Genomic DNA, 57,671 nt, shown 5'->3' with positions numbered 1-57,671 from the left:
CGGTGCAGTCCAGGATTGACCGGATGATCGACAATGGGGTCATTGGTTCCTGGGTTCCCCAGCCGGATCCCGCCAATTTCGGTTTCCCGGTAGTGGCATTCTGCTCCGTCACCATCACGCAGGAGATTGGCCACGATGCCATCATCGAAAGCCTGGGCGCCATCCCGGAAATCATCGAGGTCCACACCGTGACGGGAAACTCTGATCTCATGGTGCGGATCGCGGCACGTTCCAATCCAGACATGCAACGGGTCCTTGATGCCATGATCGCCACCAAGTCCGTGGTTCGGTGCTCGTCGGTCATTGTGCTGAACAGCCACATCCAAGGCCGGACGCTGCCGCTGATGGAAGCGGCAGCGAAGCCAGTGTGACGTAAAGCATTTTGCCAAGAGTCTGTTGAGTCGTACCATTAGTTCTAGTCAATATGACTTTAACTAACGCTCCGTCACATCGGGGAGTGCTCCAGGCGGCGATGAAGCGAGGTGAACGCCGTGAACACCAACTCAGCGAACGTCGCCGAAAGGCGGCTTGCGCCGCCGTCGTTGGCTATTTCAACGGTGATTTTCGCCCTCCGCCCCAGCGAGAAGTCCGGCCGCCCCACGTTGTGGCTGCCGCTGGTCAGGCGCATCCGCGAGCCCTACAAGGACATGTGGGCCCTTCCGGGCGGGCCGTTGGCCCACGACGAATCCCTCCAGGACGCCGCGTCGCGAAACCTCCGTGAAACCACCGGGCTCACTCCGCACTACCTCGAACAGCTTTACGCATTCGGTGGTCTTCACAGGTCGCCCACCCAGCGCGTTGTCTCGATCGTTTACTGGGCCTTGGTGCAACCCACGGAAGCTGCTTTGGCCGACGAATCAGAGAATGTGCGGTGGTTCCGGGCCGACCGGTTGGGTGAACTCGCCTTCGATCACAACGCAATCGTGGACTACGCCTTATGGCGGCTCCGCAACAAGATGGCCTATGGGTCCATCGCATACCACCTGCTGGGCGAATTCTTCACCCTCGCCCAGGTCCGCGAAGTCTATGAGGCCGTGCTGGACCGCCAGCTCGATCCCGCAAACTTCCGCCGACACGTCAAGGCAACACCGGAAATCGAAGAAACCGGTGAATACCTCCAAGGCGGGAAACACCGTCCACCACGCCTCTACCGCTTCACCGGCACGCCCGGCCTCGGGCCAGATAACAGGAGTACACCATGAGCAGCGTCAACACTGCGGTCCAGCTGATCACTCGCGAGGAAGCCGAGAAGGGCCTCTCCCGCGCAGGGTCCACGTGCAGCCCGGCCTTGGCCAGGGGCCCATGGGAATACGACCTCGCCGAAGCCCTCGCCGGCGAGCCCGCGTACGGGCCCGGTGCCTCGAGCAGCGATGTCGCACCCACGGCCACGCCGCGTCAGGGCCAATTGCCGGAGGAGTACAAAAAAGCCTCCGACGCCGAACTGGACGTCCGTATTCGGGCCGCCAAGGCAACACTCGGGGACCGCGCCGTCATCCTGGGGCACTTCTACCAGCGCGATGAGGTCATTCAGTACGCAGACTTCGTCGGCGATTCCTTCCAACTTGCCAACGCAGCCCTGACCAAGCCGGACGCCGAAGCCATCATCTTCTGCGGCGTCCACTTCATGGCAGAAACCGCAGACATCCTCTCCACGCCTGAGCAAGCCGTCATCCTGCCCAACCTCGCCGCGGGTTGCTCCATGGCCGACATGGCGGACGAAGACTCCGTGGAGGAATGCTGGGAGCAGCTGGAGGAAATCTTCGGCACTGAGCCGGACGCATCAGGCCGCGTGCCGGTCATCCCTGTTACCTACATGAACTCTTCTGCTGCGCTGAAGGCATTCTGTGGCCGCAATGGTGGCATTGTGTGCACTTCCTCCAATGCCAAGGTGGTCCTTGAATGGGCCTTCGAACGTGGTCAGCGCGTCCTGTTCTTCCCCGACCAGCACTTGGGCCGCAACACCGCCAAGGCACTCGGAGTCCCGCTGGAGCAGATGCCCATGTGGAACCCGCGCAAGGAACTTGGCGGCAACGATGAACAGCACCTGCTGGACTCCCGAGTGATCCTCTGGCATGGCTTCTGCTCGGTCCACAAGCGCTTCAACGTGGGCCAGATCGAGAAAGCCCGCCAGGACTTCCCGGGCGTCAACGTGATCGTCCACCCCGAATGCCCCATGGAGGTTGTGGATGCGGCCGACTCCGCCGGTTCTACGGACTTCATCAAGAAGGCGATCGCCGCCGCCACGGAACCCACCACGTTCGCCATCGGCACCGAAATCAACATGGTGAACCGGCTCGCTGCGGAAAACCCGCAACACACCATCTTCTGCCTGGATCCGGTCATCTGCCCGTGCTCCACCATGTACCGCATCCACCCGGGCTACCTCGCCTGGGTCCTTGAGGAGCTGGTGGAAGGCCGGGTCGTCAACCGCATTACCGTGGACGACTCCGTGCAGGACAACGCCAAGATTGCGCTGGAGCGCATGCTGGCAGCCAAGCCGGCCTAACGGCCCGCACACCAATTGGACTAGCCGAATCGAGCCCCACATGACTACAGAGAGCCTTGCTCGCGGCCCTGCGCCCCAGCGGCTGATCGTCGTCGGAAGCGGCATCGCAGGACTGTACTCAGCCCTGCTTGCCGCAGAAGCCGGGGCGGAAGTGGTGTTGCTGACCAAGGGTGCCCTTGCCGACAGCAACACTTACTACGCCCAAGGTGGCATCTCGGCCGTCCTGGACGAGCCTGCTCCCGGAGACACTGTTGCGGCCCACATTGCCGACACCCTCACAGCCGGTGCAGGGCACTGCAACGAAGAAGCGGTGCGGGTGTTGTGCACGGAGGCGCGGCTGGACATCGCCGGGCTGGGGCGGTTCGGTGTCGAGTTCGACCTTGACGACGACGGCGACCCCGCCTTGGGTCTTGAAGCCGCCCACTCCGCCCCGCGGATTCTGCATGCCGGCGGCGACGCCACCGGCGCCGGGGTGGCGGCCGGGCTGATCCGCACCGTCCTGGACTTTCAGGCGGCCGGCAAAATCCAGGTCATCGGGCACGCCCACGTCACATCGCTCTCGCTGGGCGGACTGCAGGGCGGCCGTGTGGTGGGAGCCAATTTCCTCCACGACGGACGCCACCTCGGAGTCCACGGCGACTCCGTACTGCTGGCCACCGGGGGCGCCGGACAGCTCTTCGCCCAAACCACCAACCCCTCCGTCGCCACAGCGGATGGCCTGGCGCTCGCCTGGCGCGTCGGTGCGGCCGTTGCCGACCTTGAGTTCTTCCAGTTCCACCCCACCTGCATGGTGCTTCCAGCCGAAGCGCGGGAGGTGGAAGGCAATAACGACCCCCTGCTGATCTCCGAGGCCGTCCGTGGGGAAGGTGCCATCCTCGTGGACGCCCGGGGGCACCGCTTCATGCCCGGCTACCACCCGGACGCCGAACTCGCACCCCGGGACGTCGTCTCCCGCAGCATCGCCCTGCACCTGGCAAAACTCGGCGATCCCAACGGCCATGTGTTCCTCGACGCCACCGTGATCGAAGGGCAGAAGGGCAGCGGTTTCCTGGCAAAGCGCTTCCCCACCCTCAGCGAGAGGACCCGCCAAGCAGGCGTCGACTGGACCCGGGAACTGGTCCCCGTGGCGCCCGCGGCCCACTATTGGATGGGTGGGGTGGTGACCGACCTTCACGGACGCACCTCTGTTCCTGGTTTGCTCGCCGCCGGTGAAGTCGCTTGTACCGGTGTGCAAGGGGCCAACCGCCTGGCAAGTAACTCCCTGCTTGAGGGACTGGTGTTCGGGCGGCGGGCTGTTGACGCATTTCTCTCTGGTGACCGCGACGCCGCAGGCCCCTTGGCGCCGCCGGAATCAATGGAATCGGTGGGCGGTCTTCCGCTCGCCCACCTTGTCTCCTCCAGCGGGTTTTCGCGTCAGGCACTTCGCCGCCTCATGACAGCCAAGGCCGGCGTGTTGCGCGATGGTCAGCTGTTGGCTGAGGCCGCAGAAGTTCTTGGGTCTTGGGAGGGTGAGGTTCTTCCCTTGAATGTTCCTGATTCCCTTGATGTCCGGGAGCATGAGGACTCCAACCTTCTGTTGGCTGCGCAGCTGTTGGTGCATGCGGCCCGGGAACGGCGGGAGTCCTTGGGGGCGCATTACCGCAGCGACAGCGTGAGGGAACCAGCCGCCGTCGACGATTTTGACAAGCGTTACACCATGAGCCGGAAAGTGAGCCTCGTCCATGACTAACCTGACCCTCCCCGCAGCCCCTGTCCGGGAGATCCTGGAACGGGCATTCGCGGAGGACGCGCCCAGCGGGGACATCACCTCCCAGTTGCTGATCCCGGCCGACGCCCGGGCAACTGCCGTGCTGAACGCGCGGGTCCCCGGCGTGTTCAGCGGCGGCACCGTGTTCCGCGACGCCATGAAGCTTGCGGACCCGGACACCGAGGTGGAATTGCTGCTCGCCGATGGTGAAGCGTTCGACGCCGGCACGCACCTTGCGCGGGTCAGCGGCAGCGCCCGCTCCGTGCTGCTCGCCGAACGCGTTGGGCTCAACCTGGTGCAGAGGATGAGTGCCATTGCCACGAAGACCGCCGAATTCGTCCGGCTCGTGGAAGGTACCCGCGCCAAGATTACGGACACCCGCAAGACCACGCCGGGCTTGCGGGTGCTGGAACGCTACGCTGTGCGCTGCGGTGGGGGAGCGAACCACCGCTACAGCCTGTCCGATGCCGTCCTGGCCAAGGACAACCACCTGGCCGTCATGACCGGCGGCGACTCCACCAAGCTGACCGGGTTGCTGGTTGCCGCTAAAGCCCAGCTGGGCCACACCACGCACTTCGAAGTTGAAGTGGACCGCGCAGAGCAGATCGAACCCGTGCTGGCGGCCGGCGTGGACACCATCATGCTGGACAACTTCTCCATCGAGGAACTCCGGGCCGGGGTCAAACAGGTGGACGGCAGGGCCATGGTGGAAGCCAGTGGCAACGTCAACGTCACCACCGTCACCGAGATTGCCGCTGCCGGGGTGGACGTGATCTCCATTGGGGGCCTGACCCACAGCGTGAGCGCACTCGATCTCGGCCTCGACGTTGTTTTAGAGACAGCCTGACGCTCCCATGATCTTCCTCGACGCCGCAGCCACCACCCCCGTACGCCGCGAGGCCCTCGAGGCCATGTGGCCGCATTTGAGCGGTGAGTTCGGCAATCCCTCCAGCCATCACACGCTGGGTGAAGCGGCAGCAGCAGCGCTGGCCGGGGCGCGTGCCGGCGTCGCGAAGATCCTCAATTGCCGCGCGGGTGAGGTGACTTTCACCTCCGGAGGCACCGAGGCGGACAACCTGGCCGTCAAAGGCATCGCACTGGCCCGGCGGTCGGCTGATCCCACGCTGAACAGGGTGGTCATCAGCGCGATTGAACATCCCGCCGTGGAGGAATCGGCGAGGTACTTGGAGCGGGTGCACGGGTTCATCGTGGACGTGCTGCCAGTGGACGGTGAGGGCCTGGTCTCTGTTGAGGAACTGAGCGCCCTGTTGCGCCCGGAAACTGCGTTGGTCAGCATCATGTACGCGAACAATGAGATCGGAACGGTCCAGCCAATATCAGCCTTGGCGGCAGTGGCGCGGGAACGCGGTGTCCCCTTCCACACCGATGCAGTCCAGGCTGCAGGGTGGTTGCCCCTTGACGTCAAAGTGCTCGGGGTGGATGCACTGAGCATGTCCGGACACAAACTTGGTGCCCCCAAAGGATCCGGTGTGCTCTTCACCAAAGGGCGGCTCCGGGTGGAGCCCTTGGTTCACGGCGGGGGCCAGGAACGGGGTAAGCGCTCGGGAACTGAGAATGTGGCAGGCGCCGTGGCGTTGTCCACTGCATTGTCGTTGGCCAGCGCAGAGCAACCGGAACAGGCCGCTCGAGTCTCGGGCTTGAGGGATCAGTTCATCGAAAGGATCCTGGCCGGTGTCGCAGGCGCAGTGGTCACTGGGCACCGGCTGCAGCGCCTGCCGTCGGTGGCGTCCTTCTGTTTCCCGGGCACCAGTGGCGAGTCAGTGTTGCTGGAGCTTGAGCGGCTTGGCGTGGTCTGTTCCAGTGGCTCGGCCTGCGCTGCGGGATCCGATGCTCCGTCACCCGTTTTGCTGGCCCTGGGCATCGTGCCTGAAACAGCCCAGACGGCCGTACGCTTCAGCTTCCCCTCAACTGTCACCGACACCGAACTGGAACAGGCCGCCGACGCCGTGGAAACCGCCGTCGGACGCGTCCGGAACCTGGCGTCCCCGCAAGCGGAATAGCTGCACTGGGGGCCGGTTTGCGGCGGCACGGCTGGTTACACGTGCCGTGCGCGCCGGAAAATCCAGTGCCTCAGCAGGGTAAACCGGACCGCTGTGGCCACGAAGCCGGACAACGTAGTAGTCCACAATTCTTCGGTGACTGTGGCTTCCGGCCGGATGAGGTGCAGGATGCCCAGGCTGCCGCCCGTGATGACCAAGGCAATGGCGATCACTATGACGCCACTGAGGTGGTCGCGGGTGCGCTTTTTCTTTCCCGTGATCTTGAACGTGAGCCGGCGGTTCAGCGCAGTGTTCATCAGGGACGTCACAATCAGTGCCACAGCGTTCGCCAGCTGCGGGTCGATCCAAGGACGCAGCAACGCGTAAAGAGCCAGCGAGCTTGCCGTGCACACCACTCCGACTCCGGTGAAGCGGGCCAACTGCCGAACGACGGGGTATTTGAGGACTCCGCGGTGCCGTGTGCGGGGTGGTTTCTGTGGGGGAGACGGGCGTAGCTCAGTGGCGTCCGCAGCTGTCTCCATGGCTTAAGCCTGACACATCAAGCGGGTTGGTCCTCCCAGGATGCGCTGGTGACGGGATTCCGGAGCTCACCGATTCCTTCAACACGGCACACCACGGTGTCACCGGGTTGAATGCGGGCGCATTCTGCGGGGAACCCAGTCAAGACCAGATCGCCGGGCTGGAGGGTCATGAACGAGCTCAGGTAGACCAGGATCTCGTCCACCTTCCAGCCCAGGTCACCAGAACTCGCAGTCTTGAGTTCATTGCCGTTGTGCACGATCCCAATCTCCAGGTTCGAGTCGTCAAGATCCGTGACCATCCAAGGACCCGCCGGAGTAAACGTGTCCTGGCTCTTGGCGCTGATCCAGAGTTCGTCGGTCTTTTGCAGGTCCCTTGCCGATACGTCGTTGCCGATGGTGTAGCCGAGAATCGCTGACCGGGCCGTTTCCAGCGTCAACCCGCGCGCAGGGCGCCCGATGACGACCGTCAATTCCGCTTCCGGGTCAACATAGCCCACTGTGGAGTCCAGCTGGATGGCCTCACCCGGGCCGATCACGCTCGACGCCGCCTTGTGGAAAGCCTGGGGCGGCAGGTCACGGCCAGGCTGCCCGGTGTTATGTGCCATGCCAAAGACGTTCACAGGTACCGAAGGCGCAAGGAAAGTAAAACCATCCTGGCTCACCTCAGCGCCCAGCTCCCATCCTTCTCTGGCAGGGCTGTTGGCATTTGCCCTCGATGCCGGGAAAGGGGATTCCACCACGGTCCACCGGGTGCCGTCCACGGAGTTGAAGTCCGGGGCGTCGTTGGCCACAAAGAAGTGCTCGTCAGGAGAATGGCGGGCCAAAGTCTGGCCGGCGACGGTGGGAGCCGGGGTGGGCCGGACTCGGGCGATGCGGCGGGGGGCAGGCATAGTCATGATGACATCCTACGTCCTCCGTGGATGGTGCCCTGCGTTGTGGGGCCCGCTTTACGTCCCGTGGCAGCATCCAAGGGCGCAGAGCAGGCCCCGCAACGCGTCAGGTGAGCGGGGCCGATCCGAAAGCAACACTGAAGCGATCGCACCACAGCACCACTGACGTCAGTCCTGCGACGTCAGTGCCGGCCGGGACAACGTAATTTTGGTTGCCGTGGGTTGCCTTGATGGCGCCCAGGTCCACATAGCGTCCTGAGCGGTATTTGAACCAGTCGCCGCCGGCCTCCTGGCTGCTGAGCCAAACCTTGACGTCAGGTCCGTCACTGCTTGCCAAATTCTCGAGGCGGAGCAGGTGGCTGCCATCGGGGAGCATCAACAGCTGCGCCGTGCCGGTGGTTTCATGTTCCTGGGATTGGAAAGTACCGCCGCCCACCACTGCCGGGTAGCTGGGTGGCGTCTGGCTGGGCACGGCTTGGCTGTGCGGCGCGCCCGCCGTTCCGCCATCCGACGGTTGTCCCGTGGAAACCCCCAACGCGGGCAGTGCTTCATTGACGATGCTGCTGGTGAACAGCCGCCACGGTTGGAAGAGCGCAGCCCCCACCACCACCGCTGACAGGATCAGTACTCCGACTACTGCAGCCAGGGTCCTGTGGTCCCGGATGAAACTCCGCAATCGGTTCATAGCTCAAGGCTAGGCTTCACGTCACCGGATCAGGGGCCCCATTGCTTACAGTACGGTGACGCGCAGTAAGGTGACGCACCGATGTCTGCGCCGTGGCCCGGAAGAACCTGGGCGGGAAACCCAGCCACCGGGCTTAGAATCCGACTCATGCGGCTGGCGACCATCGGACTGGTTCTCCTCGTGGCAGGCGGTGTCACCGTGGCCACGGGCGTCCTGCCATGGCAGGAAGTGGCGGTCCTGGTGGACCGGGTGGCACCCATCCTGGGGTTCGTCGTCGCAATGACAGTGGTGACGGAACTCGTCAGCGAGGCCGGCACCTTCCAATGGATCGCGCGGAGGCTGCGTCGTTGGGGTCGGGGCAGCGGTGTCCTCATCTGGCTGCTTTTGGCGCTGTTCGCCGTCCTGAGCACAGTTTTCCTGTCGCTGGATACGACGGCGGTGCTTTTGACCCCCGTGGTGGTCACGGTGGCCCGCCAAGCGGGTCTCCCGGTTCTACCCTTCGCCCTGACCACGGTGTGGCTGGCGAACACGGCAAGTCTCCTGCTCCCGATTTCCAACCTGACCAACCTGTTGGCGCAGCACAATCTCGGCAGCATCAGTCCGGCGCAGTTTGCCCAGCTGATGTGGGCGCCGTCGCTGGCGGCAATTCTGGTTCCCCTGGCCTTCATTGCCATTGTGTTCCGGCGCGACCTTCGCAAGAGCTATGCCCTCGATTCTGCACGGCCAGCCCGGGTACCACCGGCGACTCCCGTCACGGACACACCCCTGCTGGTGGTCAGTGCCGCAGTCCTGGTGATGCTTTTGCCCGCATTGGTCTCCGGTGTTGCCATCTGGATTCCGGCCACAGCCGCAGCCGTGATCCTGGCCGGCATGTTTGCCTTCCGACGACCCAAAGTCCTCACCGTGACACTGATTCCGTGGTCGCTGTTGCTGTTCACCTTTGGCCTCTTCCTGGTGGTGGAGGCAGCCCAATACCTCGGCGCCTCCGTCCTGCTTGGACAGGTGGCAGGCCAAGGAAGCGGGTTCGTCGAACTGCTCAGGCTGGCCATGACTGGTGCCATGGGCTCCAACGTGGTCAACAACCTGCCGGCCTACCTTGTGGCTGAGCCCCTGGCGGGAAGTCCGGAGCGGATGGCCGCGCTGCTGGTGGGTGTGAACGCAGGTCCCTTGATCACACCATGGGCTTCGCTGGCTACCCTGCTGTGGTATGAACGACTGGTGCGGATGAATGTGCTGATCTCATGGAGGGGCTACGCGGTGTACGGCCTGATCGTGGCACCGCTGACCATACTGGCGGCCATCGCGGCGCTCGCAGCTGTTGGCCCGGGAGGACTGTTTGGTTAGCCCAGGTACAGTTCGCCCACGGGAACTTCCGTGGCCAGCCGGTTGTCCGGCCCAGCCAAGGGGCACGCCCAGGCTTCGTTGTAGGCGCAGGAGGGGTTGTAGGCAAAATTGAAATCGAGGACGAACTCCTGTTCCCCGGATGAATTTCTTGTCCCGTGGAATGAGCCCTTGACCGTGTCCAGAAGGTAGCGTCCCGCCCCGTAGCTTCCGCCGTCCTTTCCAGCGGTTGCGTCGCGGAACGGGACAAAGATCCCGCCCCCGTAGCTCCTGAGCCGCCACACCGCCAACGAGCCCAGGCCGGGCAGCTCGAAAGTACCGATGCGGGCGAACGGCACCACGCCATCGGTGCCCGTCTCAACGTTCATTTCCTGCCCGGAGCCGTTCGGAGACAACACCGCGTGTCTGCGGAAGGCGGGGTCGTAGCCGGCGGTGCGGAGTCCTGAGAATGAGGCCTTCATCTCCGCAGTCAGCGCGGATGCCGGATGGGTGGCGAACATCAGGTCCCGCTCCTGGCGCCAGAAAACGTGGGCGTCGAACGGGTTGGTGGCTGCAAGTTGACGCACTTTGTCGTACAGGGCGAACGTCCGTAAGCGCCAGTCAGCTATATCAGCCGCTGACATGGTGGGGATGTCGTCCTCGAAATAGTCCTGCTGATCGGGAGCCATACCCTCAGCCTAGTCCTGTGCGTGTCGCAGCATCGCCGCCGATAGGCTGTGGTCATGAAGGGCATCATGAACCTGAAGTATGTTCCGGTGAGGCTCGCTGCCTTGGTGCTCGCAGGAACGGTGCTCGCCGCGGCATCCGCCTGTTCCGCTGAAAACAAGGGACCCCAGGTCACCTCTACTGCGACGTCGAAGCCCAACAGTTCGGAGTCGGGTACAGGTGCGCCAACAGAAAGTTCGACGCCGAAACCCGGTTCAGTGGGCACCTCACCCTCCGCAACGCCTGGTTCCGGAGGGACGGAAGCCCCGTCCGATCCGGCCGGGGCCAGCCCCAGTCCCAGCGGGGCAGCAACAGCGCTGTCATGGAAGACCTATTCGGATTCGGCCAAGACTGTCAGCTTCGATCTGCCCAGGGAGTGGATAGCCCAGTCGGTAACTCCGGAGGCGGGCTCTTTGGCAGGGGCAGTGAAGGTGGAAGTCAAGGACGGTGGGGGCAGCTATGTCGCTACCCTTCAGACAGGCCTGCCTCCATCCGCTCCGGTCGAATGCCCGGCCGGACAGGGGCGGCCCTATGTGGTGATCAGCAGCGTCCCCTTGGAGGTCCCCCATTCGGATGGCCCGGACACCATTGATCCGCGCGTCGTTTTCCGGGTGATCCAGGGCTACAAGTTCTTCGGTTCCTATGGCATCACCAACATGGTGGCCGGGGCTGACGGGCAGTCGTGCGAACTCCGGAACCGGGTGTTGGGACCGACGGGAAAGGGCGACTATTCCTTTGGGGACGTCCCCGCCCTGCACGCCTTTGCCGCCGATGAGAAGGTGGCACCGGCCAAATCCTTTGACACCCTGGACCTGGCCGCAAAGTACGCTGTCCACGGTTCTGAATTCGCCAATGTCCAGCGGATGCTACTGTCTCTGAAGGTCAATCAATAGTCCCGCGATTGGCTGCTTCACACATACGGCGCCGTTGGGGGCTGCCCGCCGCAACATATCCCGGAGATCAATGGAACGCAACGTTGCTGCCACGCTCGTTTTCAAGACCGCAGCCAACACCAAAGTAGCCATGGCAATAGCCGTGGCCCGGAATACCGGCTACGACTCAGTGACGGAGGCCCTGTCCATCACCTCTGCGGGTGACGAGCTTCCCTTTGCCGAACTCAGCGACCACCACGGTGGCCGCTTCCACTACCTTGAGTTCACGGAGCCCAGTGAAGTGACCGTCGAGTACCGGGCCACGGTTCACGGCTTTGGCATCCCTGAAACGTCCACTCCCATGGAATTGGTCCGCTACGTCCGGCCCAGCAGGTATGCGGAGTCTGACAGGCTGCTGCCTACCTCCTATGCCGAGTTCGGCTCGTTGCAAGGAGCTGAACTGCTCCAGGCGGTCCGCACCTGGGTCAACGGGGAACTCCGCTACATCAGCGGATCGTCACGGGGAACGGATGGTGCCGTGGACACGTTGCTGCACCGCAAGGGAGTGTGCCGCGATTTCGCCCACCTGGCCATCGCGTTGTTGAGGGCCAAGGACGTACCTGCCCGGCTCGCTGCTGTGTATGCCCCCGGGTTGAGTCCCATGGATTTCCATGCCGTGGCCGAAGCGTACGTTGACGGCGCTTGGTACATCATCGACCCCACAGGCCTGGCACCCCGTGAATCCATGCTGAGGATTACGGCCGGCCGGGATTCCTCGGATACGGCATTTCTCTCCACAGTGGGTGGCAGCCTGACACTGAAGACCCTCAAAGTCAGTGCCTCGGTCAACGGCGAGCTCCCGGTAGAGGATCTCCGGGAGCCCGTCAGCCTTCGTTAGTGTCCCGCCACGGAAGCACGGAGTTTTTCCGTCAGGCGAAGGAGTTCGCGCTGTTCCTCGGAGGTGAGGGCCGGTCCCACCAAGTGGGCGATGTCCCGCACGTGTTCCCGCCCGATCGTTTTTTGAAGCTCGCTGCCTGCTTCGGTGAGTGAGAGCAGCACTCCGCGGCCGTCGTCGGGGGCTGCCGTCCGCTCCACCAAACCGCGCTTCTCAAGACGGTCCACCAAGCGGCTCAGGCTCGACTGGCTCAGCAGCACTTTGTCGTTGATTTCATTGAGCCTGAGCTGCCCGGATGGGCACTTGGACAGCGTAAAAAGAACGTCGTATTCCTTGACGGGAAGGGTCTTGAACGCTGGCCCTGACTGAAGCTTCCGCATCACCGCCACCTGGGAGCGGAACAACGACTCCCAGGTTTCGGCGGCGAGGCGAACGGCGGAGGACGCAGCGCCCGTTGGACCGGACATCAGGCGTCCTGCCCCGCGGCACCGGCAGTTGCGGATTCGCTGACTTTCTCCTCCAACGCTGCGGCAACGCGGGATGCGTGCGTCGGAGCATCCGGCACGTGTGCCGGCTTCATGGCAGCGTATTCCTTGCGCAGGACCGGAAGGACTTCCTCGCCGAAGAGGTCCAACTGCTCCAGGACAGTCTTCAGGGGAAGGCCGGCGTGGTCGATCAGGAACAGCTGGCGCTGGTAGTCTCCGAAGGCCTCGCGGAAGGTCAGGGTCTTTTCAATGACTTCCTGGGGGCTTCCTACGGTCAAGGGCGTCTGGGAAGTGAAATCCTCCAGCGACGGTCCGTGGCCGTAGACCGGGGCATTGTCAAAGTACGGGCGGAATTCCTTGACAGCGTCCTGGGAGTTCTTCCTCATGAAGAATTGCCCGCCGAGGCCCACGATCGCCTGGTCTGCCTTGCCGTGTCCGTAGTGCTCGTACCGCTCGCGGTAGAGGCCGATCAACTGCTGGTAGTGCTCCTTGGGCCAGAAGATGTTGTTGGCAAAGAAGCCATCGCCAAAGTACGCAGCAACTTCTGCGATCTGCGGCGTACGGATGGAACCGTGCCACACGAAGGGAGCGACGCCGTCCAGTGGTCGCGGGGTGGAGGTGAAGTTCTGCAGCGGCGTGCGGAACTTGCCGGACCAATTGACGGTGTCCTCATCCCACAGCTTGCGGAGCAGGCTGTAGTTTTCGATCGCGAGTTCCACGCCGTCCTGGATGTTCTTGCCGAACCAAGGGTAGACCGGCGCCGTATTGCCGCGGCCGAGGACCAGGTCCACGCGTCCATCGGAGAGGTGCTGAAGCATCGCGAAGTCTTCGGCAATCTTCACAGGATCGTTGGTGGTGATGAGCGTGGTGGCAGTGGAGAGCGTGATGCGCTCGGTCTGCGCGGCGATGTAAGCCAGGGTGGTGGTGGGGGAGGAGGAGAAGAACGGCCGGTTGTGGTGCTCGCCCAGGGCGTAGACATCCATGCCGATTTCTTCGACCTTTTTGGCGATGGCAACGGACGCCTTGATGCGTTCGTTTTCCGTGGGCGTGCGGCCCGTGGTGGGGTCAGTGGTGATGTCGCTGACGCTGAATACGCCGATCTGCATGATGTGCCTTTCTCCCTGCCCGTGGTCCCGGGCTCTTTCAACAGTGTACCTCAAACTAGATGCATTTGCATGTATCGATACCTGTAACAGGGCAGGGCCGGGAAATGTTCCCGGCCCTGCCCTATTGGGTGAGTCTGTTGGAGGCGGTTGCTATTCGCCGGGATGATGGGCTGCGCGGCGGCCCTTAACTCTGGGAATCATGCCTGTGGTCCAATCCTGGAACTCGTCCGACGAGCCGTTGGCTGGGCCGTTGGCCGGGTTGTTGGCCGGACCGCTTTCCGCGCTGCCGGACGGGCCGTTTCCGGTCGGCGTCGGCTTGTCCTGCAGGGCTTTCAGCAGGTCTTTCTTTTCCCTGCGTCCCTCCACGAGCTTGTAAAGGACCGGGACCAGCACCAGCGTCAAAGCCGTGGAGGAGACCAGCCCGCCGATCACCACAATAGCCAGGGGCTGCGAAATGAACCCGCCGCCGCCTGTGAGTCCCAATGCCATGGGCGTCAGGGCGAACACTGTAGCCAATGCAGTCATCAGGATGGGGCGGAGGCGCTGGCGCGCACCGTGTGTGATGGCGTCTGCCACGTTCATGCCCGGGCTGCCGTCATGGGGCTTGCGGTATTGGTTGATGAGGTCGATCAGGACAATGGCGTTGGTCACCACGATCCCCACCAACATCAGCATGCCGATCAGCGAAGGCAAGCCCAGCGGAACACCGGTCACCAACAGCAAGCCGACCGCGCCCGTGGCGGCGAAAGGAACTGACACCAGCAGGATCAGCGGTTGGATGAGTGACTTGAACGCGGCCACCATGATCACGTAGACAATCGCGATGGCTGCCAACAATGCCAGGCCCAACTGCCGGAAGGACTCGGCCTGCTGGGTTGTGGCGCCTCCGATGGTGGCAGTGACTCCGGCTGGAAGTTCCACTGAGGCCAGGCGCTCCTGGACCGCGGTGCTCACGCTGCCCAGGTTGGAACCCGACGGCGTCACAGTTACCCGCGCCGTGCGTTGTCCGTTGCTGCTGGTGATGGAAACGGGAGTATCAACCTGCTCGACGGCGGCAATGGACTCCAACGCCACCCCACCACGTGCTGTGGGGAGCTGAAGTGCCCGGACTGAAGCGATGCTGGTGAAGCGTGTGCCCTCACCGATCTGCACCGGGTAGTCGTTGGTATCGATCCGGATGGTGCCGGCAGGGATGGGGCTGACAGTGGAGGCCAGGAAAGCCCCTACCTGCTCCTCCGTCAAGCCGGCCGCAACGGCTTTGGCGCGGTCAACCCGGACCTGGACCACTGATTGCTTGGACGCGAGGTTGGTAGCCACCTCGGAACTGCCCGGCACTCCGTCCATGGCCTTGACCATGGCATCGCTGGCAGTTTGGAGGTCGGCGGAGTTAGCCGCCCGGATGGTGATGTCCACCGTGGAGGATGTACCGAAACCGCCTTGCTGGGACCCTACGGTGACCTTCCCCGCGGCACTTTCGAGTTTGGATCGGACCTCATCCTGGAGCTTGGTCTGGTTCACTTTCTCGTCGGTGACTATGGTGAACGTCGAATTGGAGGAGCCGGTGGATGTCAGGGCAGCGAAGCCTGTCTGTGCATTTCCGGAGGTGACCTGCACGTCCTTGATGCCGTTGATGCCCTTCAGGGCATCTTCTATTTTTGCTGCCTCATCGCTGGTGGCCTGCAGGCTGGTCCCGGCGGGCAGGACCTGGCGAACAGTCATGCTGTTTTCCCCCGAGCGGCCCAGCAAGTCGGTGGCCAGAAGCGGTGAAACGGCAACGGTCGCCACGAGCACCAGGGCCGCCGCGGACAACGTGATGACCGGGTGCTTTTGTGTCTTAGCGAGGATCGGAAGGTAGCCGCGCTGGAGCCTGCTCTTTTGCTCGGCTTCCCGGGCCTTCTTCGCCGCCTCCTGGGTGGAAGCCACCGCTTCAGCGCCCTTTGCCGGGGACGCGAGGAACCAGTAGGCCAGCACAGGAACGATCGTGAGCGAAACCAACAATGACGACAACAATGCGATGGTCACTGTGAGTGCGAAGGGCCGGAACAGCTCTCCAGCGAGGTCGCCCACAAAGGCGATGGGCAGGAAGACGGCCACGGTGGTCAGCGTGGAGGCCGTGATGGCTCCGGCGACTTCACGGATGGAGGTCAGGATGGCGGTGAGCTTGTGTTCGCCGTAGCTGAGGTGTCGCTTGATGTTCTCGATCACCACGATGGAGTCATCCACCACACGCCCGATCGCAATGGTCAGCGCGCCCAGAGTGAGGATGTTCAGTGAATAGCCTGTGGCGGAGATGCCAATGAAGGTGATCAGAAGGGACAGCGGTATGGAAACAGCGGTCACCAACGTGGACCGCACGGACATCAGGAACACCAGGATGACGGCCACTGCGAAGCCCAGTCCAAGCAGGCCTTCGGTGGTCAGGTCCTTGATGGACTTCTCGATGAACGGGGCCTGATCGAAGACCGGGGTGAAGGTGGCGTTGTTGCCGAGTTCATCCTGCATGGATCCGATCGCGTCGCGCACGGCATGCGAGATCGCCACAGTATCGCCCTCGGGCTTTTTGGTGACGGACAGCGCCAGCGTCGGTTTGCCATTGGTGCGCGTGATGGAGGTAGCGGCATCGTCCTCGACGCTGACGTCGGCCACTGCACCGATGGTGGCAGCATTCTTCGCGCCCGTCAGGGGAAGTCCCTTAATGATGTCCAAGGAATCCACGGGACTGCCGAGCTGGAGGGACAACGTCTTGCCTTGGTCCTCGATGGTGCCCACGGGGACCAAAGTTCCGTTGTTCTTCAATGCATTGCTGATGGCCTGGATGGACGCGCCGCTGCTGGCCAGGTCTGCCGGACGGGGCTGGATCAGGATGTGCTGGTTGGCCCCGCCCGTGACATCGGCGCCGCGGACGCCGTCGATTTTCTGGAGCCGGGGAACGCTCAGCCGCAAGAGGTCGGCATTGAGTTCGCTGAGGGGTTTGTCCGAGGACACGGCCAAGTAGACGATGGGGAAATCGCTGATGTTGCCGGCAATGGATTGGGGCTCGACGTCGGCGGGCAGCACCCGCTTGGCGTTCGAGATGGCCCGGTCGATCTGGTTCCGTGCCCGGTCAAGGTTTGACCCGTACGTGAACACCATGGTGATCTGCGATACACCGTTGCGGGAGGTCGACGTGGTGGACTCGAGCCCCTCGACACTATTAAGTGCCGTTTCCAGCGGCTGGCTTAATTGCTTGTCCACGACCTCGGGGGAGGCGCCCGGCATGGAGGTCACCACAGTGATCTGCGGGAACTCGATGGAGGGAATGAGTTCCTGCTTCAGGGATCCCATGGTGATCACGCCGAACACCGCCGCAAAGACGGTGATCAGCGCGATCAGAGCCCGGTTTCCCAGAGAAAGCTTGGCCAGGCGGAACATTGCATTGACTCCCAGGGTCTACGTAACGATTCGTCTGACGGGAACCGGCCGCAGCCCCGGGTATGGCCTAGCTTTGGACGGCGTTGGCCACATCAAGCTGCAGGGACCGGGCGGTGCTTTCTTCCAGTTCGGCAGCGAGCTCAGGGTTCTCATTGAGCTTGACGCCGTAGCCCGGCATCATATCCTTGAGCCTGGACTGCCAGCCCTTGAAGTTCTTGGGGAAGGACTTCTGCAGCAATTCGATCATGATCGGTACAGCGGTCGAAGCGCCCGGCGAGGCACCCAGCAGTGCGCCTACTGAACCATCGCGGGAGGCAATGACCTCGGTGCCGAACTGCAGTACGCCACCCTTCTGAGGGTGCTTCTTGATGATTTGTACACGTTGGCCAGCGGTGATCAGTTCCCAATTGCCGCCGGCGGCCTCAGGGTAGTACTCCCGCAGGGCCTCAACCTTGGCCTCGTGCCGCTTGGCAACCTCTTTGATGAGGTACGCGGTGAGGTCCATGTTGTCCTTGGCCACAGCCAACATGGGAATGATGTTTCCGGGTCGGATGGACAGCGGAAGGTCCAAGTAGCTGGAGGTCTTCAGGAAGTTGGTGGAGAATCCGGCGTACGGGCCGAACAGGAGGGAACGCTTGCCGTCCACGTAGCGGGTATCCAAGTGCGGGACGGACATGGGCGGCGCGCCCACGGATGCCTGGCCGTAAACCTTGGCGCTGTGCTGGGACGTGATGGCGTCGTCGGTGCAGCGGAAGAACTGGCCGGAAACGGGGAAACCGCCATAGCCCTTGCTCTCAGGGATGCCGGAGGCCTGAAGCAGGTGAAGGGCACCGCCGCCGGCTCCCACGAAGACAAACTTCGCGTGGATGCGGCCGTGCTCGCCGGACTTGGGGTGCTTGATGGACAGGTCCCATCCGCCACCGGCTGCGCGGCTGATGTTGGTGACGTCGTGGCCGTAGTTGACCTCGGCACCGCTGTCCTGCAGGTAGGTTGTGAGCTCACGCGTCAGGGCGCCAAAGTCGACGTCGGTGCCTTCAGCTGCGCGGGTAGCGGCAACGCGCTGCTTGCGCTCCCGTCCCTTGACGATCAGGGGGGCCCACTTGGCGATCTGGTCCTGGTCCTCGGTGTATTCCATGCTGCGGAACAGGGTATTGGGCTTGAGTGCCTCGTACCGGGTTTTGAGGAAGTTCGCATGGTCGTCGCCAATGACGAAGCTCATGTGCGGAACTGTGTTGATGAAGCCCTTGGGAGACCCAATAACCTTGGTGTCCACCAGGTGGGACCAGAACTGACGTGAGAGCTGGAACTGCTCGTTGATGTGGAGGGCCTTGGAAGGGTCCACGGAGCCGTCTTTGGCTGCGGGGGAGTAGTTAAGCTCACACAGCGCGGCATGTCCGGTGCCGGCGTTGTTCCACGGTCCGGAGCTCTCAAGCCCCGCTTCGTCGAGTCGTTCGAACAGGGAGATGGTCCAGGTGGGTTCGAGTTGCTTGATGAATGCACCGAGGGTGGCACTCATGATTCCGCCGCCAATAAGGACGACGTCGGCATGTTGAGTCTTGGAAATGAAGGTCACGATCAATCTCCGTTAGCGGCGGCACTGGCTGTCACAGAATATCCCCGCGCAGACCCAATACTGAAATTGCGGGCGATCGTCAAGGCTTTAAGCGGACGTTCGTGAAAACTTCGTTGAGGACCGGTGAAGCCGGGTAGCTTTCCACCTTGTTGGACAACGCCAAGGCGGAGATGGGGAAGGCGATCGGCACCGCCGGCACCGAGGCCGCGATCTCTGCGTTGATCGCCTGGTATTGGGCGTTGCGGTCGTCTCCGTCGGGCATGGCGCGTGCCCGCTCGATCTTGTGGAAGACTTCCGAGTCCGCATAGCCGAACTCTGCCCGGGTTTCGCCGAACAGCGGTCCCAGGAAGTTATCGGCGTCGGCGTAGGAGCCGTTCCAGCCCAGAAGGTGCAGTCCGCGATCTCCCGCAGACTGGACCCGTTGCAGGTAGCCACCCTCCCAGTCCACGGGCACTGGCTTGATGTTGAAGCCCACGGCAACCAGCTGGCGGCTGATTTCGGCGTAGATCTTCTCGGGAGTGGGCATATAGGCGCGGGTGGCGTTCAGAGGGTAGTAGAACTTGATTTCCTCACCCTTGTAGCCCGCCTTTTCCAACAATGCCTTGGCCTTCTCAGGGTTGTACCCGAGCGACGGGGCATTGTTGTTGAAGCCACTGAGCTTGGGCGGCACGAACTGTGAGGCCTGTGCCGTGTTGTCGATGAAGAACCGCCGGATCAGCGTTTCCTTGTCGACTGCCATTTCGATCGCTTGGCGGACTTCGAGTTTCTCCAAGGGCGCCACGGCCTGGTTGATCCCGAGGTACATGACGGAGAACGGGTCACGCTGGATAATCTGGACGCCCTTCTTGACCAGTTGGTCAAAAGTTCCGGGGGTCACGAGGTCGTAAGCGTCGATCTTGCCGTCCAGGAGGGCCTGCTGCCGCGTTTCAGCGCGATCGTAGGGGATGAAGTTGATGGTGGCTATCTGGCCCCGGTTGCCCCAGTAGCCCTTGTACGTGGCGAGCGTGAGTTTATTCTCATCCCAGCCGCTGATTTCATACGGGCCCGTCCCCACGGGGTGGCTGGCATAGGCGGATACGGCCTGGCCGTTCAAGGTCTGGTCCAGCACATTCGCTTTTTGCGCCTCAAGGGCGGCGGGCGAGGATATGGCGAAGGCGGGGAGGGTCAGCGCTTGCAGGAAACCGGTGAAGGGCCGCGTCAGGTTGATCTGGACGTCGTTGGCCGAGACCACTTTGCAGTCTTTGAAGATGGAGAACACCGGTTCGTCGGAATAGGCCTTGAACACCCCCTGGAACGAAATCCCCGGGGCTTGCTTCCGGAGTTCGGAAGGGAAGGTGAACCAGCGGTTGAAGTTTGCGCAGACAGCGGCAGCGTCCAGTGGAGTGCCATCGTGGAAGGTTACCTCGGAGCGGAGCGTGAAATCGTAGCTGAGCCCGTTGTTGCTGTCTTTCCACTCCGTGGCCAGCAGGGGAGTGGTCTCCCCTGTGGCGCCATCCACGCCAACAAGGCCTTCGAGGACCTGGCGGGTGACGCGGTAGGACTCGGAATCCGCGGTCATGGCGGGATCGAGTCCCAGCGGCATGGAGGCTGTGCCGAAGTTGAAGGTGGCTGTGGGCTCTACCGGCGCGGTACTGCTGGAGGACGACGTCGGTGCCGGGCCCGGTGTTCCTGTACACGCTGCCAGCCCCAAAACCGCTACGGCAGCTCCGAACTGTACGGTCAGGCGCCGCATTTTGCTGCTTGCCACTCTTGTCCCCTCAAGCCGGTTGGAAGTGCTGTGGCCGGCTTCGGCCAGACCGCATTCCAGTCTAGTTGAACGTCCTGAGTGCACTTCCCAGCACATTTTCAGGAATCCATCCCCGCTGCTTGAGGAAAAAACACCCCCGTGCTGCCAGGATCTGCAACCGGGGGTGTTCCGTGTGGCCTATGGCCACTGTGTGTTTCGTGCTGTGCGCAAGGGGGGACTTGAACCCCCACGCCCGAAGGCACAGGAACCTAAATCCTGCGTGTCTGCCAATTTCACCACTCGCGCTGGCTGATGGCCGGTGCCTCTGGGAGGCTGCCCGCTATCGGCCTCCAGTGTACCCGCTAGTTGTCCAGCTTGAGGTCCCGGCGAAGCTTGGCAACATGCCCGGTTGCGCGGACGTTGTATTGCGCCAAGGACACTTTCCCCTCGGGGTCCACCACAATGGTGGACCGGATCAGTCCCATGTAGGTCTTCCCGTAGTTCTTCTTCTCGCCCCAGGCCGCGTAAGCGTCAGCCACTGCATGGTCCTGGTCCGAGAGCAAGGGGAACGTCAGCTGTTCTTCGGCGGCAAACTTTGCCAGTGCCTTTACGGGATCAGGGGAGATGCCAACAACGTCATAGCCTGCAGCCTGGAGCGACGCCAGGGTGTCGCGGAAGTCACATGCTTCCTTGGTGCACCCCGGGGTCGAAGCTGCTGGGTAGAAATACACGATGGTTGTGCGCCCTTTGAAGTCCGACAAGCTGACGCTTTTGCCGGTTTCGTCGGGAAGAGTGAAGTCCGGGGCAACGTCGCCCGGGATAAGTCGTTCTGCCACAATATGCTCCTAGCTGGGGATCGCGATTTCCCAGTTTAGTGGGCAGAAGCCGCGCTGGCTCCCCGACCGCGCATATACTGTCGGCATGCCAGATATGGAGAGATGGCCCACCACCCGATTGCTTTCGACAGCTGCGCGCCTGGTGGAAATCTCGTGGAACGAAAAATTGAAGTCCATCGGCCTTACCCATGCCGGGGTCATTGCCATGCAAGTGCTTGCCGCCAAAGGTGCAATTACGCAGGCGGCATTGGCCGAAGTTGCACGGGTCAAGGCCCAGACAATGGGTACTACTCTTGCGCGGTTGGAGCTGCACGGGCACATCGCGCGCCAGCGCAGCGACTCTGACCGCAGGAGCCATGTGGTGACCCTGACAGATGCCGGCAGTGCAGCTCTCGCAGAAGCAGTGAAGCTTGAGCAGGACGTCTTGTCGCCCGTTGCCGTTGATACCGCACGGCTGCGCGAGGAACTCAGGATTGTCGTCCGGGGGCTGGCTGGTTTGCCGGCTCCTGAGTCGGAACCCCGGGACGGAGCCACTGACGTCGCGCAAAGCTGACCCACGCCGGGCCAGGCAAACACGCCAGGACAAGCCAACGTGTTCCGTCCCGGAAAGCCAAGGAACGGCAACACAAAAAGGCTCCGGATCGTTTTCACGATCCGGAGCCTTTGTTATTGGTGCACCCCCCGGGACTCGAACCCGGAACCCATTGATTAAGAGTCAATTGCTCTGCCAGTTGAGCTAGAGGTGCATCTGTCGTTTCGGACTGTCCGGGGAATTCGTATTCCTCGTTGAGCTCCGCAACGACAAATAACTCTACACCAGATTTTGCAGGTTCAAAACCAGCAAGTCCCCATAGTGATGCATGCCATGAATAGGTGATTCCAAAGCCCTGCGGAAATGAAAAAAGGCCTTGGAGTGAAATTCACTCCAAGGCCTTCCTTGGTGCACCCCCCGGGACTCGAACCCGGAACCCATTGATTAAGAGTCAATTGCTCTGCCAGTTGAGCTAGAGGTGCAGCTGTTGAATTCGACCAAACCGGAAGCTTTTCTTTCCCGGGCGATCTCCGCAACGACATGTAACTCTACACGAGATCCACCCAACTGCGAAATCGGCCCATCCCAGATCGCTGGCCCTAGGACGCGACCCTCAGAATCAGCGCAAAGTCGGGGTTCCTGTTGTTGCTGACCACCCATAAAGCGCCGTCCGGGGCGCTGGCTACGTCCCTCAGTCGCCCATACTGTCCTGTGAAATAGGCCACAGGTTCTCCGGCTGACTCGCCATCGAGCGGTACTGCCCACAGCCGTTGACCGCGAAGGGCACCTGTGTAAGCCACACGGCCGACGATCTCCAGGCCGCTCGGAGACGCTTCGGATGTTGAAGGCCACACGACCTTTGCATCGATCAGGCCGCTCCTGGCCGGTGCGCCGGTGACTGTGGGCCACCCGTAGTTTCCTCCCGGCGTGATCAGGTTCAACTCATCATCCACGTCCGGGCCGAACTCGCTGGCCCACAACCTTCCCTCGCTGTCCCATGCCAAACCCTGCACGTTGCGGTGCCCGTAGCTGAAGACGGGATTGTCGCCGAAGGGATTTCCGGGTGCGGGCTGTCCCTCGGGGGTGAGGCGCAGGATCTTGCCACCCAAGGCGTTGGTATCCTGCGGCTGGTCCCGGCGTTGCGAGTCTCCCGTGCCCACATAAAGGAAGCCGTCGGGGCCAAAGCGGATTCGCCCACCGTTGTGGGTTGAGGCCTTGGAAATTCCCGAGAAAATTACGTCGGGTTCGCCGAGCGACAACGTCCTCCCGGTATCCTCGCCGAGCTTCATCCTGGCAATACGGTTGTCGCTGGCGGACGTGAAATAGGCATAGAGCCAGCGGTCGTTCTGAAAGGTCGGAGATACTGCGAGGCCCAGGAGGCCGCCTTCGCCTCCAGGGACGACGCCGGCAACCTCACCGACAGTGGTGGACCGGCCATCACTGATGGCTTTGACCTGGGCGGAGTCGCGCTCAGATACCACTGCGGTTCCATCCGGCAGGAACACCACCGACCACGGCAGCTGCAACCCGACGTCGAGCTTTTCAGTGATCTCGGGAGCCTGTCGGGCGCCGGCTGTCTCCTGACCGTCTGGCCCTTGACCGCCTGGCCCCTGGCTGCTGCCGGGGCTGGCAAGTGTGGGAGCCGTGGTGGTGGTGTTCGGCGTTGCCGCGCTCCCCGGTGATGATGGGCTGCCTGTGCAGCCCGACATCACCAGGATTGTCGCGAACGCGGAGGCAAGCATCAGCCGCCTTCGCCGTTCGGGTGAATGCGTGCCCATGCCAGTGTCCGTTACCGAGGTCCGTAGTTACCGGTCAAGTGGTTGCCTGCCCAAGTGGTGGGTCAGTGCCTGTTGCGCCTGGGTGGCCTGAACCCGGCGGCTTCTGCATGCGCGGCCGATTCGAACCACACGTCAGCGGCAACGTCGGCATAGTCCGCAGTGTCTTCGTCGTGGTAAGTCATGGCCGTCGCGTTGGCTTTCACGGGGTAGGCGTCTCCCGCAGTGCTGGAGGAGCCGGTTCCGTAAGGGTGCTCGGCGGCAAGGTGCCCGGAGGTTGTGGGATCCTCCGCCGCAGCAGACTCGGCGCCTGGAAGGGTGGGGGAGTGCGCGTCTGTGTATTCGTGGTGGTGGACAGGCGCACCGGAGGAGTCGGTCCACGACGATTCCCACTCGGCTTTGTCTGCAGCGTGATCTTTGCCTGCGGGCTCCGAATCACCGGCATCCCAGTCGTCAACGTCGCCGGCATCAGCCGAGTGCACCGTGTCGGCCGAGTGCACGGCGTCAGTCGATTGCACTGTGTCGGCCGATTGCAGTGTGGCGTCGATGTCTACTGCCGGCTGGGCAACCACGGGTTCTTCAACCACCGGTTCCTCCACCACTGGAGCAGCAACAACGGGTTCTTCCACTGTGAGGCCGGGGGTGGGAGACGGTACGGCGGCCTCCTGGTCCTTGCGGGCTTTGAGCTCAGCCGGTTCATCAGCGATGGACTCGTCCACTGATTCCGGGGCTGGTTGAAGTGTTGGTTCCCTGGCTGGATCCCGAGGGGATTCCTCGCCGGTGGGGCCACTGCCTTCGGCGGCTGCCTTGCCCAGGTTGGTGACGCCGGCCAGGCCGGCAACGCCCGCTGTTGCTGCGGCCGCATCCGGCAGGGAAGCGGTGTTGGCTGGCTCCATTGCGGCGGGAGCGGGGGTTGAGGAGGAATTTCGTGATTTGTTGCGGTTCATTAGCCACCAAACAATGGCAATGACCAACACAATGACAATGACCCAAATTATCCAGTCCATGTGGATGCCCTTCTGCTCACTGGGGTGCAGTTCGTGGTGTTCCTGACGTTACGTGCCTGCTAATGGGCTGTCCAGCCTTTGACCTGCTGTTCCGCGGAATTTGATCAGTTTGCTGAGGAAAATTGGGGTGCTGCAAAATCATGGGGAAATGAATTCCGCCGGGTCGCCTAGTCTGGCTGAATGGATGTGAAAAGGCTGCAGATTCTGCGCGAGTTGGCAGACCGTCAAAGCGTGGGTGCCACTGCTGAAGCGATGAATGTCACGGCATCGGCGGTGTCGCAGCAACTGAAGACGCTCCAGGCGGAAATAGGCGTTGTCCTGGTGGAAAAAGTCGGCCGGGGTGTGCAGTTGACTGAAGCGGGATATGCCATGGCGGCCGCGGCTGCCGACATCGCCACGGCCATGGCGCGGGCTGAGTCCACCATCGACACCTACAGGAAAGGATGGCAGACCCGTGTGTCTGCGGCTTTCTTCCCCAGCGCGGCAGAAATGCTGCTGCCCGGAGTGCTGCATCGGGTGTCCTCGGTGGAAGGGCTGACTTTCGACGCACATTTCGAGGATCCGGGAACCGCGCACTTCGCGCCATTGGTGGCCGACTACGACGTTGTCCTGGCCCACAGCGTGGATGGCCCGGAAGTATTTGCCAAGCAGGGATTGACAGTGGTTCCGCTGCTCGAAGAGGCCCTCGACGTCGCCGTGCCCGCGGGACACCCGCTGGCAGCCAAGGCGAGGTTGAGTCCCAGCGATGTTGTTGACTACCCCTGGATCGGTGTGCCGGAGGGGTTTCCCTTTGACACTGTCCTTCGCCAAATTGAGCTCCATGCGGGCCGTCAGGCCAAGCGCGGACAGCGGTATCCGGACCTGCGGGTGCTGGAAGCACTGGTAGGTGCGGGCCATGGGATCTGCCTCCTCCCGCGGTACACCGCCCGGGCCAGTGCCAGGCGGGGCCTGGTGCTTCGGCCACTTACGGGGGTGAAGGCCAGCAGGAGCATAGTGGCACTTTCCCGGCAGGAGGTTGCCGTCCGGGGAACCATCGGGATCGTCCTTGACATGCTCAGGAGCGAGGCTGCGGCAATCGCCAGGGAACTTCAGGACTCCCCTCAGGACAGGGGCACCATGGAACCGCAGGATTGACCTGTCCGGGAACCTCGATTCCTGCGCAATATTTGGTCGATCCGGCTTAACCCGGCATGGAACAGCGGCGGCGGCAGCGAGGTACCCATAGACTTTGGTCATGAGTGACACCGAGATTGCGACAGACATCACGCCGGACATCAAGCCCCGCAGCCGGGTGGTCACCGATGGCATCCACGCGGCACCCGCCCGTGGGATGTTCCGTGCGGTTGGCATGGGGGACGACGACTTCGCCAAGCCGCAAATCGGTGTCGCCAGTTCATGGAACGAAATCACGCCTTGCAACCTCTCCCTCAACCGCCTGGCACAAGGCGCCAAAGAAGGCGTCCACGCCGGCGGTGGCTTCCCCATGCAGTTCGGCACGATTTCCGTTTCGGACGGCATCTCCATGGGGCACGAAGGCATGCACTTCTCGCTCGTTTCCCGCGAGGTCATTGCCGACTCCGTGGAGACCGTGATGCAGGCCGAGCGAATTGACGGTTCGGTCCTGCTGGCCGGTTGCGACAAATCCCTTCCCGGGATGCTCATGGCTGCCGCGCGTCTGGACCTCGCCTCGGTCTTCCTTTACGCCGGCTCCATCATGCCCGGATGGGTCAAGCTCGAGGACGGTTCCGAGAAGGAAGTCACCCTCATTGACGCCTTCGAAGCCGTGGGCGCCTGTGCTGCAGGCAAGATGAGCATGGAGGACCTCACCCGCATCGAGAAAGCCATTTGTCCCGGCGAAGGCGCCTGTGGTGGCATGTACACGGCCAATACCATGGCCTGCATCGGCGAAGCCCTGGGCATGTCCCTGCCGGGTTCCGCCGCCCCGCCATCGGCAGACCGGCGTCGTGATGACTTCGCCCGCAAGTCCGGCGAAGCGGTGGTCAACCTGCTGCGCCTGGGGATCACGGCCCGCGACATCATGACCAAGAAGGCCTTCGAGAACGCCATTGCCGTCACCATGGCGTTCGGTGGTTCCACCAATGCCGTCCTCCACTTGCTGGCCATTGCCCGCGAGGCGGAAGTTGAGTTGACGCTCGATGACTTCAACCGCATCGGTGACAAGATTCCGCACCTGGGTGACCTCAAGCCATTCGGCCGCTACGTCATGACTGACGTGGACAAGATCGGCGGCGTGCCCGTCATCATGAAGGCACTGCTCGACGCCGGCCTGCTGCACGGCGACTGCCTCACCGTGACCGGCAAGACCCTCGCCGAAAACCTCGCCTCGATCAACCCGCCGGACCTTGACGGCAAGATCCTCCGCGCCCTGGACAACCCGATCCACAAGACCGGTGGCATCACCATCCTCCACGGTTCCATGGCTCCCGAAGGCGCCGTAGTGAAGAGCGCCGGCTTCGATGCTGACGTCTTTGAAGGAACTGCGCGTGTCTTCGAGCGTGAGCAGGGCGCCCTCAGCGCGTTGGACAACGGCGAAATCAGCAAGGGTGACGTCGTGGTGATCCGCTACGAAGGCCCGAAGGGCGGCCCGGGCATGCGCGAGATGCTGGCTATTACCGGAGCCATCAAGGGCGCAGGCCTGGGCAAGGATGTGCTCCTGCTCACCGATGGCCGTTTCTCGGGCGGCACCACCGGTTTGTGCATTGGCCACGTTGCGCCGGAAGCGGTCGACGGCGGTCCCATCGCCTTCGTGAAGGATGGGGACCGCATCCGTGTGGACATCGCTGCACGCTCGTTCGACCTCTTGGTGGACGAGGCCGAGCTCGAAGCCCGCAAGGAGGGCTGGGAGCCACTGCCGGCCAAGTTCACCAAGGGCGTCCTGGCCAAATACGCCAAGCTTGTCCACAGTGCCTCCACTGGGGCGTACTGCGGGTAGTTCCTGCTCTCGACTCCGCCCGCCCTTGACGGGCGGAGTCCGGCAGGCGGACATAGCTGTCCAAATAGTGAGATACGATTGTGGTCAATTGACACGTATCTCACTTAGAGGGAACACTGAACGCATGATCACATTCGTTACCGTCGGCGTCGTCGTCCTTACCAAGCGCGTGGCTTAGCCCGACTGGTAACGAACCGTCACGCGCAAACCCCTCGAAGAGCCGGAAGGCTGAGGGGTTTTTTTATTCCCCCAAGCAAGACCCATCTATTGAAGATCCACTAAGGAAGAGTCCGATGAGCAAAGGATCGCCGATCAGCCCCTCGCTGATGGCTGCAAAGTCCGCTGGAGCCCACAAAGCTCCGGAAAAGGTCGACCGTACGGCTGAGGCCGTCGTCGTCGACGCTGCTGCACCTCTCTCTCCTGTACTTGGGCCGAACACCGTTGTACCCCCAACGGTGATGTCCGGCTCGCAAGCAATTGTCCGTTCGCTCGAAGAACTCGGCGTGGATGATATTTTCGGTTTGCCCGGTGGCGCGATCCTGCCCACCTACGACCCCTTGATGGCCTCCAGCATGAATCACATCCTGGTCCGTCACGAACAGGGAGCCGGCCACGCCGCGCAAGGCTACGCCATGGTTACCGGACGGGTTGGCGTTTGCATCGCCACCTCGGGCCCCGGTGCCACCAACCTCGTTACCGCCATCATGGACGCCCACATGGACTCCGTGCCGATGGTGGCCATCACCGGCCAGGTGTCCAGTGGAGTCATCGGCACCGATGCGTTCCAGGAAGCGGACATCGTGGGTATCACGATGCCCATCACCAAGCACTCGTTCCTGGTGACCGACCCCAACGACATCCCGCACGTCATGGCAGAGGCATTCCACCTCGCGTCAACGGGCCGCCCGGGACCCGTCCTGGTGGACATCGCCAAGGACGCCCAGGTGGGCCAGATGACCTTCTCCTGGCCGCCCAAGGTGGACTTGCCGGGATACCGCCCCGTGGTGCGAGGACACAACAAGCAGGTCCGCGAAGCTGCCAAGCTGATCGCTGCTGCCAGCAAGCCGGTCCTCTACGTAGGCGGCGGAGTCGTCAAGGGCCACGCCTCGGCAGAGCTCATGGAACTCGCGCTGGCTACCGGAGCTCCCGTGGTCACCACCTTGATGGCGCGCGGTGCCTTCCCTGATTCGCATCCCCAGCATGTTGGCATGCCCGGCATGCACGGTTCAGTCTCCGCCGTGACTGCCCTCCAGCAGGCCGACCTCCTGATCACCCTCGGCGCCCGGTTCGATGACCGCGTCACCGGCGTGCTGAAGACCTTCGCCCCGTTTGCCAAGGTCATCCACGCAGACATCGACCCCGCGGAAATCTCCAAGAACCGCACAGCCGACGTCCCGATCGTTGGCTCGGTGAAGGAGATCATTCCCGAGCTCACGGAAGCCGTGAAGACACAGTTTGAACTGAGCGGCACTCCGGACCTGGATGCCTGGTGGGCTTTCCTTGGCAACCTGCGCGATACGTACCCGCTGGGCTGGACCGAGCCGGAAGACGGGCTCACCGCACCGCAGCGCGTGATCAAGCGCATCGGCGAGCTCACGGGTCCCGAAGGCATCTATGTTGCCGGCGTCGGCCAGCACCAGATGTGGGCCGCCCAGTTCATCAAGTACGAACGGCCCCACGCCTGGCTGAACTCCGGTGGAGCAGGAACCATGGGATACTCGGTTCCGGCGGCCATGGGTGCCAAGGTTGGTGAGCCGGACCGCGTGGTCTGGGCCATCGACGGTGACGGCTGCTTCCAGATGACCAATCAGGAACTGGCTACCTGTGCCATCAACAACATCCCCATCAAGGTGGCCATCATCAACAACTCCTCGCTGGGCATGGTCCGCCAATGGCAGACGCTGTTCTACGAGGGCCGCTACTCCAACACGGACCTGAACACAGGCCACGACACCGTCCGGATCCCGGACTTCGTGAAACTGGCTGATGCCTACGGTTGCGCAGCACTGCGGTGTGAGCGCGACGAAGACATCGACGCCACCATCCAGAAGGCACTCGAAATCAATGACCGTCCTGTGGTCATCGACTTCGTTGTCAGCCCCAACTCGATGGTGTGGCCCATGGTGCCTTCGGGCGTCAGCAACGACCAGATCCAGGTTGCCCGCAACATGACCCCGGAATGGGAAGAGGAGGACTAGGCATGACCCGCCACACACTATCCGTTCTGGTAGAAGACAAGCCCGGCGTGCTGACCCGCGTGGCCAGCCTCTTTGCCCGGCGCGCATTCAACATCAATTCCCTGGCTGTGGGACCCACCGAGGTTCCCGGCATGTCCCGCATGACGGTTGTCGTCGACGCCGACGGCGACCTCATTGAGCAGGTCACCAAGCAGCTCAACAAATTGGTCAACGTGATCAAGATTGTGGAGCTGACTTCCGAATCTTCCGTACAACGCGACCACATCCTGGTCAAGGTACGTGCGGATGCCGCGACACGCCTGCAGGTTACCCAAGCTGCAGACTTGTTCCGTGCCGCCGTCGTCGACGTGTCAACAGACTCGTTGGTGATCGAGGCAACCGGTACCCCCGAGAAGCTCGCTGCACTGCTTTCAGTGCTCGAGCCGTTCGGCATCCGTGAAATCGTGCAGTCCGGCACCTTGGCCGTTGGACGGGGATCCCGCTCCATGAGTGACAGGGCGCTCCGCTCCGCGTGAGCAGAGCGTCCAGTACCGCAGCACCACAATCACTATCTAAGAAAACCACTCAAGAGGAGTTACGCAAGTGACTGAAATGTTCTACGACGACGACGCAGACCTGTCGATCATCCAGAGCCGCAAAGTAGCCATCGTTGGCTACGGCTCCCAGGGCCACGCCCACGCACTGAACCTCCGCGATTCCGGCGTCGAGGTTGTCATCGCACTGAAGGACGGCTCCAAGTCGGCCGCCAAGGCAGAAGACGCAGGCTTCACGGTCAAGAACGTTGCCGACGCCGCCGAATGGGCAGACGTCATTATGATCCTGGCTCCGGACCAGCACCAGCGCGCCATCTACAACGACTCCATCAAGGACAAGCTGACCGAAGGCAAGGCCCTGGCCTTCGCCCACGGCTTCAACATCCGCTTTGGCTACATCGAAGCTCCGGCCGGCGTTGACGTCATCCTGATCGCCCCGAAGGCTCCGGGCCACACCGTTCGCCGCGAGTTCGAAGCCGGTCGCGGTATCCCGGACATCATCGCCGTTGAACAGGACGCATCCGGTTCTGCCTGGGACCTGGCGAAGTCCTACGCCAAGGCCATCGGCGGAACCCGCGCCGGCGTTATCAAGACCACTTTCACCGAAGAGACCGAAACCGATCTCTTCGGCGAGCAGTCGGTCCTTTGCGGCGGCGTCTCGCAGCTGGTCCAGTACGGCTTTGAAACCCTCACCGAAGCCGGCTACCAGCCGCAGATCGCCTACTTCGAGGTTCTCCACGAGCTCAAGCTCATTGTTGACCTCATGTGGGAAGGTGGCATCGCCAAGCAGCGCTGGAGCGTTTCCGACACCGCAGAGTACGGCGACTACGTCTCCGGCCCGCGCGTCATCACCCCCGAGGTGAAGGAAAACATGAAGGCTGTCCTCGCCGACATCCAGAGCGGCGCTTTTGCCAAGCGCTTCATCGATGACCAGGACAACGGTGGCACCGAGTTCAAGGAACTGCGTGCCAAGGCAGAGCAGCACCCCATCGAAGAGGTCGGCCGCGAGCTGCGCTCCCTCTTCTCCTGGCAGCAGCAGGACGCCGACTACGTTGAAGGTTCTGCAGCCCGCTGATCCTTCGGCGCTGGCCTGACGGCCTCCGCCACTACGACGCGCCCGCCCGGTGGACAAAGCCGGGCGGGCGTTGCCGTATCACCGGCATTTCGCTCCCGTTTTCATCAGCCCTCTTGACTGTGAACTTCTTCACAACGGCTACCGGTCCGGTCGTAACATCGCCCGCCGGCACCGGAATCCCTGCCCGGATTCGATATTCTGGGCTGGTCCCGGCGCCTTGCCCCGGGCCACGCATCCGCTCCTTGTCCAGTCCTGTCCCCAAAGTTGTCCAAAGTAAGGTGCCTCCCCGTGTCAGCCAGCAAACCCGTCGTCCTCCTCGCCGAGGAACTTTCGCCCGCCACAGTCGAGGCTTTGGGCCCGGACTTCGAAATCCGCCAGACCGACGGCGCAGACCGTTCCCAGCTGCTGTCCGCGATCGTTGACGTTGACGCCATTTTGGTCCGCTCGGCTACCCAGGTGGATGCCGAAGCCATTGCCGCCGCGAAGAACCTGAAGGTCATCGCCCGTGCGGGTGTTGGGCTGGACAACGTGGACATCAAGGCCGCCACCCAGGCAGGCGTCATGGTGGTCAACGCCCCGACGTCCAACATCGTCTCCGCTGCCGAACTCACGGTAGGGCACATCCTCAGCTTGGCCCGCCACATTCCGCAGGCCAGTTCGGCGCTGAAGAACGGTGAGTGGAAGCGTTCAAAGTACACGGGAATCGAACTCTTCGAGAAGAAGATCGGCATCATCGGACTGGGCCGCATCGGTGCTTTGGTGGCAGCACGCCTTCAGGGTTTCGATACCCAGATCCTTGCGTACGACCCCTACATCACTTCAGCCCGCGCTGCCCAGCTGGGCGTCAAGCTGGTCACTTTGGATGAACTTCTGGAAAATTCGGACTTCATCACCATCCACATGCCCAAGACGCCGGAAACGGTGGGCATGCTGGGAGCCGACGCCTTCCGCAAGATGAAGGAAACGGCCTACGTGGTCAACGTGGCCCGTGGCGGCCTGGTGGACGAGGAAGCGCTCCATGTTGCCCTGAAGGAAGGCCAGATCGCCGGTGCCGGCGTGGACGTCTTCGTCAAGGAGCCCAGCACGGACCTGCCGTTCTTCGAGTTCGACAACGTCATTGTGACCCCGCACCTGGGTGCTTCCACTGACGAAGCACAGGAGAAAGCCGGCGTCTCGGTGGCCAAGTCGGTTCGCCTGGCCCTTGCCGGCGAGCTGGTGCCCGACGCCGTCAACGTCGCCGGCGGCGTCATCGCTCCGGATGTCCGTCCGGGTATCCCGCTGATCGAAAAGCTGGGTCGGATCTTTACTGCGCTGACCCACGCTTCCCTCACCCAGATCGACGTGGAGGTGGCGGGCGAAATTGCCGCACTGGACGTCAAGGTGCTCGAACTTGCTGCACTGAAGGGCGTTTTCGCCGACGTGGTGACGGAGCAGGTCTCCTACGTCAATGCTCCCGTGATCGCCGAGCAGCGCGGTATCAACACCCGCCTTATCACCACCCCGGACGCTGAGGACTACCGTAACGTCCTGACCATCCGTGGTGCCCTCAGCGATGGTTCCCAGATCTCCGTAGCCGGAACCCTCACAGGGCCCAAGCAGGTGGAGAAGCTCGTGGGCGTCAACGGGTACGACGTCGAAATCCCCATCAGCGAGCACCTGGTTGTGGTGGCCTATGCAGACCGTCCCGGCGTCATCGGCACCATTGGACACATTCTGGGGATGAACAACATCAACATCGGTGGCATGCAGGTGGCCCGCCAGACTGAAGGCGGCCAGGTCCTTGCGCTCCTGACCATCGACAGCTCCGTTCCGCAGCAGGTGCTGGAGGCCATCAAGGCCGGCATCGGAGCCGACATGGTCCGGGAAGTGGATCTGGAGGACTAGGGCTGCAACTGATTTCCATCAGCTGAGTTCGCGTGCCGGCGACACACCTTTGGCACGCAGGCGTGGCCGGTCTGCTTACAATGGCTGGGTCCGGGATTCGGACCCGGCAGCAGGCCGGCCACAACTTTTGCACCTACAGCCCGGTATTCCCCTGTGTCTTTTGAGGAATTCCGGTCTCTGTGTGCGCGCCCGCAATCAAGGTCTCAGGGAGCCCAATGAACGCCGTCCAAAGGTTCATCAGAAGCCGTGTGCTGCTGCTGACCGCGGCCATTTTGATCGTCGCAATGTGCTTGTCCGTCCTCGTCCAAAGCCAGTCCCAGGCTGCTTTGAACCGGACAGTGGATGAGAACTCGCGGGGACTCTACGACATCCTGGTCCAGGCGAAGCCTGACCAGGACCAAGATGGCGACGGCGGTGCATTGATCCAGCCGGAAATCGCCAACGGCCAAGGCGGCATCAGCTTTGAGCAGCTGGAAAAGATCCGCACCATGGGCCAAACGGCTGTGGCCGCACCCATCAGCCTGGTTTCGCGCGTTTCGCAGAACCTGGAGGCTCCCCGCCTCAATGCCATGGACTACCTCGGGTACAACGCCGGCCTCGCCGGAGCCGTGACCGCAGGGGATCCTTCGGCCATGGATTCCAGCAAATGGCCCGCTGCGGAGTCGGTGTTGTCCGATACCCCCAAGAAGTACCGCCTGACCGCCTCTGCCACGAGTTCTGATGGTGTGAACCAGCAGACGCTCTTCAAGACCAGCGCAGAGGGCACCTTGGGCAAGGGCCGCTTGATCCAGGAGCAGGCTGCTGGCGGCTCCAACGTCAGGATCGCCGGTCCCGAAGGCGAGACCGGCATCAAATTCCCGGCTCCTGCCCTTGGTTCCGAGCACAACCTTTTCAACCTCTCCGTGGCACTGCCCTTGGCGCCTGAAGTGACCGAGTCCGTCGTCGCGGTGGACCCTGCCGCCGAGAGGGCGCTGTTGGGATCCGCAGGCGACTTCCTGGCACCTCTTGAGAAGGCTCCGCCGGCCGATGCGCGTGACGCAGGAGCTATCGGACGCCACTTCGAAAGCCTCTTCACCACGGGTCTCAGCATGGACCAGTTGGAAGAGGGTCCTGACTTCCTGGGCGTCAAGCTCAAGTACTGGGCGCCTCTGATGACCCAATACCAGCAGGCAAAGCGTGACGGGTTGCTGACCGACGATTCCCAGGCCATCCCGCTGATTGTCCGCTCCGGCACGTCCCTTGACCTGCAGTACTCGGTGAAGGTCGAGGAACTGGACGCCAGTGGCAAGGTGGTCAACGAGGTCGGCACGGTGACGCGCAGCCTGGACAAGGATTACCTCCCCTTCGTTTCCAAGTCCCCGTTTGCCCTCGAATGGCCGGGTTCAACAGATCACAGCAAGCTGCTGGGAAGCACTGCCTCCTTCAGCCAGGGCCTGTACAACCCCGCCAACTGGAGCGCTGCTTTTGCCGCAGCACCTAAGTACCAGGACGGCGACGAAGCCTCCAACGGGGCTTCGGACAAGAGCGCGACGCCGGGGGACTGGGTGACGGTCAACCGCCTGCCTGAGAAGTCCTCCTTCGGTGCCGCCGTGGACCAGACCCAGCGCAAACCAGTCGATGAGCGCTCCTACAGGGAAGACCTGGAAACCGGCAAGAAGCCGGCTGCTCCGCTGCCCATGGTGTACGGCACGTTTGATCCCGCCGACGTCCAGTCAGCAGCCGGGGACGTCAACAAGCTGCCCTTGGGCGGCTACGATCCCACGCCGATGACCCTTACCAAGGACGCTGAAGGCAAGGACGTCGAGGGTACGGAGCTGAAGCCTTCACTGAGTGCAACAGGTCTGGTCAGCCAGTCCGCCGGTGCCATTACTGATTACTACGGTCTTGCCGCGGCCCGTGGCTACGACACCAACGCCGACGTCATTGACGCCATCCGGGTCAAGGCCTCCGCCGCCGGCAACTGGAAGACCGCCCAGCCTGAGGTAGAGAAGTTGGCCACGCAGATCCGCGAGCTCGGTCTGGAAGCCACAGTCGTTGCGGGTTCCGCGCGCGAAGATGCCAATATCTTTGTCCCCGGATACAGCAAGGACGACGCCGGCAAGGAATCACCGTTGGGCACCGTCCAGCAGTCCTGGGTCCGCCAGGATGCTGCGGATGCGGTCTCCGGTTCGCTGACCGGTACCAACATCACCTTGCTCTTCCTGACGCTGTTGGGCGCAACTCTCCTGACAGGCGCCTCGACGGTCAGCTACATCCGCCAGCGCCGGAGCGAGGCGGGCATTCTCAGGGCGATGGGCTGGACGCAGAAACGCATCCGGTCCTGGGTCCTTGAAGAGTTCGCCGTGGGCGCCGCTGCCCTTGCCGCCGCCGGTCTCATCCTGAGCTTGCTCACCTGGAACATCGCCACCGTCATTGTTTCCGTGACCATGCTCATCATTTACAGTGGGGCCGCCCTGTTGGCAGCCCAGCAGCTGCGCCACCGCGTAGTGATTGATCAGGAACCGCAGCACGATGATCGCCTGGTAACGGTGGACTCCCCGTTGACGTTCGCCAACAGGCAGCTCACCACCAACCGGTTCAACTCCATCTCCCTTGCTGTGGCAGTAGGCGTGTTTGGTGCTGCAGTGGGTGCCTTGATTGCCTTGCTGATTGACATCCCCCGTGCGGCCGGTGCCAGTGCTTTGAGTGGCTTGGCAGCTGCAAGCATCGCCTTGCCGAGCGTCATTCTGGCGGTCTTCGGAGTTGTGGTTGGCCTGCTGCTGACGCTCGTGACCGGGCGCTTTGAACTCCACGCCAAGCGTGAGTACCTCGGTACCTTGAAGGCCATGGGCTGGAACCCGGACATGCTGGGCCAGGTCCGCTTCTTCGAGAACGCTCTTGTAGGCACAGTGGCACTTCCCTTGGGCGTCCTTGGCGCCTTGGGACTGGGACTGCTGCTGGCTCCCTACGCGGCCCTGTGGGCCGGTTTGGCCGGTCTGCTGGCCGTAATTTGCTGGATTCCGATTGCAACGAAAGTAGTCAAATGACTGACAAACTCAACCCCGAGCTGACGGCCACCCCGGAATCCACGGAAGAGTCGCTGCAGACCCGCGCCAACACCATCGTGAAGGCCGCTGACCACGCAACTCCCTTGGAACTGAGCCGTGTGACCATCCACTACGGTGGCGACAAGGGTGGCGCCGAGGAAGTGGACGTCGTCGACGACTTCAACCTCACCCTGCACGCCGGAGAGATGCACTGCATCGCCGGTCGAAGCGGCTCCGGCAAGACCAGCATCTTGACCGTGAGCGCCGGACTGACGCTCCCGACGTCGGGCAAGGTCTTTTGGGAGGGTCTCCCGCTGGACACCATGGGCGATGACGAAATCGCTGACCGCCGCCGCGCACTCATCGGCTATGTGGACCAGGGCGGCGCCCTGATCGACGGCATGAGCGCCCTGGAGAACGTCCTGCTTCCCGCCGTGCCCGACGGCGAAGTGGAACAGCGGACGGAAATGGCCAAGGACCTCCTGGACCTGGTGGGCCTGGGCCGCCGCATGCGGCACCGTCCTGCGCAGCTCTCCGGCGGTGAGCGCCAGCGCGTCGCTATCGCCCGCGCGCTGATCCTGGGCACGCGTGTGCTGGTAGTGGACGAGCCCACGGCCAGCCTGGACCGGGCGGCAGCCAACCGCATCATTGGGATCCTCAAGGACACCACCAGCGATGGCATCGCTGTTCTGGTGGCCTCCCACGACCACGAGCTGGTGCGGCTCAGCGATACGCTGACCGAACTTAACTAAGCTATTTCATCCCAAAAAAAGGTAACTTCTTAGAGTGACGTCTCCAGAGAAATCCCCGTTCTACATCACCACCGCAATCAGCTACCCCAACGGCGTGCCGCACATCGGCCATGCCTACGAGGTCATTGCAACTGATGCCATGGCGCGCTTTAAGCGCCTTGACGGCCATGATGTGTTCTTCATGACCGGAACGGACGAGCACGGACTCAAGATGCAGCAGTCTGCCGAGAAGGAAGGCATCACTGCCAAGCAACTGGCTGACCGCAACTCGGCTGCGTTCAAGCAGATGAGCCAGGACCTGGGGATCTCCCACGACCGCTTCATCCGCACCACCGACCAGGACCACTACGCCGCTTCGCAGGCCATTTGGAAGAAGATGGAAGCCAATGGCGACATCTACCTGTCCAAGTACGAGGGCTGGTACTCCGTCCGTGACGAGGCGTACTACGTCGAAGACGACACCGTGGTGAAGGAAGACGGTCTCCGTTACTCCAAGGAGACGGACACCCTTGTCACCTGGACCGCGGAGGAGAGCTATTTCTTCCGGCTGTCCAATTACCAGGAAAAGCTCCTTGCCCTCTATGAGGCGCAGCCTGAGTTCGGCGCCCCGCAATCCCGTTTCAACGAGGTCATCAGCTTCGTCAAGCGTGGTCTCGAGGACCTGTCCATCAGCCGCACAACCTTTGACTGGGGCGTTCCTGTTCCCGGCGATGAAAAGCACGTCATGTACGTCTGGGTTGACGCCCTGACCAACTACCTCACCGGCGTTGGCTACCCGGACATCGAGTCGGAATCCTTCAAGAAGTTCTGGCCTGCCGACGTCCACGTGATCGGCAAGGACATTTCACGTTTCCACGCGATCTACTGGCCGGCGTTCCTTATGAGTGCCGGACTTGAGCTCCCACAGCGCGTCATGATCCACGGCTTCCTCACCAATAACGGCGTGAAGATGTCCAAGTCGCTGGGCAACGTCGTGGCGCCGCAGGACTTCGTAGCGCAGTACGGCCTGGATCAGTGCCGGTATTTCTTCCTCCGCGAGGTTCCGTTCGGCGCGGACGGCAACTACAACCACGAAGCGATCGTGGGCCGCATGAACTCGGACCTCGCCAACAACTTTGGGAACCTTGCCCAGCGTTCGCTGTCCATGGTGGCCAAGAACTGCGAAGGCAAAGTTCCGGTGCCCGGAGATTTCACGGCAGAGGACACTGCCTTGCTGACGCAGGCAGGGGAGTTGCTGGAAACAGCCCGCTCAGCCTTCGAAAAGCAAGAATTCAGCCGCGCGCTGGAAGCGATCTGGACCGTACTGGGCGATACCAATGCCTACTTTGCGGACCAGGCCCCCTGGGTGCTGCGGAAGACCGACATCGCGCGCATGAATACGGTTCTGTACGTCACCTTGGAGGTAGTGAGGATCGTAGCGATCCTTGCCCAGCCGGTCATGCCGTCGTCGTCCGCCAAGCTGCTTGAAGTCCTGGGCCAGGTGGAAGGAGAGTCGAGGCAGTTCGCTGCGATCGCTACTCCGATCGTCGCGGGCACGCAGTTGCCGGCCCCTGCCCCGATCTTCCCCCGCTACGAAGAGCCCGCCGAAGCTTAGGACGCTCTCGCACATACCATCCATAAAGAGGAATCGCTCTCTCACTTCCCGTCAGTTTAACGGCGGGAAGTGAGAGAGCGATTCTCGTGTGGTGTGGTGATGTGAGAGAGCGTTGCTGCCTTAGGCAGTGGCCAGGCCCTCGACGGGGGAGAGGCGTGCGGCGCGCCGGGCCGGGATCACCGACGCCAGGAGTCCTGCCACGACGGCCACCCCAAAGACCGCGGCCAGTTGCAGCCACGGTACGGCCGGAACAACGCTGGCCACGCCTCCGAGGGTCGCCTGCGCCCCCAGCCATCCGTAGACGATGCCCATGCCTGCACCCATGATGGCGGCCACCCCGGCGACGAGCACGGCTTCGATGGCCAGCATGCCGCGCAGCTGGCCCTTGGTGAGGCCAAGGGCCCTGAGGAGGGAGTTCTCCCTGGTCCGTTCAAGGACCGAGAGGGACAAGGTGTTGGCCACGCCGATCAGCGCAATCACCACGGCGACACCGAGCAATCCGGTGACAACCAACAAGAGCACATCAATGATGCTGTTGAACGTCACCCGCTCGATCGCAGCCCCGCTGACAGTTCGCTCCTGCACACCCAATGCTGCGGCGATGTCTTTCTGGAGAGCCTGAACCCGGTCCGTGGACACGGAGTCGTCCAGCTTCACCCACACCATGGATGCCGTTCCCGGCAGTGGGGACGCAGCGATGCTGGAGCTTTCCACAAACGCCGGGACGTGGCGGGTCCGCAGCACCTTGGCGTCGAGCGAAACAGTGCCTCCCGTGGTCGAGACGGTCGCGGTTCCCTCTGGAGAGTCCTCTGGAAGGTAGACGGTGCCCGTGCCCGGCTTCAGGTTGTTGTCGCGCAGCACAGAAGCCGCGTCTGCGGCGGAAAGGCCGTAGATGGTCATGCCGCCGTCCGGTGCAGCGGAATCTCCCAGTGTCCCCACCGGCTGCAGCATGACCGCGGCGCTGACGCCGTCGAGCGCCTTGATCCTGGCAATGGCCTGCCCGTGGTCACCTGAACCATCCACTGCAGTCTGGGCCGAAAGGTCCACAGGGTAGTTCTCGGCCAAGGTGTCGTTGAAGGCCTGCCGGGATGTGGCCGCACCCGTCATCATGAGCGAGACCAACGTGACGCCGATGAGCAGCGCAGCCGCGGTCGCCGAGGTGCGGGCGGGGTTGCGCGTGGCATTCACGGCCGCGAGCTTGCCCGGCACTCCCGCGGGCGCGGCAAACCGGCCCGCCAGTGCAACCACAGTGGGGATGAAGAGCGTGGAGCAGAGGAGAATGCCGACGAACGAGGCAGCACCGCCCAGCAGAGCAACGCCCAGCGATACGTTTACGCTGCCGTACACCAGCGCTGCTGCTCCGCCCAGCAGGGCTACCAGGCCCAGGACCAGGCGTACCTTGCCGCGTTTGTTCCTGACGGACGCGTCATCGCTGGGCCGCAAGGCGGCAAGAGGAGCGACGGCGGTAGCCGCCTTGGCGGGAACCAACGCCGCGACCACGGTCAACAGAGTTCCTGCCACCAAGCCGGCGATTATGGCCGACGGAGGTACAGCCAGCGTCGCGAACGCCTGCTCAGGCTGGGACTTGGCCCAGGCGATCAACCCGGTCATCAGGCCCGTGGCCGCCAGGACACCCAGTACAGAGGAAAGGAAACCGACCACCAGGGCTTCGAGCATGACGGACCCACGGATTTGTGCCCGCCCGGCACCCAGGCAGCGCAGGAGCGCCAACTCCCTGGTTCGCTGCGCCACAAGAACGGAGAACGTGTTGGCCACCACCAAAGTGGAGACAAGGATGGCCACGCCGGCGAACGCGAGCAGCACGATGGTCAGCTGGTCCTGCCCGGCGCTCAGCATGGCAACAGTGGAGGTGACCTTCTCCTGGGCTGTTTCCAGCACAGGCCCCGTAGCCCCCGCAGCTTCCATGCGATGGGTGATGTACTCCTTGGCGGCGGCCACGTCCTCGCCGGACTTGAGGGAGAACTGCACCCCGGTATACCCCGCACCGGCGTCCTGGACCGCGTTCAGGACGGATTCGGAGGCAATCAATTGAGCTGCCGACGATGAGAAAGGATCATTGGTGGCCTGTATGAGGCCCGTAATGCTCACCTTGGCGTTCTTGACAGGGCCGGCGCCACGGAGCTCAAGCGTGCTCCCCACCGTCAGGCCAAGATGCCCGGCCGTCTTGACGTCGATCACAGCGTCCGAAGCGTTTGCCGGCATGGACCCCGAGGACAGGACCGCGCCCTCCAAGGAAGCGGGCGCCGCATTGCGCAAGCGCCCATACTGCTCTCCACCACCGGCCTCGAACATGACATAGGTGGACCGCTCGGCGTAGCTGTCCTCCACCGAAGGAGCGGACGCGGCGGCCTCCACAGCAGCCTGGGTGAACGCTTCGCCGTTCTTGGACGTGGCAACAAGGTCAGCGTTTCGATACGCCTCACCGATGCTGGCCCCCAAGGAGGCATTCGTGCTTGCACCCACCATGAGCGTGGCGGAGAGGAACATGACGGACAACATGACCGCGAGTCCGATTGCGACGAACCGCCGGAAATGCGTCGTCAGTTGGGAAACGGCAACACGCAGCATGCTCAGGCCCCCAGCTTGCCGAGGGCTGCCAGGACGGAGTCCGCGGTGGGATCGTGGATCTCGCCCACCAGGCCGCCGTCGCTCATCAGGACAACACGGTCGGCATAGCTGGCGGCCACGGGATCGTGGGTGACCATGATGATGGTCTGGCCCATCTCCTGGCTGCTCCGGCGGAGCAACGCCAGCACTTCGCCGCCGGCTTTGGAGTCAAGGTTGCCCGTGGGCTCATCACCAAAAACGACGTCGGGACGGGTCAACAGGGCGCGGGCTACTGCCACGCGCTGCTGCTGGCCGCCGGAAAGCTCATGGGGGCGGTGCTTCAGGCGGTCCTTCAACCCCAGGGTGCCGACAACGGTATCCAGCCATCCGGCGTCGGCGGTGGTCCCCGCCAAAGCCAGCGGAAGCGTGATGTTCTGCTCGGCCGTCAACGTGGGCACCAGGTTGAACGCCTGGAAAACGAAGCCGATCCTCTCCCGGCGGAGCGCGGTGAGCTGACGGTCGTTGAGGCCGGTCAATTCCGTGCCCCCCAGGACGATCCGGCCGGAATCCGCCGTATCCAGGCCGGCCAGGCAATGCATCAGGGTGGACTTGCCGGAACCTGAGGGACCCATGATGGCCGTGAACTTTCCGGCATCAAAGCGCACCGACACCTTATTCAGCGCGGTGACCGTGGTATCGGCGCGGCCGTAGCTCTTGGTCAGCTCGTGGGCCTCGACGGCGGGGCGGGCCTGGGCATCATCGGACCCCGTGGGTCGGTCGGTTCCTGACGGGTGGGAGAGGGGCGTGAAGGTTGTCATGGTTTCACGCTATGTTTTGCTGCACCCCGTCAGGATCGGGCCAGGGGCCCATTGTCCGGCGTGGTCCCTCATACCGTGGTCTGAGGTGCTAGGAGCCGGGGGCGACAACGCCTGTCTCATAGGCGATGACCACCACCTGCACCCGGTCCCGGGCACCCAACTTGGCAAGGATGTGCCCCACATGGGTTTTCACCGTGGCCTCGGAGAGGAACAGTCCTGCTGCGATTTCGGGATTCGACTGTCCCTGGGCGATCAGTTGGAACACCTCGCGCTCGCGGGTTGTCAGGCGTTCGACGGCGTCAGCGTGCTCGGTCTGCTCCGGTGTTTGCGTCCTCAGCAACGGTGCCACATGGTCCAGCAAGCGCCGGGTGGTGGAGGGAGCTATCACGGCGTCCCCACGGTAGACGGTGCGGATGGCCTCCAGGAGCTCTTCGGGTGGAGCGTCCTTCAGGAGGAATCCGCTGGCGCCGGCCTGGATGGCAGCCAGCGCATACTCGTCCAGGTCAAAGGTGGTCAGTACCACGATCTTGATCTCCGCCCGCTGGGAACCGGAGGGCTGTGCCGCGGCCTGTTCCAGGATGCGGCGGGTTGCTTCTATGCCGTCCATCCCGGGCATGCGGACATCCATCAGGACCACATCGGCGGCGGTAGCGGACAGGGCCTGGACAGCCTCGATCCCATTGCCTGCCTCGGCCACGACTTCGAGGTCCGGCTGCGAATTGATCAGCATGCCAAAACCCGAACGGACCAACTGTTGGTCGTCAACGAGTGCCACCCTGATGGGCGCAGGAACTTCTGGCATGGCTTAGGCCTCCGAATAGGGGATGAAAGCGGACACACGGAAACCGCCGCCCTGCTCCGGGCCTGCGGTCAAAGAACCATCGTAGAGGGAGACCCTCTCACCCATGCCCAGCAAGCCGTTGCCACCGCCAGGTGCCGGCGGATCAGCGGCGGCGCCCCGGCCGTCGTCGACGATGTCCAATTGCAGGCCCCTGGCCTGCCACGTCAGGGTGACGCCCGCCGTCGCCTTCGGTCCAGCGTGCTTCATGACATTGGTGAGGGCTTCCTGGATGATGCGATACGCCGTGAGCTCCGCTCCGGCCGGAAGTGCGCGGCGGGGGACGCCGCTCTGTTCAAAAGCCACCTGAAGGGTGGCGGCACGGAACCCGAGGAGGAGTTCGTCCAGGTCCGAGAGCCGCGGTTGCGGGCGGGTAGGGGAGTCGTCGTCGGAGCGGAGGACACCCAGCAGCCTGCGCATTTCGCCCAAGGAGTCCCTGCCCGTGGCGGCAATGGTAGCCAGCGCTTCCGTAGCGAGTTCGGGTTTCGCGGCGGCAGCGTATCGGGCTCCATCGGCCTGGGTGATGATCACGGACAAAGAGTGCGCCACGATGTCGTGCATTTCCCGGGCAATGTGGGAGCGCTCGTCCGCGGCGGCCAGTTTACGTTCCTGTACCTGTTCCACCTCGAGGCGCCGGGTTCGGTCTTCCAGCGCCTGAAGTTGGAGCCTGCGTACGCGCGTGAGGTCGCCAAGGGTCCAGCTCACCAAGACCAGCATCCAGATCAGGACGGTGTACAGCGTGCCGATGGTGAGGCCCATGATTCCCGATTCCGCAGTGGTCGAGAACAGCCGGGTGGTCAGCATGACGCCACCGGCAAGGCCTGCAATCAGGACACTGCGGCTGGCCCACGCAGGCCCATAGGCCGCCGTCGCGTAGATGACCAGGGGGACGGCGATTTGCCCGGCTACCGGTTCGGCGCCCACCGCCCACTGGATCAGGCATACGACGATCACCGCGCCGGCAGCCATGGCAGGCCGGGTTCGCCGCCAGGCGAGGGGGAGCAGGAGGCTGCAGGACAACAGGGAGAGCCATGGGCGGTCGGCGATCAGGTAGACCGGGCCGAAGAGAAGGATCAGCAGGCACGTTGCAGTCAAGTCCACGATGAAGCGGTTGATCCGGAACCATTCGTATACTGCGTGCCTTCTATCCACGCTTAGACTCTATGCGCTCGTTCCCGCGGAGGGCATCATGCTGTGGTCTGACTCCTTCCGGGCTTAAGTGTTCGTAGAATGAGACGATTTTGACCAGCATGTGGATTGCTTGGCTAGATAGAGCTATGAGCGCAACGTCCATCAATCTCGCTGTCATCCCTGGCGACGGCATTGGCCCTGAGGTCATCGCCGAAGCCGTCAAGGTCCTCGAAAAGGCTGTCGCCGCCGAAGGCGTTGCCCTCGAACTGACCAACTACAAGCTCGGCGCGCAGCACTGGCTTGAGACGGGCGAGACCCTCCCGGACGAGGTCCTGGCGGACCTGCGCACCCGCGATGCCATTCTCTTCGGAGCAGTCGGTGCGGCCCCGGGCGACACCCGCATTCCGTCCGGAATCATTGAACGCGAGATGCTGCTCAAGCTCCGCTTCAGCCTGGACCACTTTGTGAACCTGCGCCCGTCCCGCTTGTACGGCACCGTTGGCAGCCCCCTGGCAAACCCCGGCACCATCGACTTCATTGTGGTCCGCGAAGGTACTGAAGGTCCCTATGTGGGCAATGGCGGCACCTTGCGTGGCGGTACGCCGCACGAGGTTGCCACGGAAGTTTCCCTCAACACCGCCCACGGCGTGGAGCGTGTTGTCCGGGACGCCTTCCGCCGTGCCAGCGAACGTCCCCGCAAGCACGTCACCCTTGTCCACAAGCACAACGTGCTCGTGTTTGCCGGGCACCTGTGGAAGCGGACTGTCGAGGCCGTGGCCCAGGAATTCCCCGAGGTCACCCACGATTACCTGCACATCGACGCGGCCACAATCTTCATGGTGACCGAGCCCTCCCGTTTTGACGTCATCGTCACCGACAACCTCTTCGGCGACATCCTCACCGACCTCGCTGCTGCCGTTACCGGTGGCATTGGCCTGGCGGCATCGGGCAACATCAATATGGACCGCACAGCACCGTCCATGTTTGAGCCCGTCCATGGCTCCGCTCCGGATATCGCCGGACAGCAGAAAGCCGACCCCACCGCGGCCATCCTCTCCGCAGTGCTCCTCCTGGACCACCTTGGCTACACCACGGCGGCCCGCAAGATCGAGGCGGCAGTAGTCGCCGACGTCGAAGGCCGTACCGGCGCGCCACGCAGCACAGCTGCCATCGGCGATGCCATCGCGGCCGCACTTTAGGCCCAAAACTCAGGCGTAAGCTTGTGTTGAATTATTTACCTGCTTCCCTGGTCCATCGCTGAACCACACCCTTTTTAGGGTCCGGTTCGCCCTGCCAGGTAGCTGACTGTGGAGGAAACATGACTCAGACTGCCCATGGCGTCGAATTCAGCCAGCAGCTTTCGGAAACCCCGAAGTCTGCTGAGGAGCGTGCAGCCGTCCTGGCGAACCCGGGCTTCGGCGACTACTTCACCGACCACACCGCCGTCGTCGACTACAAAGTTGACGCCGATGGCAATGGCGGTTGGCAGAATGCCCGGATCGAGCCTTATGGACCCATTTCCCTGGACCCTTCGGCCGCGGTCCTGCACTACGGCCAGGAAATCTTCGAGGGCCTCAAGGCCTACCGTCACGCTGACGGTTCCGTCTGGACCTTCCGGCCCGAAGCCAACGCTGCGCGCTTGAACAAGTCCGCCCGTCGCCTCGCCCTGCCGGAGTTGCCCGAAGAGTACTTCCTGGGCGCCATCCGCGAACTCGTGCAGGCCGACAAGGAATGGGTTCCGTCCGGCGACGGTGAAGCCCTTTACCTGCGTCCGTTCATGATCGCGACGGAGGCGTTCCTCGGTGTCCGGGCTGCCCGCGAAGTGTCCTTCCGCGTCATCGCTTCACCTGCCGGCAACTACTTCGGTGGCGAGCTCAAGCCCGTCTCCATCTGGATCTCCCGCGAATACGCCCGTGCAGGCCGCGGCGGAACCGGTGCGGCCAAGTGTGGCGGCAACTACGCCGCCTCCCTGATCGCGCAGCAGGAAGCCGAAGCGAACGGCTGCAAGCAGGTACTGTTCCTGGACCACTTCAACGACGACGCCGTGGAAGAACTCGGCGGCATGAACGTCTTCTTCGTCATGAAGGATGGCTCCCTGGTGACCCCGGCCCTCAGCGGCACCATCCTTGAAGGCGTCACCCGCATGTCCGTCATCCAGGTTGCCAAGGACATGGGCCGCGAAGTCACCGAGCGAAAGATCACCCTGGACGAATGGCGCGACGGCGTTGCCTCCGGCGAGATCACCGAAGTTTTCGCTTGCGGTACGGCAGCCGTGATCACGCCGATCGGTGTGCTCAAGGACGCCACGGAGTTCATCGGCTCCGAAGACGCAAAGGCCGGCGAGACCACCATGGCTATCCGCCAGCAGCTTCTGGGCATCCAGACCGGAACCGTCGAGGACACCCACGGCTGGCTGGCCCGCCTGGTCTAGCCTCCGGACGTCCCGAAACGCACCGCACGACGGCGGCCCTTCCCTTGGTTATCAAGCGGAAGGGCCGCCGTACTGCTTCCCGGACGCTCGCTCACTTCCCTCGGGTTTGGGGTGGACGCTCTTGCAGGTCCCTCGGGTTTGGGGTGGACGCTCTTGCAGGGCTTGTGGCCCTCTGCCGTGTTGTCTCCCCGAGCCGATCCGCTTTTTGCGCCTGGGGGTGAGAGAAGGATGGGGGGAAGGCCGTGGGATGTGAGAGAAGGATGGGGGGAAGGCCGTGGGATGTGAGAGAGGGTCCTCGGAGGTGTCAAGATGGGGGAGTGACTTCAGAATCAATGGCGACTTCCGGCACTTCACCGAATGACGATGACTCCTTCCTGCGGCGCAGCAGTGAACTCACCCGCTTCCGGTTGGCCCCGAACCCCGGACCCATGAGTTTGGACGGCACCAACTCGTACATCATTGGCGCGCCAGGCTCCGGCCACGTGGCGGTGGTGGACCCGGGACCGGCCGATGAACGGCATCTGGCGGCACTCGCAGCGGCTGGCGCCGTTGATGCCGTGCTGATCACCCACCGCCACGCAGACCACACGGAGGCTTCGGCCCGCTTCCATCAGCTGACCGGGGCTCCGGTCCGGGCTTTTTCCCGGGAGCACTGCCATGGGGGAGAGCCACTCACAGACGGAGAAGTCCTGACTGCAGGAGGCGTTGAAATCCTCGTTGTGGCAACCCCGGGTCACACCTCCGATTCCGTATGCTTCCATCTCCCCGGCGACGGCCCGCACGGCTCAGTCCTCACGGGAGACACTATTCTGGGACGCGGCACCACGGTCCTTGATTATCCCGACGGCCGGTTGGGGGACTATCTTGCAAGCTTGGACAGGCTGGAGGCGATAGGGCCGGCAACGCTCCTACCGGCCCATGGCCCTGTGCTCCCTGCGTTGGATGCGACATGCCGCGAGTATCGCGAGCATCGTGAACAGCGGCTCGACCAGATCAGGGCGGCCCTGAAAAACCTGGGTCAGGATGCGTCGATACACGCCGTCACCGACGCTGTCTATCCCGACGTCGACGCTTCGGTCAGATGGGCGGCGGAGACTTCAGTAGCAGCGCAGTTGGATTACCTCCGAAGCTGAGACCGGACTGTAGGCTTGAGCCCATGCGTATCGCCCGGTTTGTAGTTGATTCTGATCCCCTTTACGGCGTCGTTGACGGTGAGCCCGGCAGTGAGGAAATCACTGTCATCAACGGCGACCCGTTCTTCAACGGCGTCGAACGTACCCATGTGAAGCACAAGCTCGAGGACGTCCGGCTTCTGGCGCCCATCATTCCCCGCAGCAAGGTGATTGGCGTCGGCCGGAACTTTGCCGAGCACGCAGCGGAGCTCGGCAATGAAGTTCCCCAGCAGCCCTTGTTGTTCCTGAAGCCCAACACCTCGGTCATCGGCCCGAACGATCCCATCATCCTTCCTGAGTTCTCGGAGGAGGTCTCCTTCGAAGCTGAGCTGTGCGTGGTCATCGGCCGCATCTGCAAGGACGTCCCGGAGGATCGCGCGGACGACGTCATTTTTGGCTACACCTGCGGCAACGACCTCACCGCCCGCGATGTCCAGAAGACGGATCTCCAGTGGGCCCGCGCCAAGGGTTTCGACACCTCCGCGCCGCTGGGCCCGTGGATCGAAACCGAGCTCGACCACGAAGACCTGTCCATCCAGGGACGGCTCAATGGTGAGCTCCGCCAGGACGGCAGCACCAACCAGATGATCCGCGGCGTCCGCGAACTCGTCTCGATCGTTTCCCACGCATTCACCCTGCTCCCGGGCGACGTCATCATGACCGGAACCCCGGCAGGCGTCGGCCTGGTCAGCGAGGGCGACCGTTTTGAGGTGGAGATCGAAGGCATCGGCCGGCTGTCCAACCCGGTGGTCCGCCGCTAGGCTCCCAGCGAAACCTCAAAAAGCCAAGGCCCGACGGCGGCACCCGCCTTTCGCACGAAAGGTGAGTGCCGCCGTCGAGCGCTTTCAGCCGGGAAACCGACGTGGCGCCAAGCGGTAAAGTTGGAACTATTATGACTATTGCTTCTGCGTCGAACGCTGCCTCCAGCGCCATCCCTGCCGTCAACGCCGAGACTCCGGTCCGCGTCCGCTTTTGCCCGTCACCTACGGGAACTCCGCACGTTGGCTTGATCCGTACGGCCCTGTTCAACTGGGCGTATGCGCGCCACACTGGCGGCAAACTGATCTTCCGCATCGAGGACACGGACTCTGCCCGCGACAGCGAGGAGAGCTACCACCAGCTGCTGGATGCCCTCAAGTGGCTCGGCATCAACTGGGATGAGGGCGTGGAAGTTGGGGGCCCGCACGAGCCGTACCGCCAGTCCCAGCGCGGCGACATTTACCAGGACGTCATTGCCAAGCTCAGGGCCGGTGGCCACGTCTATGAGTCCTACTCCACTCCGGATGAAATTGAGGCCCGCCACAAAGCCGCAGGCCGCGACCCGAAGCTGGGCTATGACGGATTTGACCGGCACCTGACCGAGGAACAGCTGGCCCAGTTCAAGGCCGAAGGCCGCGAGGCTGTCCTGCGTCTCCGTATGCCGGACGAGGACCTGACCTTCAACGACCTCGTCCGCGGCGAGATCACTTTCAAAGCCGGGTCCGTGCCCGACTTCGCAGTGGTCCGCGCCAACGGCGCCCCGCTGTACACCCTGGTGAACCCGGTGGATGACGCGCTCATGGGGATCACCCATGTCCTGCGCGGCGAGGACCTCCTGAGCTCCACTCCGCGCCAGATCGCGCTATACCGTGCGCTCTACTCCATTGGCGTGGCCGCGTACATGCCGGAGTTCGGCCACCTGCCTTACGTCATGGGCCAGGGCAACAAGAAGCTTTCCAAGCGTGATCCCGAGTCCAGCCTGTTCCTGCACCGGGAGCGTGGCTTCATTCCCGAAGGCCTGCTGAACTACCTTTCCCTGCTGGGCTGGTCGCTGAGCGCCGACGAGGACATCTTCACGGTGGAGCAGCTCGTGGCCAACTTCGACATCCACGATGTCCTGGGCAACCCGGCCCGCTTCGATATCAAGAAGGCCGAGGCCATCAACGGAACGCACGTCCGCTTGCTGGCGCCGGAGGACTTTAAAGAGCGTTTGGTCCCTTACCTCCGCGCTGCCGGGTTCGTAGGGGAGATCCTCACGCCGCGGCAGGAAGAGATTCTTGCCGAGGCCGCCCCGCTGGTGCAGGAACGCATTACCCTCCTGGGCGAGGCTCCTGAGATGCTGGCGTTCCTGTTCAAGGCCGACGACGCCATTGACGTAGCGGATGACGCCCGGAAGGGACTCCCTGCCAACCTGGACGAGGTCCTTGACGCTGCCCTGGCGGCGCTGGAGCCCATCGGGGAGTGGACGGCTGAGAACATCCAGACGGCACTGAAGCAGGCTCTTGTGGAGGACCTGGGCATCAAGCCCCGGGCCGCCTTCGGACCCGTGCGCACTGCCATCTCCGGTCGCCGCATCTCTCCGCCGCTGTTCGAATCCATGGTGATCCTTGGTAAGGATTCATCCCTGGCCCGCGTCCGCGCTTTCCGCAGCTAAGGGCGGCTTCAGTCATGGCGATCGCAAGCTCCTTCGGCACTATCCGCGGTGTCCTCTTCGACATCGATGACACCCTGGTGGACCTTGAGTACGCCATGACCACAGCATTGCGCGACGTCAGCGAACATCTCCTGCCCGGCCTGGACCAGGCCGGGTGGGTGAAGTTCGGCCGCATCTTCACGCATGAGACCACGCACTTTTATGACCGATACTTGGCCGGCGAGCTGACCTTCAATGAACAGAGGCTGCTTCGCGGCAGGGCTGCGTTGGGCCACTTCGGTGTGGAACTCGGGGAAGGCGAAGAGTCACAGGCCTGGGTCTCTGAGTATCACCAGCGCCAGACCTCGTACGTGAGAGCCTTCGACGACGTGGCAGAGGTGCTGGATGCGCTCGACGCCGCGGGCATTCCCTATGGAGCCGTGAGCAATAACGTGCACGACTACCAGCGCGCCAAGCTGGACAGCGCAGGTCTTTCCAGGATCAAGGTTCTGGTGGGCACCGATACTGTTGGCGTACCCAAACCGGATCCTGCCATTTACCTCGAGGGAGTGCGCCTCCTGGGCACGACGGCGGGGGACACCCTCTACGTCGGGGACAACAGGCTGCTCGACGCTGACGGAGCCTGTGCGGCCGGGCTGATGGGCGTATGGCTGAACAGGACCGGAGAAGTCGTGGAAGAGTTCACCGGACGCCAGGTGGACTCCCTGACAGGGTTGCTGGCCACGGCCCCAAGTGCCGTTGGGGGCGCGCATCCAGCGGCGCGAATCATGTGATGCAGGTAACGTCCTCCCGATTTGTGCAGGTGACAAGACTCCGGTAGAGTCATTACTCGTGCTGAGGGGCACGGAGGGAAAAGCCAAGGGAAACCGAAGCGCGGAACTCCGGTCCGAAAGTCACTTTGGGATATGGTGTAATTGGCAACACTACGGTTTCTGGTACCGTCATTCTAGGTTCGAGTCCTGGTATCCCAGCTCTGAAAATCCGCGTCAACACGCAGGAATTTCGGAAGTTTCGAGTCGCTGAGGCGATTTGGAGCGGAGCTGAAAGTATGAAATACTCATTCAGCTTGATCGCCGGAAACGGTGATAAAAAGTGCAAGGCCCCATCGTATAGCGGCCTAGTACGCTGCCCTCTCACGGCGGTAACGCGGGTTCGAATCCCGCTGGGGTCACCACGGAATCCCCCGGAACCACGGTTCCGGGGGATTTCTTTTTGCCTCCGTTTTTCCACATAACGCCTGCCCAGCGCGTCGGAGGTGGAACGGGCTGGCATGATGATGCTGTGACCGCAAACGAAGACCCGGCAGCTATCCGGCAAACGCCCGTACCCCAAGGTGCGGCGGCCGCCGTCGAGGCCTTGGAAGCTGCCCGCGCGGAACTGGCGGCCACCACCCTTCCGCTCGCGGTGCCTGAGGCCCCGGAGGCCCGCCAATGGATTCGCGAATCCCTTGCGCAACTCGACGATTACGTCATTCCCCGCTACCGCAGCCTGGACGCTCCGTTGCTCGCCGTCGTGGGGGGCTCCACAGGTGCTGGCAAGTCCACGCTTGTCAACGCGCTGGTGGGGTATCCGGTCACCAGGGCAGGTGCCATCAGGCCCACCACACGTCAACCCATCCTCCTGCACCACCCCAAGGACGCCGGTTGGTTTGAAGGCCACAGGATACTGCCCAGTCTGGACCGCATCCGGGGCGCTGTGTCGTCGAGCCCGATGCCCGCAAACCAGGCAGGTGCGGCACCTGACGCCCAGGCCATCACGTCGTTGGTCTTGGTGGGGCATGACGCAGTCCCGCAGGGAATAGCACTCCTGGACGCGCCGGACGTCGACTCCATCTCCGATGACAACCGCCGGCTCGCTGGTCAGCTGCTCGCGGCCGCGGACCTCTGGGTGTTTGTCACCACGGCAAACCGCTACGCCGACGCCGTCCCCTGGCGACTGTTGCTGGACGCGGCGTCACGGGATATCACCGTAGCCGTGGTGCTGGACCGTGTGCCCGTGTCCGCCGAAGAAGAGGTCAGGACCGACCTCAAGGCCATGCTGGACCGGCAGGGTCTCGGCGGCGCGGAGCTCTTCGTCGTTCCGGAAAGTGCCTTGGACGAACTAGGAATGCTGCCGGAAGAATCGGTGTCAGCGCTGCGTCAGTGGCTGGGAGCCTTGGCATCGAATGCGGCTGGCAGGGCGGACGTCGCACGGCGGACGCTGAATGGGGCTGTCAAAGCCGTCAGCGTCCGATTGGAGGGCATCGCCGCAGCGGCATCAGCCCAGGATGCCGCTGCGCACGAACTCCAGACCATCTGCGTTCAGGAGTACGAGCAGGCGCTGTCCCGAATTCTCGAGGCCACCAAGGACGGTGCACTGCTCCGCGGGGAGGTACTGGCACGGTGGCAGGACTTTGTGGGCACGGGGGAGTTCTTCCGGGCATTGGAGCAAAACATCGGGCGGATGCGGGATCGGGTGGGTGCTTTCTTCCGCGGGGAGCCGGCTCCCGCGGTGAAGGTCGAGACCGCCATCGAGACCGGGCTTCAGGCAGTAATCCTGGACGAGGCCGCCACGGCAGCAGAAAACGTAGACAGACGATGGCGTGCTGACGCCGCGGGCCGCCACCTCCTTGGCGCCGATGACCTGTCAGGGACAAGCGAGGGCTTCGACGCGAAATCTGCCGCTGCCATCCGGACCTGGCAGGAAGGCCTGATGGAGATGATCCGCACCCAAGGACAGGGGAAACGGACCCAGGCCCGCTGGCTGTCCTTCGGCGTCAACGGCCTGGGCGCTGCACTCATGGTGGTGGTGTTCTCCATGACCGCGGGCTTGAGCGGACTGGAGATCGGCATCGCCGGCGGCACGGCAGTAGTCGGCCAGAAATTGTTGGAAGCCGTATTCGGCGAGGACGCGGTGCGTCGCCTGGCCCAGCAGGCCCGGGATGACCTGCACACCCAGTGCCAACGGATGTTGGACGACGAACGGCAGCGTTTCCTCGACCGCCTTGAGGCGGCGCATCCAAGCTCCGGGAACCAGCTGGCCCGGCATGCCAAGACCCTTCGCCGCCTGGCGGGGGCCGCATGAGCCGCCACGGCCAAGTCCGCGAGGCATCCCAACTGCAGAGGCGGCTCGAGGCGCTGAACACGGCGCGCGAACTCGCCGAAGGCGTGCTTCCGGACGAAAACCTGCAATCTGTCTATGACGTCCTGGAGCGTGCCACTTCCAGGCGTTCATTGTCGGCCGGGCACACCGTGGTGGGTTTTTTTGGGGCCACGGGCAGCGGCAAATCATCACTGTTTAATGCCGTGTCCGGCAGCGACCTTGCCACCGCGACGGCGCGACGCCCCACGACATCAGCGGCGTTGGCGGGAATTTGGGGTGAGGATGGCAGCGGCCCGTTGCTCGACTGGCTGGACGTCAAGGAACGGCATCCGCTGCCACCTGTCCCGGGACTGGCCGACGCGGACACAGGCCTGGTGCTCCTTGATCTGCCGGACTTCGACTCCACCAGGGTGGAAAACCGGGAGATTGCCCAGCGCATGGTAGGCATGGTGGATGTCCTCGTCTGGGTCCTGGACCCGCAAAAGTACGCTGACGCCGCGGTGCACAACGACTTCCTTCGGCCCATGGCCTCCCATGGTGCCGTCACCTTGGTGGTCCTGAACCAAGTGGACAAGCTGAACGCCGCCGATGCTTCAGCAGTCATGCAATCGCTGGAGGCCATCCTGGAGCGTGACGGGCTGGGCGAGGTCCGCGTGGTGGGTGCGTCAGCAATAACCGGCGACGGCGTCCCTGCCGTCCGCGGGGCCATCAGGAACGTCGTAGTACAGCGGGAGGCAACAACGCGGAGGCTGGCGGCCGACGTCGTCAAGGCCGGCGCTGAACTCGCCCACGCGTCAGGCGAAGGTGAGGCGCGGGGCATTACTGCAGGAGCCAAGGTGCGGCTTGCGTCTGAACTGGCGACGGCGGCCAACGTGCCGGTAGTGGTGGACGCGGTCCAGCGGTCCTTCACGAGGGAATCGGCCCGACGGACTGGATGGCCCGTGACGCGATGGCTGTTGCGCTTCCGGCCGGACCCTTTGCGAAGGCTGAACCTGGGGCGGGAGGACACCCGGCCCGATCTCAGCCGGACGTCCTTGCCGCCCGCCGGTGCGCCGGAACGGGCACGAACCGATGCTGCCGTCCGGGATTTTGCGGACGTGGCGTCGGAGGGTGCTCCCGGACCGTGGCGGGCTGCCATCCGCGCCGTGGCACGGGACGGCCGGGAGCAGTTGCCTGATGCCTTGGACCAGGCAATCGCCGGTACTGACCTGAAGGCGACGCAACGACCCCTGTGGTGGGCGTTGTTCAACACGCTTCAATGGCTGGCGCTTGTGCTGGCCGTGGGAGGACTGGGCTGGCTCGGTGTGCTGGCCGCGCTGGGCTACTTCCAGATGCCCGTACCGGAAGTGCCGCGGACGGAGGGCTGGCCCTGGCCTACGTTGATGGTGGCCGGGGGAGTCCTGCTGGGAATCGTCCTTGCCATTGTCGGTCGCATCGTGGGCGGATGGGCAGCGAGGGCTCGTGCCTCCCGGGCCGCGAAACGGCTGAAAGCGGCAGTGGCTGTCGTTGCCGAGCAGCGGATCGTGGAGCCGGTGGACGTTGAGATCACCCGGTTGAAGGCCTTCAACGCTGCGTTGAAGGTGGCACGTTCTTCCTAAAGGGCCGCGGCCGCGTCCCTGACTTTGATGAGCGTGCGCAGGTTTCTGGTGGTGGTGCAGGCTTTGTAGCGGGCCTTGGCGGAGAGCTTGCTGAACGGACTGTCCAGCGTGCCGCCGGCGGGTGCCAGCCACGCTGAAGCTTCAGGGCCCAGCCGCACCTGCGCTACGCCGCCCAGGGATTCGCCGGCTTCAAAGAGTTCATCGAGCATCGCTGTATCGGAAGCCAGTGTGATGTAGCTGTGCGTGGATTTGTCATCAGCCGGGTAGGGGCAGGCGTCCACCAATTCGCCCACGCGGCCTGCTGTGAGGACCACCACCCAGGCGTCGTAGCCGAAGGTCTTCCGCAGGCACTGCTCGAACTGCGCCTTGACCTCTTGGGCTGTGAGCTCGCTCTGCAGCACGACGTTTCCGCTGGCCAAGAGGGTTTTGACCTTGGCGAACGGGTATTCCTGAAGGGCGGCCTTGAGGTTGGCCATTTTGATGTTGATGCCGCCTACATTGATTCCGCGGAGGAAAACGGCGTAGTTGCCCATGCCGGACCTAGTCGTTGTTCTTTCGCAGGGCTTCCGTCAGCACCCGGGCGGCGTTGCAGACTACTTCGGCGTGCAGGCGGCCCGGCTGGCGGGTAAGCCGCTCGATGGGACCTGAAATCGACACGGCCGCAATGACCCGGCCGGACGGTCCACGCACGGGGGCAGAGACCGAGGCGACCCCAGGCTCGCGTTCGCCGAGGCTCTGACCCCAGCCCCGGCGTCGTACTCCTGCCAGTACGGTGGGCGTAAAGCGGGCGTTTTGCAGCCCTTCAAGGAGGCGGTCGTGGTCTTCCCACGCCAGCAGGACCTGGGCGGCGGAGCCGGCCTTCATGGACAGCTGAGTGCCCACCGGGATGGTGTCGCGCAGGCCGATGGGACGTTCGGCTGATGCGACGCAGACACGCCAATCGCCCTGCCTGCGGAAGATCTGTGCACTTTCACCTGTGGCGTCGCGCAACTGGATCAGGACCGGTCCCGCGGAAGCGATCAGCCGGTCCTCACCTGCAGCGGATGCCAACTCCACGAGCCTGCTTCCCAGGACGAAGCGTCCTTGGATGTCGCGGCTCACCAGCCGGTGGTGGACCAGCGCCAGCGCGAGGCGGTGAACCGTGGGCCGGGCAAGGCCCGTAGCCGCTACAAGTTGCGCGAGTGTCGTGGGCCCGGCCTCGAGTGCATCGAGTACCTGGGCCGCTTTATCAATGACACCGACTCCACTAGAATTGTCCATGTAATGATATTGCCGTCTCAATATCTGAGATGCAAGTTCTTTCGCTGGCCTATTTCGCAGCGATGCTGCTTCAGTGGACCAAGAACAACGCAACAAGCCAACGCAGTGAAGGGAGCAAGGCCGTGGGAAAGACACTGGCCGAGAAAGTCTGGGACGCGCACGTGGTGCGCAAAGGTGAAGGCGAAGGAGCCAACGCCCAGCCCGATCTTCTCTTCATCGACCTTCACCTGGTTCACGAAGTGACCTCACCGCAGGCCTTCGAAGGCCTGCGTTTGGCCGGCCGACCGCTGCGACGCGTTGACCTCACCATTGCGACCGAGGACCACAACACTCCCACGCTGGACATCGACAAGCCAATTGCGGACCTCACCAGCCGCACCCAGATTGAAACCCTGCGTGCCAACTGCAAGGAATTCGGCGTCCGCCTGCACTCCCTGGGAGACAAGGAACAGGGGATCGTGCACGTTGTGGGCCCGCAGCTGGGCCTGACACAGCCGGGCATGACCGTGGTCTGCGGCGATTCCCACACCTCAACCCACGGGGCCTTCGGCGCCCTGGCCATGGGTATCGGTACGTCCGAGGTTGAGCACGTCATGGCAACGCAGACGCTGTCCCTGAAGCCGTTCAAGACCATGGCCATCAACGTTGAAGGTACGTTGCGTCCCGGCGTGACCGCCAAAGACATCATCCTCGCGGTCATTGCGAAGATCGGCACAGGCGGCGGCCAGGGATACGTCCTGGAATACCGTGGCTCGGCCATTCGCGCCCTGTCCATGGACGCCCGGATGACCATCTGCAACATGTCCATCGAAGCCGGCGCCCGCGCAGGCATGGTGGCTCCGGACCAGACCACCTACGACTACATGCAGGGCCGCCCGCATGCGCCTGAAGGCACAGACTGGGATGCAGCCGTCGAGTATTGGAACACGCTCCACACCGACGCCGACGCCACCTTTGATGTTGAGGTGGACCTGGACGCGGACACCCTGGAGCCGTTCGTGACCTGGGGTACCAACCCCGGCCAGGGCGTTTCCCTCTCGGCGAAGGTTCCCTCTCCGGAGGACTTCGGTGACGAGAACGCCAAGGCCGCTGCCGAGCGGGCACTGCAGTACATGGGCCTGGAAGCCGGCACTCCCATGAAGGACATCCGTGTGGATACAGTCTTCCTGGGGTCCTGCACCAACTCCCGGATTGAGGACCTCCGCGTTGCTGCCGACATCATTCGCGGCCGCGAGAAGGACCCCAAGGTCCGCATGCTGGTGGTCCCGGGCTCGGCCCGTGTCCGGCTGGAGGCCGAAGCTGAAGGTCTGGATAAGGTCTTCAAGGAATTCGGCGCCGAATGGCGCTTTGCCGGATGCTCCATGTGCCTGGGCATGAACCCGGACCAGTTGGAGCCGGGAGAGCGTTGCGCGTCAACGTCCAACCGCAACTTTGAGGGCCGCCAGGGCAAGGGGGGTCGCACGCACTTGGTCTCACCCGTTGTTGCCGCAGCCACGGCCGTGCGCGGCACGTTGAGCTCGCCGTCGGACCTGGAGTCCGTCACGGCCGGCAGCCTGACCGGAACAGCAGTCTAGGAGGATCACCATGGAAGCATTCACTACCCACACCGGCATCGGCGTGCCGCTGCGCCAAAGCAACGTGGACACCGACCAGATCATCCCTGCGGTCTACCTCAAGCGCATCACGCGAACCGGCTTTGAAGATGCCCTCTT

At 63.2% G+C, this 57,671-nt stretch carries 47 protein-coding genes and 5 tRNA genes (2 of these 52 cut by a window edge); 31 read left to right on the top strand and 21 right to left on the bottom strand.

Going from position 1 to position 57,671, the window contains the following annotated elements; genetic code table 11:
- The 6 genes from RQH14_RS12065 to RQH14_RS12040 all read left to right on the top strand — a co-directional run.
- Positions 1 to 371 carry the 3' portion of an Lrp/AsnC ligand binding domain-containing protein gene (locus RQH14_RS12065; protein WP_311213462.1) on the top strand. The gene continues 103 nt to the left of window position 1, outside the view, so the window shows 371 of its 474 coding nt (coding positions 104–474); its start codon lies beyond the left edge, outside the window; its stop codon occupies positions 369 to 371.
- Positions 372 to 482: 111 nt separating this feature from the next.
- The gene (locus tag RQH14_RS12060; RefSeq protein WP_089595490.1) at positions 483 to 1,202 is read left to right on the top strand and encodes an NrtR DNA-binding winged helix domain-containing protein; all 720 of its coding nucleotides are present in this window, start codon (positions 483 to 485) and stop codon (positions 1,200 to 1,202) included.
- On the top strand, positions 1,199 to 2,506 hold the full coding sequence (gene nadA / locus RQH14_RS12055; RefSeq protein ID WP_311213461.1) for a quinolinate synthase NadA: 1,308 nt from the start codon (positions 1,199 to 1,201) through the stop codon (positions 2,504 to 2,506). The genes RQH14_RS12060 and nadA overlap by 4 nt, the downstream gene beginning before the upstream one ends.
- A gap of 40 nt (positions 2,507 to 2,546) precedes the next feature.
- A complete protein-coding gene (gene nadB, locus RQH14_RS12050) occupies positions 2,547 to 4,235 on the top strand; it encodes an L-aspartate oxidase (protein WP_311213460.1) in 1,689 nt (562 codons plus the stop codon).
- On the top strand, positions 4,228 to 5,100 hold the full coding sequence (gene nadC, locus RQH14_RS12045) for a carboxylating nicotinate-nucleotide diphosphorylase (protein WP_311213459.1): 873 nt from the start codon (positions 4,228 to 4,230) through the stop codon (positions 5,098 to 5,100). Before nadB ends, nadC begins: the two co-directional genes overlap by 8 nt.
- A 7-nt stretch (positions 5,101 to 5,107) precedes the next feature.
- The gene (locus RQH14_RS12040; protein WP_311213458.1) at positions 5,108 to 6,274 is read left to right on the top strand and encodes a cysteine desulfurase family protein; all 1,167 of its coding nucleotides are present in this window, start codon (positions 5,108 to 5,110) and stop codon (positions 6,272 to 6,274) included.
- A gap of 35 nt (positions 6,275 to 6,309) precedes the next feature.
- On the opposite strand, the gene RQH14_RS12035 is transcribed toward RQH14_RS12040, so the two are convergent.
- From RQH14_RS12035 to RQH14_RS12025, 3 genes are all read right to left on the bottom strand, one after another.
- Positions 6,310 to 6,795 (bottom strand): GtrA family protein, encoded by a 486-nt coding sequence (locus RQH14_RS12035; protein ID WP_311213457.1) that lies wholly within the window; start codon positions 6,793 to 6,795, stop codon positions 6,310 to 6,312.
- 17 nt (positions 6,796 to 6,812) lie between these two features.
- A complete protein-coding gene (locus RQH14_RS12030) occupies positions 6,813 to 7,691 on the bottom strand; it encodes a fumarylacetoacetate hydrolase family protein (RefSeq protein WP_311213456.1) in 879 nt (292 codons plus the stop codon).
- A gap of 100 nt (positions 7,692 to 7,791) precedes the next feature.
- Positions 7,792 to 8,370: a DM13 domain-containing protein gene (locus RQH14_RS12025; RefSeq protein ID WP_311213455.1), complete on the bottom strand. Its 579-nt coding sequence runs from the start codon at positions 8,368 to 8,370 to the stop codon at positions 7,792 to 7,794.
- A 147-nt stretch (positions 8,371 to 8,517) separates the two neighbouring features.
- On the opposite strand from RQH14_RS12025, the gene RQH14_RS12020 reads away from it, so the two are divergent.
- Positions 8,518 to 9,714, top strand: a complete 1,197-nt coding sequence (locus tag RQH14_RS12020; RefSeq protein WP_311213454.1) for an SLC13 family permease — start codon at positions 8,518 to 8,520, stop codon at positions 9,712 to 9,714.
- On the opposite strand, the gene RQH14_RS12015 is transcribed toward RQH14_RS12020, so the two are convergent.
- Complete coding sequence (locus RQH14_RS12015) at positions 9,711 to 10,379, bottom strand: DUF1684 domain-containing protein (RefSeq protein ID WP_311213453.1); 669 nt, start codon at positions 10,377 to 10,379, stop codon at positions 9,711 to 9,713. The genes RQH14_RS12020 and RQH14_RS12015 overlap by 4 nt on opposite strands.
- Before the next feature lie 54 nt (positions 10,380 to 10,433).
- On the opposite strand from RQH14_RS12015, the gene RQH14_RS12010 reads away from it, so the two are divergent.
- Positions 10,434 to 11,309, top strand: a complete 876-nt coding sequence (locus RQH14_RS12010) for a hypothetical protein (RefSeq protein WP_311213452.1) — start codon at positions 10,434 to 10,436, stop codon at positions 11,307 to 11,309.
- Positions 11,310 to 11,379: 70 nt separating this feature from the next.
- The gene (locus tag RQH14_RS12005) at positions 11,380 to 12,186 is read left to right on the top strand and encodes a transglutaminase family protein (protein ID WP_311213451.1); all 807 of its coding nucleotides are present in this window, start codon (positions 11,380 to 11,382) and stop codon (positions 12,184 to 12,186) included.
- Here RQH14_RS12005 and RQH14_RS12000 read toward each other — a convergent pair.
- From RQH14_RS12000 to bcp, 7 genes are all read right to left on the bottom strand, one after another.
- Positions 12,183 to 12,650 carry a MarR family winged helix-turn-helix transcriptional regulator gene (locus RQH14_RS12000; RefSeq protein WP_311213450.1) on the bottom strand — a complete coding sequence of 156 codons (468 nt, stop codon included), beginning with the start codon at positions 12,648 to 12,650 and terminating at the stop codon, positions 12,183 to 12,185. The two genes, RQH14_RS12005 and RQH14_RS12000, sit on opposite strands and share 4 nt — an antisense overlap.
- The gene (locus tag RQH14_RS11995) at positions 12,650 to 13,774 is read right to left on the bottom strand and encodes an LLM class flavin-dependent oxidoreductase (protein WP_089595478.1); all 1,125 of its coding nucleotides are present in this window, start codon (positions 13,772 to 13,774) and stop codon (positions 12,650 to 12,652) included. The genes RQH14_RS12000 and RQH14_RS11995 overlap by 1 nt, the downstream gene beginning before the upstream one ends.
- Positions 13,775 to 13,924: 150 nt before the next feature.
- Positions 13,925 to 17,185: an efflux RND transporter permease subunit gene (locus RQH14_RS11990; RefSeq protein ID WP_311213449.1), complete on the bottom strand. Its 3,261-nt coding sequence runs from the start codon at positions 17,183 to 17,185 to the stop codon at positions 13,925 to 13,927.
- Between the two features lie 67 nt (positions 17,186 to 17,252).
- Entirely contained in the window at positions 17,253 to 18,758 is a 1,506-nt protein-coding gene (locus tag RQH14_RS11985; protein ID WP_311213448.1) for a malate:quinone oxidoreductase, read from the bottom strand.
- A 79-nt stretch (positions 18,759 to 18,837) separates the two neighbouring features.
- Positions 18,838 to 20,505, bottom strand: a complete 1,668-nt coding sequence (locus RQH14_RS11980; protein ID WP_311213447.1) for an ABC transporter substrate-binding protein — start codon at positions 20,503 to 20,505, stop codon at positions 18,838 to 18,840.
- 203 nt (positions 20,506 to 20,708) lie between these two features.
- Positions 20,709 to 20,790, bottom strand: a tRNA-Leu gene (locus tag RQH14_RS11975).
- A 56-nt stretch (positions 20,791 to 20,846) separates the two neighbouring features.
- Entirely contained in the window at positions 20,847 to 21,320 is a 474-nt protein-coding gene (gene bcp / locus RQH14_RS11970) for a thioredoxin-dependent thiol peroxidase (RefSeq protein WP_311213446.1), read from the bottom strand.
- An 85-nt stretch (positions 21,321 to 21,405) separates the two neighbouring features.
- Here bcp and RQH14_RS11965 point away from each other — a divergent pair, with 85 nt between their 5' ends.
- Positions 21,406 to 21,873 carry a MarR family transcriptional regulator gene (locus RQH14_RS11965; RefSeq protein WP_311213445.1) on the top strand — a complete coding sequence of 156 codons (468 nt, stop codon included), beginning with the start codon at positions 21,406 to 21,408 and terminating at the stop codon, positions 21,871 to 21,873.
- Positions 21,874 to 21,990: 117 nt separating this feature from the next.
- On the opposite strand, the gene RQH14_RS11960 is transcribed toward RQH14_RS11965, so the two are convergent.
- From RQH14_RS11960 to RQH14_RS11945, 4 genes are all read right to left on the bottom strand, one after another.
- Positions 21,991 to 22,066 (bottom strand) — tRNA-Lys (locus RQH14_RS11960).
- A gap of 192 nt (positions 22,067 to 22,258) precedes the next feature.
- Positions 22,259 to 22,334: transfer RNA gene (locus RQH14_RS11955), tRNA-Lys, on the bottom strand.
- A 117-nt stretch (positions 22,335 to 22,451) separates the two neighbouring features.
- On the bottom strand, positions 22,452 to 23,630 hold the full coding sequence (locus RQH14_RS11950) for a PQQ-dependent sugar dehydrogenase (RefSeq protein ID WP_311213444.1): 1,179 nt from the start codon (positions 23,628 to 23,630) through the stop codon (positions 22,452 to 22,454).
- A 62-nt stretch (positions 23,631 to 23,692) separates the two neighbouring features.
- The gene (locus tag RQH14_RS11945) at positions 23,693 to 24,634 is read right to left on the bottom strand and encodes a hypothetical protein (protein WP_311213443.1); all 942 of its coding nucleotides are present in this window, start codon (positions 24,632 to 24,634) and stop codon (positions 23,693 to 23,695) included.
- A gap of 180 nt (positions 24,635 to 24,814) precedes the next feature.
- Here RQH14_RS11945 and RQH14_RS11940 point away from each other — a divergent pair, with 180 nt between their 5' ends.
- From RQH14_RS11940 to metG, 9 genes are all read left to right on the top strand, one after another.
- Complete coding sequence (locus RQH14_RS11940; protein WP_311213442.1) at positions 24,815 to 25,768, top strand: LysR family transcriptional regulator; 954 nt, start codon at positions 24,815 to 24,817, stop codon at positions 25,766 to 25,768.
- A 100-nt stretch (positions 25,769 to 25,868) separates the two neighbouring features.
- Positions 25,869 to 27,587 (top strand): dihydroxy-acid dehydratase, encoded by a 1,719-nt coding sequence (gene ilvD / locus RQH14_RS11935; RefSeq protein ID WP_311213441.1) that lies wholly within the window; start codon positions 25,869 to 25,871, stop codon positions 27,585 to 27,587.
- A 293-nt stretch (positions 27,588 to 27,880) separates the two neighbouring features.
- The gene (locus tag RQH14_RS11930; RefSeq protein ID WP_311213440.1) at positions 27,881 to 29,785 is read left to right on the top strand and encodes an acetolactate synthase large subunit; all 1,905 of its coding nucleotides are present in this window, start codon (positions 27,881 to 27,883) and stop codon (positions 29,783 to 29,785) included.
- A gap of 2 nt (positions 29,786 to 29,787) precedes the next feature.
- Positions 29,788 to 30,300 carry an acetolactate synthase small subunit gene (gene ilvN, locus RQH14_RS11925; protein ID WP_021470923.1) on the top strand — a complete coding sequence of 171 codons (513 nt, stop codon included), beginning with the start codon at positions 29,788 to 29,790 and terminating at the stop codon, positions 30,298 to 30,300.
- 67 nt (positions 30,301 to 30,367) lie between these two features.
- The gene (ilvC, locus tag RQH14_RS11920; protein WP_311213439.1) at positions 30,368 to 31,393 is read left to right on the top strand and encodes a ketol-acid reductoisomerase; all 1,026 of its coding nucleotides are present in this window, start codon (positions 30,368 to 30,370) and stop codon (positions 31,391 to 31,393) included.
- A 288-nt stretch (positions 31,394 to 31,681) separates the two neighbouring features.
- Positions 31,682 to 33,277, top strand: a complete 1,596-nt coding sequence (serA, locus tag RQH14_RS11915; RefSeq protein WP_207593836.1) for a phosphoglycerate dehydrogenase — start codon at positions 31,682 to 31,684, stop codon at positions 33,275 to 33,277.
- A gap of 215 nt (positions 33,278 to 33,492) precedes the next feature.
- Complete coding sequence (locus RQH14_RS11910; RefSeq protein ID WP_311213438.1) at positions 33,493 to 36,303, top strand: FtsX-like permease family protein; 2,811 nt, start codon at positions 33,493 to 33,495, stop codon at positions 36,301 to 36,303.
- Positions 36,300 to 37,055, top strand: a complete 756-nt coding sequence (locus RQH14_RS11905; protein WP_026546071.1) for an ABC transporter ATP-binding protein — start codon at positions 36,300 to 36,302, stop codon at positions 37,053 to 37,055. Before RQH14_RS11910 ends, RQH14_RS11905 begins: the two co-directional genes overlap by 4 nt.
- A 34-nt stretch (positions 37,056 to 37,089) precedes the next feature.
- Complete coding sequence (gene metG, locus RQH14_RS11900) at positions 37,090 to 38,649, top strand: methionine--tRNA ligase (RefSeq protein WP_311213437.1); 1,560 nt, start codon at positions 37,090 to 37,092, stop codon at positions 38,647 to 38,649.
- Between the two features lie 120 nt (positions 38,650 to 38,769).
- Here metG and RQH14_RS11895 read toward each other — a convergent pair whose 3' ends face one another.
- From RQH14_RS11895 to RQH14_RS11880, 4 genes are all read right to left on the bottom strand, one after another.
- Positions 38,770 to 41,238, bottom strand: coding sequence for an FtsX-like permease family protein (locus RQH14_RS11895; protein WP_311213436.1), 2,469 nt, complete (start codon positions 41,236 to 41,238; stop codon positions 38,770 to 38,772).
- A gap of 2 nt (positions 41,239 to 41,240) precedes the next feature.
- Positions 41,241 to 42,035: an ABC transporter ATP-binding protein gene (locus RQH14_RS11890; RefSeq protein ID WP_311213435.1), complete on the bottom strand. Its 795-nt coding sequence runs from the start codon at positions 42,033 to 42,035 to the stop codon at positions 41,241 to 41,243.
- A gap of 88 nt (positions 42,036 to 42,123) precedes the next feature.
- Positions 42,124 to 42,837 carry a response regulator transcription factor gene (locus tag RQH14_RS11885; RefSeq protein WP_311213434.1) on the bottom strand — a complete coding sequence of 238 codons (714 nt, stop codon included), beginning with the start codon at positions 42,835 to 42,837 and terminating at the stop codon, positions 42,124 to 42,126.
- Between the two features lie 3 nt (positions 42,838 to 42,840).
- A complete protein-coding gene (locus tag RQH14_RS11880; RefSeq protein ID WP_311213433.1) occupies positions 42,841 to 44,025 on the bottom strand; it encodes a histidine kinase in 1,185 nt (394 codons plus the stop codon).
- Positions 44,026 to 44,150: 125 nt separating this feature from the next.
- On the opposite strand from RQH14_RS11880, the gene RQH14_RS11875 reads away from it, so the two are divergent.
- The 10 genes from RQH14_RS11875 to RQH14_RS11830 all read left to right on the top strand — a co-directional run bounded on the left by RQH14_RS11875 (position 44,151) and on the right by RQH14_RS11830 (position 54,699).
- Positions 44,151 to 45,203 carry a 3-isopropylmalate dehydrogenase gene (locus tag RQH14_RS11875; RefSeq protein ID WP_311213432.1) on the top strand — a complete coding sequence of 351 codons (1,053 nt, stop codon included), beginning with the start codon at positions 44,151 to 44,153 and terminating at the stop codon, positions 45,201 to 45,203.
- Positions 45,204 to 45,322: 119 nt separating this feature from the next.
- A complete protein-coding gene (locus RQH14_RS11870; protein ID WP_311213431.1) occupies positions 45,323 to 46,435 on the top strand; it encodes a branched-chain amino acid aminotransferase in 1,113 nt (370 codons plus the stop codon).
- A gap of 332 nt (positions 46,436 to 46,767) precedes the next feature.
- Positions 46,768 to 47,568 carry an MBL fold metallo-hydrolase gene (locus tag RQH14_RS11865; RefSeq protein ID WP_311213506.1) on the top strand — a complete coding sequence of 267 codons (801 nt, stop codon included), beginning with the start codon at positions 46,768 to 46,770 and terminating at the stop codon, positions 47,566 to 47,568.
- A gap of 23 nt (positions 47,569 to 47,591) precedes the next feature.
- Positions 47,592 to 48,368: a fumarylacetoacetate hydrolase family protein gene (locus RQH14_RS11860; protein WP_311213430.1), complete on the top strand. Its 777-nt coding sequence runs from the start codon at positions 47,592 to 47,594 to the stop codon at positions 48,366 to 48,368.
- A gap of 131 nt (positions 48,369 to 48,499) precedes the next feature.
- The gene (gene gltX / locus RQH14_RS11855; protein ID WP_311213429.1) at positions 48,500 to 50,020 is read left to right on the top strand and encodes a glutamate--tRNA ligase; all 1,521 of its coding nucleotides are present in this window, start codon (positions 48,500 to 48,502) and stop codon (positions 50,018 to 50,020) included.
- A 14-nt stretch (positions 50,021 to 50,034) separates the two neighbouring features.
- Complete coding sequence (locus tag RQH14_RS11850; protein ID WP_311213428.1) at positions 50,035 to 50,793, top strand: HAD family hydrolase; 759 nt, start codon at positions 50,035 to 50,037, stop codon at positions 50,791 to 50,793.
- A gap of 126 nt (positions 50,794 to 50,919) precedes the next feature.
- A tRNA-Gln gene (locus RQH14_RS11845) sits at positions 50,920 to 50,991 on the top strand.
- Between the two features lie 127 nt (positions 50,992 to 51,118).
- Positions 51,119 to 51,194: transfer RNA gene (locus RQH14_RS11840), tRNA-Glu, on the top strand.
- A 107-nt stretch (positions 51,195 to 51,301) separates the two neighbouring features.
- On the top strand, positions 51,302 to 53,083 hold the full coding sequence (locus RQH14_RS11835; RefSeq protein ID WP_311213427.1) for a dynamin family protein: 1,782 nt from the start codon (positions 51,302 to 51,304) through the stop codon (positions 53,081 to 53,083).
- Complete coding sequence (locus RQH14_RS11830; protein ID WP_311213426.1) at positions 53,080 to 54,699, top strand: GTPase; 1,620 nt, start codon at positions 53,080 to 53,082, stop codon at positions 54,697 to 54,699. Before RQH14_RS11835 ends, RQH14_RS11830 begins: the two co-directional genes overlap by 4 nt.
- On the opposite strand, the gene RQH14_RS11825 is transcribed toward RQH14_RS11830, so the two are convergent.
- Both RQH14_RS11825 and RQH14_RS11820 read right to left on the bottom strand, forming a co-directional pair.
- Complete coding sequence (locus tag RQH14_RS11825) at positions 54,696 to 55,232, bottom strand: DUF1697 domain-containing protein (RefSeq protein WP_311213425.1); 537 nt, start codon at positions 55,230 to 55,232, stop codon at positions 54,696 to 54,698. The two genes, RQH14_RS11830 and RQH14_RS11825, sit on opposite strands and share 4 nt — an antisense overlap.
- A gap of 7 nt (positions 55,233 to 55,239) precedes the next feature.
- Positions 55,240 to 55,959, bottom strand: coding sequence for an IclR family transcriptional regulator (locus RQH14_RS11820; RefSeq protein ID WP_014922101.1), 720 nt, complete (start codon positions 55,957 to 55,959; stop codon positions 55,240 to 55,242).
- Between the two features lie 122 nt (positions 55,960 to 56,081).
- Here RQH14_RS11820 and leuC point away from each other — a divergent pair, with 122 nt between their 5' ends.
- Positions 56,082 to 57,533: a 3-isopropylmalate dehydratase large subunit gene (gene leuC, locus RQH14_RS11815; RefSeq protein ID WP_311213505.1), complete on the top strand. Its 1,452-nt coding sequence runs from the start codon at positions 56,082 to 56,084 to the stop codon at positions 57,531 to 57,533.
- Between the two features lie 10 nt (positions 57,534 to 57,543).
- Positions 57,544 to 57,671, top strand: the 5' end (the start) of a protein-coding gene (leuD, locus tag RQH14_RS11810) for a 3-isopropylmalate dehydratase small subunit (protein WP_311213423.1). It continues 481 nt past the right edge of the window; the window shows 128 of its 609 coding nt (coding positions 1–128); its start codon is at positions 57,544 to 57,546; its stop codon lies off the right edge, out of view.

The sequence above is a fragment of the Arthrobacter sp. WCS2018Hpa-7 genome (genome assembly GCF_031843805.1).
GTDB lineage: Bacteria > Actinomycetota > Actinomycetes > Actinomycetales > Micrococcaceae > Arthrobacter.
This window is presented reverse-complemented; position numbering and strand designations above follow the sequence as displayed.

Coding starts and splice junctions, on each gene's coding strand:
- RQH14_RS12020 (WP_311213454.1), top strand. CDS start 8,518: ATGCGGCTGGCGACCATCGGACTGGTTCTCCTCGTGGCAGGCGGTGTC.
- RQH14_RS11895 (WP_311213436.1), bottom strand. CDS start 41,238: ATGCTGCGTGTTGCCGTTTCCCAACTGACGACGCATTTCCGGCGGTTC.
- RQH14_RS11950 (WP_311213444.1), bottom strand. CDS start 23,630: ATGGGCACGCATTCACCCGAACGGCGAAGGCGGCTGATGCTTGCCTCC.
- RQH14_RS11995 (WP_089595478.1), bottom strand. CDS start 13,774: ATGCAGATCGGCGTATTCAGCGTCAGCGACATCACCACTGACCCCACC.
- RQH14_RS11820 (WP_014922101.1), bottom strand. CDS start 55,959: ATGGACAATTCTAGTGGAGTCGGTGTCATTGATAAAGCGGCCCAGGTA.
- RQH14_RS11860 (WP_311213430.1), top strand. CDS start 47,592: ATGCGTATCGCCCGGTTTGTAGTTGATTCTGATCCCCTTTACGGCGTC.
- RQH14_RS12030 (WP_311213456.1), bottom strand. CDS start 7,691: ATGACTATGCCTGCCCCCCGCCGCATCGCCCGAGTCCGGCCCACCCCG.
- RQH14_RS11940 (WP_311213442.1), top strand. CDS start 24,815: ATGGATGTGAAAAGGCTGCAGATTCTGCGCGAGTTGGCAGACCGTCAA.
- RQH14_RS11905 (WP_026546071.1), top strand. CDS start 36,300: ATGACTGACAAACTCAACCCCGAGCTGACGGCCACCCCGGAATCCACG.
- RQH14_RS11910 (WP_311213438.1), top strand. CDS start 33,493: ATGAACGCCGTCCAAAGGTTCATCAGAAGCCGTGTGCTGCTGCTGACC.
- RQH14_RS12000 (WP_311213450.1), bottom strand. CDS start 12,650: ATGTCCGGTCCAACGGGCGCTGCGTCCTCCGCCGTTCGCCTCGCCGCC.
- nadA (WP_311213461.1), top strand. CDS start 1,199: ATGAGCAGCGTCAACACTGCGGTCCAGCTGATCACTCGCGAGGAAGCC.
- RQH14_RS12005 (WP_311213451.1), top strand. CDS start 11,380: ATGGAACGCAACGTTGCTGCCACGCTCGTTTTCAAGACCGCAGCCAAC.
- ilvD (WP_311213441.1), top strand. CDS start 25,869: ATGAGTGACACCGAGATTGCGACAGACATCACGCCGGACATCAAGCCC.
- RQH14_RS12035 (WP_311213457.1), bottom strand. CDS start 6,795: ATGGAGACAGCTGCGGACGCCACTGAGCTACGCCCGTCTCCCCCACAG.
- RQH14_RS12015 (WP_311213453.1), bottom strand. CDS start 10,379: ATGGCTCCCGATCAGCAGGACTATTTCGAGGACGACATCCCCACCATG.
- RQH14_RS12010 (WP_311213452.1), top strand. CDS start 10,434: ATGAAGGGCATCATGAACCTGAAGTATGTTCCGGTGAGGCTCGCTGCC.
- nadB (WP_311213460.1), top strand. CDS start 2,547: ATGACTACAGAGAGCCTTGCTCGCGGCCCTGCGCCCCAGCGGCTGATC.
- RQH14_RS11945 (WP_311213443.1), bottom strand. CDS start 24,634: ATGGACTGGATAATTTGGGTCATTGTCATTGTGTTGGTCATTGCCATT.
- RQH14_RS11850 (WP_311213428.1), top strand. CDS start 50,035: ATGGCGATCGCAAGCTCCTTCGGCACTATCCGCGGTGTCCTCTTCGAC.
- RQH14_RS11885 (WP_311213434.1), bottom strand. CDS start 42,837: ATGCCAGAAGTTCCTGCGCCCATCAGGGTGGCACTCGTTGACGACCAA.
- RQH14_RS11990 (WP_311213449.1), bottom strand. CDS start 17,185: ATGTTCCGCCTGGCCAAGCTTTCTCTGGGAAACCGGGCTCTGATCGCG.
- RQH14_RS11890 (WP_311213435.1), bottom strand. CDS start 42,035: ATGACAACCTTCACGCCCCTCTCCCACCCGTCAGGAACCGACCGACCC.
- RQH14_RS11865 (WP_311213506.1), top strand. CDS start 46,768: ATGGCGACTTCCGGCACTTCACCGAATGACGATGACTCCTTCCTGCGG.
- RQH14_RS11930 (WP_311213440.1), top strand. CDS start 27,881: ATGAGCAAAGGATCGCCGATCAGCCCCTCGCTGATGGCTGCAAAGTCC.
- RQH14_RS11870 (WP_311213431.1), top strand. CDS start 45,323: ATGACTCAGACTGCCCATGGCGTCGAATTCAGCCAGCAGCTTTCGGAA.
- RQH14_RS11825 (WP_311213425.1), bottom strand. CDS start 55,232: ATGGGCAACTACGCCGTTTTCCTCCGCGGAATCAATGTAGGCGGCATC.
- nadC (WP_311213459.1), top strand. CDS start 4,228: ATGACTAACCTGACCCTCCCCGCAGCCCCTGTCCGGGAGATCCTGGAA.
- RQH14_RS12025 (WP_311213455.1), bottom strand. CDS start 8,370: ATGAACCGATTGCGGAGTTTCATCCGGGACCACAGGACCCTGGCTGCA.
- RQH14_RS11965 (WP_311213445.1), top strand. CDS start 21,406: ATGCCAGATATGGAGAGATGGCCCACCACCCGATTGCTTTCGACAGCT.
- RQH14_RS11875 (WP_311213432.1), top strand. CDS start 44,151: ATGAGCGCAACGTCCATCAATCTCGCTGTCATCCCTGGCGACGGCATT.
- ilvN (WP_021470923.1), top strand. CDS start 29,788: ATGACCCGCCACACACTATCCGTTCTGGTAGAAGACAAGCCCGGCGTG.
- gltX (WP_311213429.1), top strand. CDS start 48,500: ATGACTATTGCTTCTGCGTCGAACGCTGCCTCCAGCGCCATCCCTGCC.
- RQH14_RS12040 (WP_311213458.1), top strand. CDS start 5,108: ATGATCTTCCTCGACGCCGCAGCCACCACCCCCGTACGCCGCGAGGCC.
- RQH14_RS11830 (WP_311213426.1), top strand. CDS start 53,080: ATGAGCCGCCACGGCCAAGTCCGCGAGGCATCCCAACTGCAGAGGCGG.